The following is a 55,490-nucleotide window of genomic DNA, read 5'->3' on the forward strand; positions in this document are numbered from 1 at the left end:
CCCGGCGTCTACCTCGCCGTGCGCGTGGACCCGGCCGACCACTCCCGCGTCGCCATCGACTTCGCGAGCGAGCCGCCGGAGGTCACCCTCCCGGAGTCGACCGGCCCGGGCAGCGCCGCGGAGATCCTCGCCACCGGCAAGCCGATCACCGTCGTGCTCGTCGCCGACCAGGCGCTCGGGATGACGAGCGCCAAGGGCGACCCCGTGCACGCGCTCACCCTCACCATCGCGACCGGAGTCGACACGCCGTACCAGATCCAGGTGGGCAACGCCGTGCCGGCGAGCGCGCTGCCGCTGGTGTACCCGGGCTCCAAGCTGCACGCCAGGCTGGGCGCCGGGCCCAACGACGTCGTTGTCGACTGGGCCGCCGGACCCGTGAAGGACGGGGCTTAGGCTGGCAGCATGACGCTGAACTCGAACTACCCGGGCGCGGTTCGCATGGCCCCCCGCGGCAAGCTGGAGGGCCCCGAGCGCGGGCTCGACGCCCTCGTCGGGCTCGTGATCCTCGTGGCCGAGCTCGCGATCGGGCTGATGGCGATCTTCGCCCTGTTCACTGCTGGAGCCGCCGCCGGCGCCGACAGCCCCGCCAAGATCGACCAGCTCGAGGCGGGCTACGGCATCGCCCTGTTCGGCTCCGGGATCGTCGTCGTCATCACCACGCTCATCTACCTCGTGCGCGTGATCGCGGGGCGCCGCAGCTGGCCCGCGCCGCTGTGGGGCGTCATCCTCATGACGGCCGCCCTGATCGTGGGCTACCTCGTGATGGCGGCCTAGCGCCGGCTAGACGCCACCGCCTCCACCGCCGCCACCGCCGCCGCCCGACGACCCGCCGCCGCCGGAGCCCCCGCTCGAGCTGCTCGACGAGCTGCCCGAGTAGGACGCCGCCGCGGTGGACGAGAGCGACCCGATGCTCGCGGCGAAGAGCCCGGCATTGAACGCCCCCGAGCCCGAGTAGTAGTCCGGAGCCTGGTCGACGTAGTACTTGCCGAGCTCGACCGCCCACTCCTTCTCGAGGTTGAACAGCACCGCGTAGGGCAGCAGCTTCTCGTAGACCTTGACGACGTTGTCCGCCTGCTTCTCCGCGCCCGTCGGACTCTGGAGCATCTGCAGCCGGTCGGCTTCGGCGAGCCGGATGTAGAGCTCCAGCCCCTCGAGGTGGTCGCGCAGCTCGGCGCCCTTGTCGGTGAGGGGCGTGCGGGAGAGGAGCCCGAACACGAGGAGCGCAGCGAGCACCGACACTCCGAGCAGGATGCCCGGCACGATGCCGCCGACCGCGCCGTCGAGCAGGCTCACCCCGGCCACGAAGCTGGCCACGCCAGAGAGGATCACGAGGAGGGTGGGCAGCGCCGCGAGCTTGGCCTGCCCCTTCTTCCGCAGTCCGTCCGTCGTAGCAGCGGTCGTGGCGCTCTTGATGATGCCGCGCACCTTCTCACTGAGCACGGTGTCCTTGCCGCTCATGAGGTAACCGGTGGCGGGCTTCAGCTCGTGGCCGAACAGCGACCGGGCGAGGCTCAGCTCGGGACCCTCCAGCCCCGCGGGGTCGACGAGCTCGAGCAGGTAGGTGCTCCCGCGCGCGAGGAAGCCCTCCTTCGGCTTCTCGACGATCCTGATCCGCCGGTTCACCGCGAGGTCGACGAAGGCAGCGGCCGCACCCCGGCCGGTCTTCTTGAGCAGCACCGAGGCGGTGAACGGGTCCATCCCCTTCGGCGGCGAGTACTCGGCGATGATCGTGGGCCTGCCGCGCCCGTCCGCCAGCGCGGTGCGGCGCAGCACCACCGCCCAGCCTGCGGCGATCACGCCGCCCGCCGCCGCGATCAGCTGCAGGAACGACAGCGGCGAACCGAAGAACGAGTCGTCCCGCGGCACGAAGGTGTGCGGGGCGAACCCGATGGAGACCGTGACGTTCTCCCGCGGCGCGAGCTGCTGCACCGAGCTGGTGAAGACAGTGCCGCCGTCCTCGTCCGTCGTGGCCAGGTCGCAGGACTGCTGCTCGCCCTCGGTGCCGCGGTAGCACGCCGTCTCTCCCGTCAGAGCTCCCGCCAGCGACTCGGGCACGTGCACCCGCGCCGTCGCCGAGCCGAACGGCTGGTCGAATCCCGTGCCGTTCGTGTCCCAGTAGAACTCGTCGTCGTCGGTGTTGGCGAAGTACCGCGTCACGTTGTGCTGCGTGTAGGTGAAGACGTAGGTCTGGGCGCCGTGCACGCACTCGTCGGCCCGGCTCGTGACAAGCAGGAACTCGTTGTCGTCGTCGTTCTCGGTCTCGAACGGGCGCGGATTCCCCTCCCCGTCCGTCACCGACTGCACCTCGACATCCGTCGGCGCCCCCTGGTACTCGAGCGGGATCGCCCGGCGCATGCCCTGGTTCTGGTCGATGTCGGGGAACTGCGCCACGAAGGTCTCGACGGTCGTGAGCGTCGAGCGGCCGTTCTCGTCCACGTCGAGGTAGAAGTCGGCGTCGTAGCTCTCGAACGAGAAGTCCGCGTCGTCGCCCTGGTCGCACGAGGCCGCGCTGGCTGCCGAGGCGGGCGCGGCGACCCCGAGGAGGGGCAGGGAGGCGAGGGCGACTGCTGCTGCGAACGGGGCAAGGCGCTTCATGCGCTCAAAACTAGCGGGTGGATGCGCTGGGTAGAGTCGAAGCATGACTCCCAAGGCCGCCGTGGCGAGGTTCCAGGCGCTCGTGCGCATTCCCACGATCTCGTACCCGGACGAGTCGCTCATCGACTGGGCGCAGTTCGACACCTTCATCGCGACCCTCGCCGAGCTCTACCCGCAGGTGCACGCGCGCCTCGACCGCGACGTGGTGGCCGGGCACTCCCTCGTGTTCCGCTGGCCGGGCCGCTCGGACGCCGAGCCCGCCGTGCTCATGGCGCACTACGACGTCGTGCCCGCCACCGACTTCGGGTGGAAGCACCCGCCGTTCGCCGCCGAGCTCAGCGGCCGGGGCGCCGACGAGCTCATCTGGGGCCGCGGGACGCTCGACAACAAGGGCTCGGTCGCGAGCATGCTCGAGGCGGTCGAGTTCCAGCTGACCGCGGGCCTCGTGCCCCGGCAGGACATCTACCTGGTGTTCACGCACAACGAGGAGTCGGCGGGCAATGCGGCCCCGGCCGTCGTCGACCTGCTCGAGAGCCGCGGCATCCGGCCCGCGCTCGTGCTCGACGAGGGCGGTGCCGTCGTCGAGGGCGTGTTCCCGAGCGTCGACTCCCCCGTCGCGGTCGTCGGCGTCACCGAGAAGGGGCAGGCCGACCTCCGGCTCGTCGTCGAGGAGCAGGGCGGGCACGCGTCCACCCCGCCGAGGACCACCGCCACGGTCCGGCTCGCGAAGGCCATTGTGCGGCTCAACGAGCGCCCGTTCCCCGCACGGTTCAGCGATACCGCCATCGAGATGTTCCGCACGCTCGGCGACCACGCGACCGGGCGGATCGGCTGGGCCTTCCGCCACATCGGCCTCACGCGCGGACTGCTGCTGCGGGTGATGGCTCGGTCGGGCAACGAGCTCAACGCGATGGTGCGCACCACGCAGGCCGTCACGGTGCTCACCGCCGGCCAGGCCCCCAACGCCCTCGCCGAGCGGGCCGAGGCCAACGTGAACGTGCGGATCGCCGTCGGCATGTCGATCGAGCAGGTCGTGTCGCACGTGGAGAAGTCGATCGGCGACGACCAGGTGCGGGTGGAGCTCGTGCACGGCACCCCGGCGCCGCCGACCTCGCTGCTCTCCGGGATCGGCTGGGAGGTCCTGCGCTCTACCGTCGAGGCGGTCTACCCCGGCACGATCGTCACGCCCTACGTGCAGAACGGCGCGACCGACAGCCGGCACTTCACCCGCATCTCCCGCGCCGTCTACCGGTTCTCGCCGTTCGAGATGTCGAAGGAGGAGCGCGACACCCTGCACGCCAAGAACGAGCGGATGCACGTCGCCACGTTCCTGCGCGGAGTGGAGTTCTACAAGTCCCTGGTGGCGGCGCTGTGAGCGGGTTGAGTAGGCCGCCCGCGGCCGTATCGAAACCGCTGGCCCTGCGAGGGGTTTCGATACGAGCGCTAGAGCGCCCCACTCAACCTGCCTACTGCTCCCGGATGATGCTGATCGGCCGGGACATCGGCGGTGCCTCGTCGAGGCGCTCGAGCGCCGGTCGCAGCTCGGAGAGCCACGCCTCGTAGCCGGCCGCCGTGAGGTGCAGCTTGTCGTCGGAGAACTCCGGCGAGATCTCGTTCGTGCCGAGTGCCAGCGCCGGCCACAGGTCGAGGTACTGCGCGTTCACGCTCGGCGCGAACTGGCGCAGGTGGCGATTGGCATCCTGCACGCGATCGGCGAACTCGGCCCCGCGCGGCATGATCGACTGCACGAGCATGCGCGTGCCGGGCAGTCCCCGGCGCAGTGTCACGAGCAGGTACTCGATATTGCGCACCAGGTGCTCGACCGACTTGCGCTGCCCGAGGTCGTTGGTCCCCACGAGGAGGGCGACGGCATCCGGATGCAGGTCGACCACCTCGTCGATGCGCTCGATGAGGTCGTCCGTGGTGTTGCCGCCCACCCCGAGGTTGTGCGTCTCGCGGTCCGGGAACCAACTCTCCCAGTTCCCGTGGGCAGTAATGCTGTCGCCGACGAAGGCGATGCTCGAGCGGGTTTCGATCGTGCTGTCGTCACTCACCTCTCCATCATGCGCCCATCCCGCGCCGGTTGCCAGCCGGGGCCGAGCTTGGGGCATCGTCGCCGCTGCTGGCTACGCCACCGCGCTGTCGATCTCCGACCGCGTCGGTATCGAGGGCACGGCGCCGGGCTTCTGCACCGACAGGGATGCCGCGGCCACCGCGAACCGCAGCGCGCGGTCAAGGGCAGCGCCCTCGGCGAGCAGGGCGGCGAGTGCCCCGCAGAACGTGTCACCGGCTCCGGTGGCGTCGACAGCGGACACCGTGGGCGCCGGCACGCGCACCTCGCCGCCGTTCTCGTGGGCGACGGCGCCCGCGGCCCCGAGCGTCACGATCACGACCGGCGCGAGCGTCTCCACCGCAGCGCCCCGCGCGAGGAAGGCGCCCTCGTGCTCGTTGACGACGAGGATGTCGACGTTCTCGAGCAGCTCCGCCGGGAGGTCCCGGATCGGCGCAGCATTGAGCAGAACGCGCGTCTCCGCTGCTCGCGCGGCTCGGGCAGCGGCCGTGACGGTGGCCAGGGGGATCTCGAGCTGGAGCACCAGGACGTCCGCCTCGGCGATGGCCGCGGCATCCCGTGCGCGAAGTTCGAGAAGCGCGTTGGCACCGGCCTCGACGATGATCGTGTTCTCGCCGGAGTCGTCGACGGCGATGAGCGCCGTCCCCGTGGGGGCGTCGGCCTGGCGCAGTCCGTCGGTCGCGATGCCGTCGGCCGCGAGCCCCTCGCGGATCGAGGCTCCGAACGCGTCGTCGCCGATGGCGCCGATGAACGCCGTCGCGGCTCCCGCGCGGGCGGCGGCGACGGCCTGGTTCTGGCCCTTGCCGCCGAGCGCGATCGAGAGGCCGTGCGAGAGGACAGTCTCGCCCGGTGCCGGGATCGCTGTGACCCTGAACACCTGGTCGACGTTGGCGCTTCCGACGATGACTACTGACGCTGCTGCTGGCACACGTTCACGGTACCGGTCGCGGGGGCCCGGCTGCCGCCTTCCCGATAGCCGAGAGTGCAGTTCGACGCAGTGGGACAGCCGCACCACTGCGTCAAACTGCACTCTCGGTGGCGCTGGCGGCCGGGGGCGGCAGGCGGGAGGCGGCGGGCTCAGGCCGCAGTGCGGGCGTGCTCGGTCCTGCCCACCGCCGCCTGCGTGATGCGGTTCGCCATGCCCTTGAAGATGACGCCGTGGAACGGCAGGATCGCGTACCAGTAGAGCCGCCCGGCCAGGCCGGTCGGGAAGAACACGGCCCGCTGGTGGTAGGTGCTGCCGCCCGCCGGGTCCGCTGTCGTCGTCATCTCGAGCCAGGCGAGGCCCGGCACCTTCATCTCGGCGCGCAGGCGCAGCAGGTGGCCGCGCTCCAGGGTCTCCACCCGCCAGAAGTCGAGGGCCTCCCCCACGGCGAGGCGCGAGGCATTGCGGCGGCCGCGGCGCAGTCCGACGCCGCCGACGACCTTGTCGGCCCAGCCGCGCAGGGCCCACGCGAGCGGGAACGAGTACCAGCCGTTCTCCCCTCCGATGCCCTCGACGACCGCCCAGAGCCGCTCCACGGGCGCCGCCGAGTGCACCTCGCGCACGTCGGTGAACACCGTGTGGCCCGTCCAGTCCGGGTCGCTCGGGATGAGGTTGCTCGGCGCCCCCGCGATCGAGGAGTTCTGCCAGCTCGTCTCCACCTCTCCGTCGCGCATCTTCGCGAGGGCGAGCCGCACGGCCTTGCGGTAGCCCGTGAGGCCGCCCTCCGGGTCCGGGATGTACTGGGCGATGTCGTGCTCGGAGGCGACGCAGTCGAACTGGAGCGACTCGATGATCGGCACCGCGAGCGCTCGCGGGATGGGCGTCACCAGGTTCACCCACTGCGACGCGAGCCAGGGCGTGAGCACCGGCAGCGAGGCGATCGGGCGCTGGTGCAGCCCGGCCTCGACGGCGTAGCCGTTCATCATCTGGCCGTAGCGCAGCACGTCGGGCCCGCCGATGTCGAACGTGCGGTTCACGTCGGCCGGCAGGTCCACCGCCGAGGCCAGGTAGTACAGCACGTCGCGCACCGCGATCGGCTGGATGAAGTTGCGCACCCACTTCGGTGCCGGCATGTACGGCAGCACGTCGGTGAGGTGCCGGATCATCTCGAACGAGGCGGAGCCCGAGCCGATGACCACCCCGGCCTGGAAGGCGGCGGTCGGCACCCCGGACTCGAGCAGAGCGCGCCCGACGAGCTCACGGCTGCGCAGGTGGCGGCTGAGCCGGTCGACAGGGACATCGGGATGCAGCCCGCCGAGGTACACGATCCGCTTGACGCCGGCCGCCGCCGCGGCGGACGCGACGTTCCGGGCCGCCGTGAGCTCCGCGCGCTCGAAGTCGCCCTTGGCGCCCATCGCGTGCACGAGGTAGTAGACGACGTCGATGCCCTCGACCGCCGTCGCGACGGCCGCGGCATCCGTGAGGTCGCCGGTGACGACCTCGACACCGGACGCCCAGGGCGCGTCCCGCAGTTTGACCGGGTCGCGCACGATCACCCGCAGGTCGTGGCCTGCCTCCGCGAGCCGGGGCGCGAGGCGCCCGCCGATGTAGCCGGTGGAGCCGGTGACGAGGATGCGCATGGCCCAACGCTACGCGGGAGGCATGCGCACCCAGGGGGCCTTGACAGTCAGATCAGCGACTTGGTGTGCCAGACCGTCTTCGTCTCGGTGAACGCCACAATCCGCTCGAGCGACGGCGCGGGCGCGCCCGCCACCGGCGCGATCACGCGCTTGAGCGTGTCGGCGGCAATGACCTGGAGGTCAACCCAGTCGAGGTTCTCGGCGCCGGCGAGGTCGATCGCGTTGACGTCGGCGTGGCCGGCGAGCCAGGGCGCGATCTCCTTCGGCGAGCCGGTGAGGATGTTGACGACGCCGCCGGGGACGTCGCTCGTCGCGAGCACCTCGGAGAGGCTGATCGCCGCCAGCGGCGCCGCCTCCGACGCCACGACCACGACCGTGTTGCCGGTGAGGATCGCCGGTGCGACGACCGCCACGAGGCCCAGCAGGGAGTCCCCGTCCTGCGGCGCGATGATCGCGACCACCCCGGTGGGCTCGGGGGTCGAGAGGTTGAAGTACGGCCCGCTCACGGGGTTGCCGTTGCCCGCGACCTGCACGTACTTGTCGGCCCAGCCGGCGTACCAGACCCAGGCGTCGATGGCGGTGTCCACCTGCTTGGCAGCGGCGGCCTTCGTCAGGCCCTCGCTGCCCACGAGCTCCTCCACGAACTGCTCGCGGCGGCCCTCGAGCAGCTCGGCGATGCGGTAGAGCACCTGGCCGCGGTTGTACCCGGTGGCTCCCGACCAGCCGGGGAGGGCCGCACGGGCCGCCACGACGGCGTCACGGGCATCCTTGCGGCTCGCCAGCGACGCGTTCGCGAGGAACTCGCCCTTCTTCGAGAGCACCTCGTAGGTGCGGCCGCTCTCGCTGCGCGGGAACTTCCCGCCGATGTAGAGCTTGTAGGTCTTGGGGACTGCTAGGCGGGTCACTTGCGGCCTCCTTTGGCCTCGATACGCGCTGGTGCGCTACTCGACCAGCCTGAGCTCTCGAGGTAGGCGGCAAGGCCGTGGCGGCCGCCCTCGCGCCCGTAGCCCGACTCCTTGTAGCCGCCGAAGGGGCTCGCCGGGTCGAACCTGTTGAACGTATTGGCCCAGATCACGCCGGCGCGCAGCTGGTCGGCGACCGCGAGGATCTTCGACCCCTTGTCGCTCCAGATGCCCGCGGAGAGCCCGTAGGGCGTGTTGTTCGCCTTGGCGATCGCCTCGGCGGGGGTGCGGAACGTCAGCACCGACAGCACCGGCCCGAAGACCTCCTCGCGCGCGATGGTGGACGACGTCGACACGTTGTCGAAGATGGTCGGGGCGAACCAGAAGCCCTTATCCGGGATGACGCAGTCCGCCGTCCAGCGGTCCGCGCCCTCCCGCTCGCCGATGTCGCTCAGCTCGCGGATGCGCTCGAGCTGCTCGCGGGAGTTGATCGCGCCGATATCGGTGTTCTTGTCCAGCGGGTCACCCAGGCGCAGAGTCGAGAGGCGCGTCTTGAGGCGGTCGACGACCTCCTCGTGGATGCTCTCCTGCACGAGCAGTCGCGAACCGGCGCAGCACACGTGGCCCTGGTTGAAGAAGATGCCGTTGACGATGCCCTCGACCGCCTGGTCGATGGGGGCGTCGTCGAACACGATGTTCGCGGCCTTGCCGCCGAGCTCGAGCGTCACCTTCTTGCCGGTGCCCGCGACCGACTTCGCGATCGCGCGGCCGACTGCCGTGGATCCCGTGAAGGCGACCTTGTTGACGTCGGGGTGGTTGACGAGGGCCTCGCCCGTGTCACCCGCGCCCGTGATGATGTTCACGACGCCGTCGGGCAGCTCGGCCTGCTGGAGGATCTCCGCGAAGATCAGCGCGCTGAGCGGCGTGGTCTCGGCGGGCTTGATGACGACCGTGTTGCCCGCGGCGAGCGCCGGGGCCACCTTCCACGCGAGCATGAGCAGCGGGAAGTTCCACGGGATCACCTGGGCGGCGACGCCGAGGGCGCGCGGGCTCGGTCCGAGGCCCGCGTAGTCGAGCTTGTCGGCCCAGCCGGCGTAGTAGAAGAACCACGCGGCGACGAGCGGGACGTCGACATCCCGGCTCTCCTTGATGGGCTTGCCGTTGTCGAGGCTCTCCGCGACGGCCAGCTCGCGGGCGCGCTCCTGCACCAGGCGCGCGATGCGGAACAGGTACTTGCCGCGGTCGGCGCCGGAGAGCCTGCTCCACGTGCGGTCGTAGGCCCGGCGGGCGGCGGCGACAGCGGTGTCGACGTCCTTAGCGTTGGCGTTCGCGATCTCGGCGATCGTCTTCTCGGTTGACGGCGAGATCGTCTGGAACGACTTGCCGTGCCCCTTCACGAAGGCTCCGTCGATGAAGAGCCCGTAGCTCTTCTGCAGGTGCAGGATGCTGGTGGACTCCGGGGCGGGAGCGTAATCCAGGAATCGGGAGGTCTTGGCTACTTCGGTCATCTCAGTCAATCGTCACGTAGTCGGGGCCGGAGTACCGGCCGGTGGTGAGTTTCTGGCGCTGCAGCAGCACGTCGTTGAGCAGCGAGGAGGCGCCGAAGCGGAACAGGTGCGGCTGCAGCCACTCCTCACCCACGGTCTCGGCGACCGTCACGAGGTACTTGATGGCGTCCTTCGAGGAGCGGATGCCGCCCGCCGGCTTCACGCCGATGCGCTCGCCCGTGAGCTTGTGCCAGTCGCGCACGACCTCGAGCATGAGCAGCGTCACCGGCAGGGTCGCCGCGGGGGCGACCTTTCCGGTGGAGGTCTTGATGAAGTCGCCGCCCGCGAGGATGGCGAGCCACGACGCCTTGCGCACGTTGTCGTAGGTGTTGAGCTCGCCCGTCTCGAGGATCACCTTGAGGTGGGCGTAGGTGCCGTCCTCGCGGCGGCACGCCTCCTTGACCGCGACGATCTGGTCGAACACGAGGCCGTACTTGCCGGCGAGGAACGCGCCGCGGTCGATGACCATGTCGATCTCGTCCGCGCCGTTCGCCACCGCGTCGGCGGTGTCGGCGAGCTTGACCGGCAGCGATGCCCGGCCGCTCGGGAACGCGGTGGCGACGGCGGCCACGTTGATGCCGTCGTCCTTGCCGTTCGACCACGAGGAGCCGAGCGCCTCGACGGCGGCCGGCACCATGTCCCCGTACACGCAGACAGCCGCGACCCGCGGGGTGCCCGGGTCCGACGGGTCGGGGTTCACCGCCTTGGCGACGAGCGACCGGACCTTCCCGGGGGTGTCGGCGCCCTCGAGGGTGGTGAGGTCGATGAGCTTGATGATGGTGTCGAGCGCCCACGCCTTGGAGGTCGTCTTGATCGAGCGGGTGCCGAGGCCCGCCGCCCGCTGCTCGAGCCCCACGGCATCGACGCCGGGGAGCCCTTCCAGGTGGAGCTTGAGGCTCTTCTCGGTGAGGTCTGCACCGATGAGGTCCGTCGCGCGCTGGGCCGGAGCCAGGGCGGGCGGTCGCGGCTCTTCTGACACACGCCGTAGGGTGTTCGTGTTCACCCACCCACTCTACTGAGGGCCGTCGCGAGAGACCCGCTATCCGGCAGAGTTGGCAGCAGCGTCGAGGTACTCAGTCCACGCTTCGTGCCGGTCGCGCTCCCAGTTCGCCCAGTCGACGGGATGCCCGTGCAGCAGCTCGTCGAGCTGATCGAGTGCGGTCATCCAGTCGGCGATGACGCGCGGGGCGAACGCGGGCTCGATCTCGAGATCGACCCGCACCACGAGCCGGGTGCTCGTGCCGCGGCTCCCGCCGGGCACCTCGTCGAGCTCGAAGCGCAGGAGGCCCATCGTGGTGGTGTCGACGTGGAGGCGGTCGAGCGCCTGCAGTGCGGTGATGCGGCCGAGAGACTCGGGCTGCCCGACCCGGTTCAGCCACCGCAGGTTGTACTCCCCGCCCGCCACGGGGGTGATCACGGCCTCCGCGAGCCAGCCGGAGACGAGGTCGGAGTCGAGAAGCGCATCCCACACGATCACCGGGGAGAACTCGAGGTCGCGCGTGAATGCCAGTTCCAGTACGCCCATTCCCCCACTGTACTTTCGCGCGCCCCTAAGCTGTCCGAGTGAGTTCTCCCGCAACCCCCGCGCGCCGCCGCAGCATTCCCGCTGTGGTCGTCGACCTGATCGTCTCCGCCGCGGCCCTCGTGTTCGCCCTGGTCTTCGGCCTCGCGTCCATCTACTACGGCGGCCAGTTCTCCGGCTTCGCGCTCGAGTGCGGTGCGGGACCGTACGCCGGCGTCCAGTGCAACGGCACCGTGCTCGGTATCGCGACCTACGGACTGCTCATCGTGACGGTGCTCGCGTTCTGCATCGCGCTCGGCATGACGATCGTGCGGATCATCCAGAAGCGCTTCACCTTCTTCTGGCCGGTGGGCGCCCTCGTGCTGATGATCGCCGCGTTCTACTTCTTCACGTGGCTCGCGAGCCAGACGGCCCCGACAGCATGACCGCCTTCGCCCTCGCCGTCGACCTCGGCGGCACGAAGATCGAGGCGGCCCTCGTGGACACGGCGGGCACCGTGCTGGCGGGGAGCAGGTTCCGCGCCCCCACGGGCCGCGCGTCGTCGAGCGAGCAGCTCGCCGCGAGCGCCGACTCCGTGGTCTCGCAGGCCCTGGCAGCGCTTCCGGACGGCTCGGACCTCGTCGGCGTGGGAATCGGCAGCGCGGGCCCGATCACGGTCGACCGCGGCCTCGTCTCCCCGCTGAACCTGCCGAGCTGGCGCGACTTCCCGCTCCGGGACCACGTCGCAGCACTCGTCGCGTCGCTGCACGGCGCGGAGGTGCCCACGGTCCTGCGCATGGACGGCGAGTGCATCACCCTCGCCGAGCACTGGGTCGGCGCCGGGCAGGGCGTCGACAACCTGATGGGGATGGTGGTCTCCACCGGTATCGGCGGCGGGCTCATCCTCGGCGGCATGGCGATCGCGGGCCCGACCGGCAACGCGGGCCACATCGGCCACGTGGAGGTGGGCGGCTTCGACGAGGCGTGCCTGTGCGGCGGCACCGGGTGCGTGGAGGCCGTGGCATCCGGCCCCAACACCGTGCGCTGGGCGCGCAGCCAGGGCTGGGTGGGCGAGACCGGCGAAGACCTGGCGGCCGGTTACGCGGCCGGGGACGAGATCGCGATCACGGCCGTGCGCCGCTCGGCGCGGGCGATCGGGCAGGCCATCGCCTCGGCGACCGCGCTCGTCGACCTCGACGTCGTCGCCGTGGGCGGCGGGTTCTCCCACGTCGCGCCGGACCTGCTGGACTACGTGCGCGAGGCGATCGCGAAGCGCGCTGCCTTCCCCTTCGTGGCGAAGGTACGGGTGATCCCGTCCGGTCTCTCGGGCGAGGGCCCCCTCATCGGCGCCGCGGCCCTGGTGCACCGCGCCGACTTCGTCGCCTAGCGGCTCCGGCGCGCGGGGCCGCGCACCGCTCCGCCCATGCGGACCTTTCGACACCATGCGCCCGCCGAAACCACCGCATGGGGTCGAAGGCTCCGCGCCGAGTAGGAGCAGGAGGACCGGGAGGCTCACGACAGCCCGGCTAGAGCCCGAGCTCGTCCTCCACCATGACCGGCTTCGCGAGCATCGCGGCCGAGATCAGGGTCAGCAGTGTCGTTGCGAGCAGGAACGCGAGCGGCACGGTCCAGCCTCCGGTGAGGTCGTGCAGCAGCCCGATGAGCAGCGGGCCGAGAGCGCCGAGAGCGTATGCGATGCCCTGCACGAACCCGCTCAGGGCGATCGAGCCCTCGTGCGAGCGGGTGCGCAGGTTGATGAGGACGAGGCAGAGCGGGAAGACGATGGGGCCGCTGCCGACGAGCAGCACCCACAGCCAGGTAGCCGCGCCGGGCGCGAGGAGCAGCCCGAGGTAGCCGGCGACGTAGCTCCCGACGGCGGCGGCGAACACCCACCCGATGTTCTTCACGCGGGTCGCGAGCACCGGGGCGAGGAGGCCGGCGGGCAGTCCGATGATCCCGAACAGGGCGACCAGAGCGCCCGCCTGGGCCGGGCTGGCGCCCGCCGTGTCGATGACGATCTCGGGCAGCCAGGCGAAGAGCGCGTAGACGTTGAGAGCGGTCATGGCGAAGGCGAGGGCGATCGCGCGGGCGACCCGCGACCGGGGCATCCGGCCGAGGAGCGCCTGCGACACCACCGGGACGACTCCCTCGGCGAGGGAGCGGCGGTGCTGCAGCAGCACGATGACCCACGGGATCAGCGCACCGACGGCGAGCACCGCCCACGCGCCGATCGTGACGCGCCACCCGGCCGACTCCGCGAGCGGCGCGGCGATGAGCGGCGGCACCGAGGCGCTGATCGACATGAGGGTGACGTAGGTGCCGGTGAGCAGGCCGACACGGTCGGGGAAGTACTTCTTGATGACGGGCGGCAGCAGGATGTTCGCGAAGCCCATTCCCGCGAGCGCGAGCACACTGCCGAGCACGAGCACGCCGTAGTTCGGGGCGATGCCGCGCAGCACCGGCCCGACCACCATGGCCGCGCACGCGAGGACTGTCGTGAGCTCGAGTCCGATGCGCCGCGCGACGACAGGGGCGAGGAAGCCGGATGCGGCGAAGGCGAGGGGCGCGAGCATCCCGAGCAGGCCGATGCCGATGCTGTCGAGCGGGATGTCGCCCGAGACGTAGGAGAGGATCGGCGACAGCACCGCCACCGCCGTGCGCAGGTTCAGGGCGAGCAGCACGATGCCGATGACGGCGGCGGCGCGCCCGGCCCACGGGGGCCGCACGGCGACCGCGGTCACGGGCGGGCGAGCCCGAGCACGTCGCGGATGCGCAGCTCGTCCGCGCCCATCTGCTCGGCCAGGGCGTCCGGGCCCGAGAACTTGCGCATGCCGCGGATGTACTCGACGAACGACAGCTCGCCCGTGCTGCCGTACAGGTCGAGCCCGGCCTGGTCGATCGCGTGGGCCTCGACAGTCTTGTCGGGCACGCCCTCGAAGGTCGGGTTGTTGCCGATGGAGACCGCCGCCGGGTAGCGCACGCCGTCCACGGTGAGCCAGGCCGCGTAGACGCCGTCGGCGGGCACGAATCCCTCCACCACGGGCGAGAAGTTCGCGGTCGGATAGCCGAGCGTCCTGCCGCGCTCGAGGCCGTGCACGATCTCCGCGCGGATAGTCGGCACGGCGCCCAGGAGGCGGGCCGCCCCCTCCACGTCGCCGGCGTCGAGCAGCTCGCGCACCCAGGTCGAGGAGACCCTGCGGTCGCCCTCGAGCGAGACGTCGTCCATCACCACGACCTCGAAGCCGTGCTCCGCCCCGAGAGTGCGCAGCAGGTCGACATTGCCGCTGCCCCGGACGCCGAACCTGAAGTCGCGGCCGACGAGCACCACGCGCGCGTGCAGGGACTCGACGAGGATGCCCGTGACGAAGTCCTCGGGCGGGCGCTCGCTGAACTCCCGGTCGAAGGTGACGACGAGGGCTGCGTCGAGCCCGGTCCCCTCGAGCAGGTCGAGCTTCTGGGCGTTGCTGGTGAGCGGTGCCGGGCACTCCGCGGGCTTGAGCAGACTGAGCGGGTTGCGGTCGAACGTGAGCACCGTCGAGACGAGGCCCCGCTCCGCTGCGAGCTCCTCGAGCCGCGCGATCACGGCGCGGTGGCCCGCGTGCACGCCGTCGAACTTGCCGATCGTGATGGCGCTCGGCCCGAAGTCGGCGGGAACCTCGTCGACCGAGAAGTAGCGGAGCATCAGGCCGCCGCCGAGGGGCGCCGCCGGTAGAGCCAGATCATTCCGAGAACGGGCAGGACGAGCGGGATGAAGAGATAGCCCATGCCGTAGGCGGACCACACGGAGGGATGCGCGAACAGGGCGGGGTCGACGAGGCTGAGCGTCCCCACGGTGAGCACACCGGCGAGCTCGAAGGCGAGCGTGGCCCACGCGACGCGGTACCAGGTGCCGCTGCGCTGCAGGAGGGCGACCGTCGCGACGATGTACACGACCCCCGCGACCGCGGAGAGGGTGTAGGCCACCGGTGCGTCGGAGTACTTCGTCGCGATCTGGTACGCCGAGCGGGCGGTCGCCGCAAGGGCGAGGATCGCGTACACCGCGATGAGGACGCGACCGGCGCCGACCGCGCGGGAGGGAGCTGTGTTGGACATCGCTCCAAAGCCTATTCGCGCTAGCCGACCTGCACGAACCAGATCTGCCCCATGCGGTACACCATGACCGCGATCGCCAGGCAGGCCACCCCGAGGACGGCCGTGCTCCACCGGCCGCGGTCGACGAGCGCCCAGATCACCGCGGCGGGCGGGATGAGCACCGCCGAGACGAGGTAGATCCAGAACTCGACGAGATCGCCTGTCGGGGGGTTGCCGGAGAGCGGCGCGGCGATCGCGATCACCACCTGCACGACGAGCAGCACCTCCACGAGCGCGACGGCCCCGAGCGTGTAGTCGTTGGGCTTGCGGCCTGCGAAGCCGGCGATGAGCGCGAAGAGCCCGGCGGCAACCGCCACCGCGATCTCCGCGTACTGGAACCACGCGATCATGCGCCCACCTCCACGGGGAAGTTCACGAGCACGTGGGCGCGGCCGCCGACGTTCTCGACAAGTCCGACCAGGCGCCCGTCGGGAGCGACGGCGGCGAGGGTGCCCGGCCCGGTGGTCCCGAGCGCGATGCGCTTGCCGTGCCCGAGGTCTGCCGCGAGCTCGGCACTGAGGTCGACGCGCTCGAACAGCCGGGTCGCGACATCCGCGGGCCTGAGCATGCGCGCCGCGAGGTCGTCGTCGAGGCCGGATGCCCCCTCCACCCCGAAGGGCCCGATGCGCGTCCGGCGGAGCGCCGTGAGGTGCCCGCCGACCCCGAGGGACTCCCCCAGGTCGCGCGCAAGGGCGCGGATGTAGGTACCGGAGGAGCACACGACGCGCACGTCGAGGTCGAGCCACTCGGCGGCCGGGTCCGTCGAGAGCCGCCGCGAGCGCAGTACCTCGAACTCGGAGACCGTCACGGGCCGCGCGGGCAGCACGACCTCCTCCCCCTCGCGTACGAGGGTGTAGGCGCGCTTGCCGTCGACCTTGATGGCGCTCACCGAGCTCGGCCGCTGGAGGATCTCGCCCGTGAAGGCCGCGATCCCGGATGCCACGGCCGCCTCAGTCACCCCGGAGACATCCGTGTGCGGGCCGAGCTCGCCCTCGGCGTCGTCCGTGTTCGTGCTCGCGCCGAGGCGGATCGTCGCCGTGTACTCCTTGTCGAGCCCGACCACCCAGGTGAGCAGCCGCGTGGCACCGTTGACGCCCAGCACCAGCAGCCCCGTGGCCATGGGGTCGAGGGTGCCGGCGTGGCCGACGCGACGAGTGCCGATGGCCTTGCGGGTGCGCGAGACGGCGTCGTGGCTCGTGATCCCCTGCGGCTTGTCGACCAGGAGCACGCCGCTCGCGGGATTCGCGGGAGGCTTCACCATCAGCCGGCGGCCCGCTGCGACGAGCCCAGCTCCAGCAGTACATCGAGCTTCTGCGGGAGGGCGGCGCACAGCATCTCGTTCGCGGCGTCGCTCGTCTCGAACTCGTCGCTCATCCGCAGGCCCACGAGGGTGTTGAGCAGCATCCCGCCCTCGAGGAAGCGGTTGGCCTCCTCGGGGTCGAACCCCGCCTCCTCGCGCAGGAAGGCGTAGACCTCGAGGAACCCCTGGCGGGCGCGCGGCCCGATCACGGGGTCGCCTCCCAGGACGAAGGAGTGCATGAGGGAGAGCAGCAGGCCGCGCTGGCGCAGCAGCTCGACGTAGGCGGAGCCGAGCCGGTGCGTGAGGTCGTGGGTGCCCGCGGCGAGCACCGCCCGGAAGCTCTTGAGGATGAAGACGAGCGCCCTCTCGATGACCTCGATGAAGAGGCGCTCCTTCGTGCCGAACATGCGCACGACGTAGGGCTGGCTCACGCCCGCGGCCTTCGCGATCTGGTCGGTCGTGGCGCCGTAGTAGCCGAACTGGCCGAAGACGCCGGTCGCGGCCTCGAGGATCAGCTCGCGCCGCTCCTCGGACTTCATGCGGGGTACGGGCTGGTGCTCGACGGTACTGTCCACAGGCATGCTTGACATGGTATCAGTCGATAACTAATGTCGTCATGTAATCATTCAATTACCTATTCTTTGGAGTCCGCATGTCGCAGACACTCGAGGCACCGGTGGAGGCCGCAGCGCCGGCCCGCCGCGCCATCCCCATCTGGCTCGCCATCATCGCGGCCTCGCTGCCGATGTTCATGGCGACGCTCGACAACCTCGTCATGACCAACGCCCTCCCCACGATCCGCGGCGACCTGGGCGCCTCGGTCGAAGAGCTGCAGTGGTTCGTCAACGCCTACACGCTCAGCTTCGCGAGCTTCATCCTCATGGCAGCCGCCCTGGGCGACCGGTTCGGCCGCCGGACGGTCTTCGTCGCGGGCATCGCGGTCTTCACGCTCGCCTCGGTGTTCTCCGCCCTGAGCACCGAGCCGTGGATGCTCATCATCGGCCGCGCGGTGCAGGGGTTCGGCGCCGCCGCCATCATGCCGCTCTCGCTCACCCTCCTGGTCGGCTCCGTCTCCACCAAGTTCCGGCCGCTCGCGATCGGGATCTGGGGCGGCATCTCCGGGCTGGGCGTCGCCCTCGGCCCGCTCATCGGCGGCGCCGTCGTCGAGGGCATCAGCTGGGAGGCCATCTTCTGGATCAACGTCCCGGTCGGCATCATCGCCGTTCCGCTCGCCCTCGCCGCCCTCCCCAACACCTTCGGGGCGCGCGTGCGGGCGGACATCGTCGGGCTCCTCCTCGTTGCGATCGGCGTTCTCGGCCTGGTCTTCGGCATCGTGCGCGGCAACGACGCGGGCTGGGACAGCGTCGAGGTGATGGGCTCCCTCGGCCTGGGCGCCGCGCTTATCGCCGCGTTCATCTGGTGGGAGAACCGCTCGCCCGCGCCCCTGCTGCCGCTGCGCCTGTTCCGCGACCGGAGTTTCACCGTCGCCAACGTGGTCGGGCTCACCTTCAGCTTCGGCATCTTCGGCGCGATCTTCATCCTGATCCAGTACCTGCAGGTCGTGCAGGGCTACACCCCGCTCCAGGCCGGGGTCGCGACCATGCCGTGGACCATCGCCCCCATGTTCGTCGCACCCCTGGCCGGATTCATCGCCCCGCGCGTCGGCACGCGCATCCTCATCGTCATCGGCCTCGCACTGGAGGCGATCGCGCTCGCGTGGCTCGGCCTCACCATGACCGCCACCACCCCGTATCTGGAGATGCTGCCGGCCTTCGCGATCGCCGGTGTCGGCATGGGGCTCGTGTTCGCGCCGCTCTCGACCGCCGTGCTCGCCACCATGAAGCAGGACGACCACGCCAAAGCCAGCGGCACCAACTCCACCCTGCGCGAGATCGGCGTCGCGCTCGGCATCGCCGTGCTGACCGCGGTGTTCGTGGGTGCGGGCGGCTCGCTCACCCCGACCGGTTACGTGGATGCCGCGATCCCGGCCGTCTTCGTCGGAGCCGGTGCCCTCGCGCTCTCCGCGGTCATCTCGCTCGTGCTGCCCGCAGGGCGCGCAGCCCGCACCTCCCCGTCGGGGACGGCCGCCGCCCCTAGTATCTGAGCATGCGAATTGGCGTCGTCGGAGCGGGAGCTGTCGGCGGCGCCATTGCGGCGCTCCTCGCCCGGGCCGGCCACGAAGTCGACGTGACCGCCCGGGGCGAGCACCTCGCGGCCATTCAGGAGCACGGCATCCTGCTCTCGGGCGCCTGGGGCGAGTACCGAGCCCAGGTCGACGCGGCTGAGGAGCTCACGCCCGGGGTCGAGCTGGTGATCATCGCCACCAAGGCGCAGGACGCGCCCGCCGCGATCAGGGCCAACCTCGGCAAGCTGCGCGGCATACCGCTCGTCGTCATCCAGAACGGGCTCGACGGCATCAGCGCGGCCAAGGAGGCGTCGCCGCGGTCCGATATCGTCGGCGGGCTCGCCACCTTCGCCTCCTCGTACCTCTCCCCCGGCCGCATCACGGTCACGACCGCGGGGCCGCTCTACCTCGGCGTCGCGTCGCCCGACAGCGACGTGCCGGCGCGGTATGCGGCGCGCATCCTGAACGAGGCGCTGCCCACGAGCACGGTGCCGAACTTCATCGGCGCCCAGTGGACCAAGCTCGTCATCAACCAGGTCAACGCACTGCCCGCCATCACGGGGCTGAGCGTGCAGGAGGTCGTGGCCAACCCCGGGCTGCGGCGCATCATGACCGAGAGCATGCGCGAGAACGTGCGCGTCGGGCTCGCGACCCGCATCCACTTCGAGACCCTTCAGGGGCTGTCGCACCGACGGCTGCGCCTGTTCGCCGGGCTGCCGCTCCAGCTCGGGCAGGCGCTGCCGCGGCTCATGAGCCGGCGCATCGGCAAGACCCCCAATCCAGGCTCCACGCTGCAGAGCATCAAGCGGGGGCAGGAGACGGAGATCGACTACCTGAACGGCGCAGTAGTCCGCGCGGCGCAGGCGATCGGCCGAACCGCGCCCGTCAACGCGGCCCTCGTTGCGCTGGTGCACGAGGTCGAGCAGCGCAACGAGTTCTTCACCCCGGCCGAGGTCGTCGCGCGGGTGCGCTGAGCGAGGGCTGAGTGGGCCGCCCGCGGCCGTATCGAAACTGGGTGTCGATCGTCCGGTTCGATACGGCGCTGGAGCGCCTACTCAACCAGCTCAGCAGCTGTCGGCGAAGACCCGGCGTGGGTGCTCCGGGTCGCCGTTGTCCACGATGGCGGAAGCGCGCGAGCGGGGATTGGCCTCGGCGAGGTACAGCTTCTGGCCGCCCGCGTACCGGGGGCTCTGCCCGGCGGCGCCGTCGAGCTCGAACAGCCGGGCCGCAGCCTGCTCCTCGGAGACCTCCAGCCAGACGGACCAGTTCCAGAGCCCGCGCAGTTCCGGGCGGTTGAGGAAGGCGCCGTCGACTATGAGCGTCGCATCCTGCGGGCCCGTCTTCCAGTCCATCTCCACGGGCCGGTCGCGCTCGACGTCGAAGGCCGCGGTCACGAAGCCGGTGCTGCCGCCGAGTTTGAACGGGTCGATCAGCACCCGGCGGAAGAGGTCGTAGTCGAACGAATCGCGGTAGTACCCCTCCGCGGAGTCCTCGCCGCGCACGTAGCGCTCGGCGCGCGGCCGGTGGAACCTGTCGACGGATGCCCGGAACACAGCGTGCCCGCCGCGCCCGACCCGCTCCGCGAGGGCGTCGGCGAACGGCCGCTTGCCCGCGCCGTCGATGCCGTCGACCGCGAGCAGGGTGCGGCCCTTCGAGTAGTTGTGCAGGAACTCGTCGGCGAGGGAGTCGAGGGTATCGCGTTTGAGGGGCGTCCACTGGGCCATGAGGCCAGTCTAGGTTTGTGTGGTGGACATCGCGCGGGCCGTGAACGAGTGGTTCGTGACGAACCGCCGGGACCTGCCCTGGCGCGCGCCCGACTTCGGCGCCTGGGGCATCCTGGTGAGCGAGATCATGCTCCAGCAGACGCCCGTCGCCCGGGTGATCCCGCGGCTCGAGCAGTGGCTCGCCCGCTGGCCGGCACCGGCCGACCTCGCGGCCTCTCCCCCGGGCGACGCCGTTCGCGCCTGGGAGCGGCTCGGCTACCCGCGCCGCGCGCTCCGGCTGCACGCGGCGGCGGTCGCGATCACGGAGCGGCACGGCGGCGTCGTGCCGTCCGACGTCGACGAGCTGCTGTCCCTGCCCGGCATCGGCGACTACACGGCACGGGCCGTGGCCGCGTTCGCGTTCGGCCTGCGGCATCCCGTCGTCGACACCAACGTGCGGCGCGTCATCGCCCGCGCCGTCGACGGCCAGGCCGAGGCTGGCCCGCCCTCCATTCGCAGGGACCTCGCGGCCATGGAGGCGCTGCTGCCGCTCGAGGAGGGGGATGCCCGGCTCTTCAACGCGGGGATGATGGAGCTCGGCGCTATCGTGTGCACCGCACGCGCGCCCCGCTGCGGCGCCTGCCCGATCGCGGGCCTCTGCGCCTGGCGGGCGGACGGCTATCCGGCCTACGAGGGCCCGCGCGCCGCGGTTCAGGCGGCGTTCGAGGGCAGCGACCGGCAGGTGCGCGGCCTCATCATGGCGGAACTGCGCGGCAGCGACATCCCGGTCACGCCCGCGGAGATCGAGACGCTGTGGCCCGACGCCGTCCAGCGCGACCGTGCGCTCGCGGGGCTCCTCGCAGACGGCCTCGCGGTGCCGGTGGCCGGCGGCTACGAACTCCCCTAGGCGGGTTGAGTGGGCCGCCCGCAAATCTCGTCGCGCTACAGCTTCTTGGCCACGCCACAGAAATTCGTGGCGCGCAACTGGGAGCCTGTAGCGCGACAAGGTTTCGATACGAGCGCGAGAGCGCCCTACTCAACCCGCGAGGTTTCAGCGACACTGGAGGCATGCCTGAGCTTCCCGAAGTGCACGCCCTCGTGACCGACCTGCGCGGCCGGCTCGCGGGGCACACCGTCGACAAGCTCCTGCTCGTGTCGTTCGCCGCGCTCAAGACCTTCGACCCGCCGATCTCCGAGCTGCACGGGATGCCCGTCGCCGGGGTGACTCGCCACGGCAAGTACCTCGACATCGCGATCGGGGATCTGCACCTGCTCATCCACCTGGCGCGGGCCGGATGGCTCCGCTGGCGCGACACGGCACCGACACCCGGCACCGGCCGCCCCGGCGGCAAGGGGCCGCTCGCCGCGCGGCTCGTGCTCGACGACGGGTCGGGCTTCGACCTCACCGAGGCCGGGACGAAGAAGTCGCTCGCGATCCACCTGGTGCGCGATCCGCAGGACGTGGAACGGGTGGCCACCCTCGGCCCCGACCCGCTCGACCCCGGTTTCACCGCGGACGTGCTGGCGGGCATCCTGGCTCGGCAGGGCCGATCGCAGATCAAGGGGGTGCTGCGCAGCCAGTCGATCATCGCGGGGATCGGCAATGCGTACTCGGACGAGATCCTGCACGCGGCGAAGATGTCGCCCTACAAGCCCGCCGCGATGACGACGGAGGAGGTGCAGCGGCTCTACGACGCTATGCAGTCCACGTTGCGGGCCGCGGTGGAGCGAGCCGACGGCCTGGCCGCCTCAGAGCTGAAGGCCGAGAAGAAGACGAACCTGCAGGTGCACGGCCGGGCGGGCCTGCCCTGCCCGGTCTGCGGCGACACGGTGCGCCAGGTGAAATTCGCGTACTCCACTCTCGAGTACTGCCCCACCTGCCAGACGGGCGGCAAGCCGCTCGCCGACCGCGTGCTGTCCCGGCTACTGAAGTAGTGCTGGTCGAGTAGGCCTCCCGCACCCGTAGTGAAACCAGGGTTTCGACACGGGTGCCAGAGCGCCCTACTCAACCCGCGAGTTACTCGTCCTCGTCGTCGTCAGCCTCGATGACGCGCGGCTTGACATACGGATCCTCGTCGCCGGCGTACTGGGCGGTCGCCTTGAGGCTCTCGACCTCGGCGTCGCGTGCCGCGGCCTCGGTGAGCAGGGAGTCGATGAGGGCGGCGTTCTCGGGGATGCCGTCCGCGATGAACTCGAGGCTCGGCGTGAGCCGCGCGGTGATGTTCTTGCCGACCTCGCTGCGGAGCATCCCGGTCGCCGACTTGAGGGCCGCGGCCGTGTCGGCGCGCTCCTCGTCGGAGCCGTAGACCGTGTAGAAGATCGAGGCGTGCTGGAGGTCGCCGGTCACCCGGACGTCGGTGATCGTCACGAAACCCATGCGCGGGTCTTTGACGCCGCGCTCCAGAGTCTTGGCCACGATCACCTTGATGCGGTCCGCCATCTTCGCGGCGCGTGCTGCGTCTGCCATGTGCTACTCCCCTCAACGAGGTCTCGATACGGCCCTAGCGGGCCTACTCAACCAGCGGAGGCGAGTCGGGGTTTCCTCCGACTCGCTGGCTGGGTCTGGCAGCGACCGAGCTTGCGGGGCCGCCGGATGCGAGTCGGAGGAAACCCCGACTCGCATCCGCACCACGGGAACTAGACCCGCGGCTTCTCCTTCATCTCGATCGTCTCGATCTCGTCGCCGATCTGGATGTCGTTGAACTTGCCAAGACCGATACCGGCCTCGAAGTCCGTGCGGACCTCGGTGACGTCGTCCTTGAAGCGGCGCAGCGAGTCGATGGCGAGGTTGTCGCCGACCACGACGCCGTCGCGGATGACCCGGGCACGCGCGTTGCGCGTGATGGTTCCGGACCGGACGATGACACCGGCGATGTTCCCGACCTTGGAGGAGCGGAAGATCTCGCGGATCTCGGCAACACCCGACTGGACCTCTTCGAACTCGGGCTTGAGCATGCCCTTGAGCGAGTTCTCGATCTCCTCGAGCGCGGCGTAGATGACCGAGTAGAACCGCACGTCGACACCCTCACGCTGGGCGCGCTCGCGCGCCTTCGTGTCGGGGCGGACGTTGAACCCGATGATGATCGCGTTGTCGATCGTGGCGAGGTTGACGTCGCTCTCGGTGACGGCACCGACACCGCGGTGGATGATCCGCAGCTGCACGGAGTCGTCGACCTCGATCTTGAGCAGCGAGTCCTCGAGTGCTTCGACAGCACCGGACACGTCGCCCTTGATGATGAGGTTGAGGGCTTCGACCTTGCCGTCCTCGAGGGCCTTGGTGAAGTCTTCGAGGCTGATGCGCTTGCGGGCCTTGGCCAACAGGGCATTGCGCTCGACGGCTTCGCGCTTCTCGGCGATCTGACGGGCGGTGCGGTCCTCCTCGGTGACGAGGAACATGTCGCCGGCGCGGGGCACGGACGAGAGTCCCTGCACCTGCACGGGTCGCGACGGGTACGCCTCCTCAACGGCCTCGCCGTTCTCGTCGTGCATCGCGCGGACGCGGCCGTAGGCCGTTCCCGCGACGATGGCGTCTCCGACGCGCAGCGTTCCGGACTGGATGAGCACGGTGGCTACCGCGCCGCGGCCCTTGTCGAGCTTCGCCTCGATGGCGACACCACGGGCATCCTTGTTCGGGTTGGAGCGCAGGTCGAGACCGGCGTCGGCCGTGAGGAGCACAGCATCGAGCAGCTTGTCGATGCCGATGTTGTTGAGCGCCGACACATCGATGAACATCGTGTCGCCGCCGTACTCCTCGGCCACGAGGCCGAACTCGGTGAGCTGCTGGCGCACCTTGGCGGGGTTGGCCCCCTCCTTGTCGATCTTGTTGACCGCGACCACGATCGGCACACCGGCGGCCTGGGCGTGGTTGAGCGCCTCCACCGTCTGGGGCATGATGCCGTCGTCGGCGGCGACCACGAGGATCGCGAGGTCGGTGACCTGCGCACCGCGGGCGCGCATGGCGGTGAACGCCTCGTGGCCCGGGGTGTCGATGAAGGTGATCGCGCGCTCGAAGCCCTCGTGCTCGGTCCAGACCTGGTAGGCACCGATGTGCTGGGTGATTCCACCTGCCTCACCGGCGACGACGTTGGCCTTGCGGATCGCGTCGAGGAGCTTGGTCTTACCGTGGTCGACGTGGCCCATGACGGTGACGACGGGGGGCCTGATCTCCAGGTCCTCGTCGGTCTCGTCCTCGAGCTCCTGGTCGAGGTCGAGGTCGAAGCCGGCGAGCAGCTCGCGGTCCTCGTCCTCGGGCGAGACCATCTCGATCTTGTAGTTGAGCTCCTCGGCGAGCACCTCGAAGGTGCCCTCGTCGAGCGACTCGGTGGCGGTCGCCATCTGCCCGAGGTGGAACAGGGCGGTGACGAGCGCACCGGGCTGCACCGTGTAGCCGGTCAGCGTTTCCAGCTTGTCGGCGAGGTCGGAGATCGACGCGCCGCGACGGAGGCGGATGACCGTCTTGCCGTCACCGCGGGGAACACTGACACCGCCGAGGGACGGGGCTTCGCGCAGCTCGAACTCGGCGCGCTTCGTGCGCTTCGACTTGCGGGCCTTGGACTTTCCGCCACCGCGGCCGAACGCGCCAGCGGTGCCGCCGCCGGGTCCACGACCGCGGCCTCCCGCTCCGCCGGCCGGCGGACGGTTGGGGCCGAAGTTGTTGCCGGGGGCGCCACCGGGCGCACCACCGGGACGGAAGCCGCCGGCACCGGCGGGACGGGGACCGCCCGGGCGCTGCTGGAAGTTGCCGCCGGGGCCGCCGGGGCGCTGGCCGAAGCCGCCGGGACGGGCACCCTGGCCGGGGCCGCCGGGACGGGGCGCACCGGGGCGCGGGATCGACCCGGGAGTGGCCGGTCGGCCCATGCCCTGGTTGGAGGCGAAGGGGTTGTTGCCCGGGCGCGGGATTCCGGGGCGCGGCGCGCTCGTGGAGCCCGTGAAGGGGTTGTTGCCCGGGCGAGGGGTGGCGGGGCGCGGGATTCCGCTCGCCGCGGGTGCCTCCTCGGCGGGCGCGGCGGCGGGAGCAGCGGCCGCTGCTTCGGCGCGCGCCTGGCGCTCCGCGACCGTGAGAGGCGCGGGCGCGACCTCGGCCACGGGCTCCGCAACGACCTCTGGGGCCGGCGCGGGCGCGGGGTTGGTCGGCTTGGGCGCGGCCTTCGGCGCTGCCTTGGGAGCCGCGGGTGCGGCTGCCGGTTTCACGCCCTCGGCGACCAGCGCTTCCTTGACGCGGCGCGCGACCGGCGGCGCGATGCTCGACGACGGGCCCTTGACGAACTCGCCCATTGCCTTAAGTTTTTCGAGCACGATCTTGCTCTCGACGCCGAGATCGGCGGCGACTTCGTGCACTCGTGGGTTAGCCACAAATTCTCCTGTCTGAGTCTGCGCCCAGACAGGGCACAGACGATTAGTGGACGGAACTCATTTCGAGCCGCTCATTAGTTGTCCATGGGTCAATCAGCCTTTTGGTCGGTGGATTGTTGTTGCTAGGAACTCTGTACTCAGCCCCTCGGTCACCCTGAGCGCCCGGCCGAAAGCGCGCTTCTTGATCGCGCTCTCCACACACTGCACAGTGGGGTGAACCCAGGCACCGCGGCCGGGAAGCGTCCCCGACGGATCTGGGACTACCTCGCCGCCCGATTCTGCCGACACAGACGCAACAACTCTCAGTAACGAGGAGGTGTCGGCGCGCTGGCGGCAGCCGAGGCAGGTTCTAACGGGTTCCATACTACCCCTGTTGGTCGCCCGGGTGAGCGTGGGAGAGCGGTTGCGGAGGATGACACTCCGCTCGACCACGCTCGGCCCCCTCGACGACGGCGAGTCGTCCTCCGAAACTCAAGGGTCAGCCCTCGAGGATCGAGTCCGGCTGGATATCGATGCGCGCACCGGTCAACTTCGCCGCGAGCCGGGCGTTCTGGCCCTCTTTGCCGATCGCGAGGGAGAGCTGGTAGTCGGGCACGAGGGCACGCACGGCCTTGGTCGCCTCATCGATCACGTACGAGCTCGTGACCTTGGCGGGCGAGAGCGCGTTCGCGACGAACGTGGCCAGGTTCTCGGAGTAGTCGACGATGTCGATCTTCTCGTTGTTGAGCTCGGCGGTGACGGCGCGCACGCGCTGGCCGAGCTCGCCGATGCAGGCGCCCTTCGCGTTGACGCCGGGCTCGAGGGCGCGCACCGCCATCTTGGTGCGGTGGCCGGCCTCGCGGGCGAGCGAAGTGATCTCCACGATGCCGCTGGCGATCTCGGGCACCTCGAGGGCGAAGAGCTTGCGCACGAGCGCGGGGTGCGTGCGGCTGACGGTGATCTGCGGGCCCTTGAGCCCCTTGCTCACCGCGGTGACGTACACGCGGATGCGGCGGCCGTGCGTGTAGTCCTCACCCGGCACCTGCTCCTCGGGCGGCAGGATGGCCTCGATGGTGCCGAGGTCGACGTGGATCATGCGCGGGTTGGGCCCCTGCTGGATGATCCCGGCCACGATGTCGCCCTCGCGGCCCTTGAACTCGCCGAGAACCTTGTCGTCGCCGATGTCGCGCAGGCGCTGGTTGATGACCTGCTTTGCGGCGAACGCCGCGATGCGCCCGAAGTCCTGGGAGTCCTCCTCGGCCTCGCCGACGACAGCGCCCTCCTCGTCGAGCTCGGGGACGAAGATGCTGACCTTGCCGCTCTTGCGGTCGAGGACCACCCGCGCGGTCGTGGGCGCCGCATCCTTGTCGTGCTCGCCGACGTGCTTGAGGTAGGCAGTCAGAATCGCCTGCTCGATGATCTGCACGAGCTCCTCGAACGGGATCTCGCGCTCGCGCTCCATGAGTCGCAGCACGCTCAGGTCGATGTCCACTGAGGGCCTCCACTATTCAGATTTGGGCGAATCACGGACGATCGCCGGATGTCGGTCCCTAGTTTAGCCGGTCCATCACCAGGGCCTGTCCGTGTAGTACCCGCCCGCCTCCTCGCCGCGGTCGCCGGACTCCTGGTCGGCCTTCTCCTGTGCGGCCTGCTGCTGCTGCTGCTGAAGCTGCTCGAGCTGCTTCTCCTGCTCGGTCCTGCCGTCGTCCTCCTGCGGCTGCTGCTCCTGCTGGTCCTGCTGCTGCTGGGCGGCGTCCTTCTTCTGCTCCACCCTGTCCTTCGACTCGGTGAGCTCGTCCTGGTTCGGCGGCGGGTCGCACTCCGGCCCCGCGTCGTCCAGGACGGCCTGGGATGCCTCGTACAGCTGCACGGCGCCCTGGAAGTAGCCCAGCTGCACGTACACGTCGCCGAACCGCTCCCAGGTGAGGGCGAGGTTGAGGCGCACGTCGCACTTCTTCTCCAGCGGTGCGAGCTCGAGCGCCTTCTCGAAGTCGTCGGTGGCGGGGCCGTAGTACTGGTCGGCGGCGTAGGCGTCGCCGCGGTTGAAGTACGGGAGGTACGGCTCGACCACGTTGAGGAACAGCAGCGAACTGGACGCCTCCTCGCTGGCGACGTACAGGCCGTCGTCGTAGTCGTCGATCGCGTTCTGCGCCGTCGGCGCGAGGCTCAGGAACTTGAACGCCCAGAAGATGGCGAACAGGGCGACGGGCAGCGTCAGCCAGAACAGCAGGCGGCGGCGCAGTCGCAGGCGCTCGACGGTCAGGGGCCGGCTCACGGTGTCCTCCTCGCGCCGCGCAGCTCGACCACCGCGGCACCGGCCCAGTACAGCTCGAGCAGCGCGAGCAGCCCGAACGGGATCACGAAGACCCAGTAGAGCTCGACCGCCGAGTCGGGCTCGCCCTCCTGCACCCTGAGCTCCCCCACGTCGATGCCGGAGATCGCGGGGGCGACCGGGGAGTCGGCGCTCCGGTGCAGGTACTGCACGCCGAGCTGGGCGGCGATCGCCTCCAGCGCGGTCTCGTCGATGCGCGAGAGGGCGTCGACCGGGTCGGGGCTCGAGCGGTCCTGGATGTACGTGGGCGGGAGGAGGTCCGTCGGGTCCTCGGGCTCCGAGGTGGCCGTGTCGCCGAACTGCGTGGGCTGCTCGCCGAAGTACTCGAGCATGCGCCCGCCCGCGTCCGTCCCGTACCCGAGCACCGCGCCGCCCTCGAGGTATGGCGCGAGCGATTCGAACGACCCCGGCTCGCTGCCGGACGTCTGCTCCCCGTCGCCCAGGTAGAACAGCACGCGCCGCTGGTCGGGGTTCAGGGCCTTCGCGTCCGCGAGCAGCTTCTCGAGCACGGGGACCGCCTCGTCGATAGAGCTCCCGCGCGAGTAGGTGGTGATCTCCTGTCGCAGCACAGAGACCGCCGACAGCATGGCCGAGCTGTCGGAGGTGAGCGGCACGCGCTGCACGGCGACGGCGTCGAACGTCACGAGGGAGAACTGGGCGCCCTGCAGCCCCTCGACGAGCTGCTGAACGTCGGCCTTCACGCCCTCGAGGCGCGGGCGGGCATCCCCCCAGTCCTCGGCAGCCATGCTGCTCGTCGTGTCGACGACGACGTAGACCTCCAGCCCGCCGGAGGCCTTGGGGCCCTGGCCGTCGGTCGGGATCGTCGGGCGGGCGGCGATGACGATGAGCAGCACGACGAGCCCGAGTCGGGCGAGCCAGCGCAGGGCCAGGGACCGGTCACGGCGGGAGGCGATGAGGCGCCACAGCACGAAGCCGCCGAGCACGACGGCGAGGAGGGTGAGTGCCCAGCCGGGCAGCACGGGGTTGGCGATTATCGGGTTCATCAGCGCCGCAGCCTCCAGGCGAGCACGAGCAGGCCGGCGAGCGCCACGAAGGCCGCGAGGATCCACGGCTCGGGATGCTCGGTGCGGGTGACCAGCGGAGCACCCGGTATCACCGCAGCCTGCTCCGCCTCGATGCTCTCGACGACCGAGGGCACCACCGCAGGGTCGTTCAGCGGATAGTACGCGCCGCCCGAGTCGTCCATCGCCTTCTCGAACTCGATGGCGTACTCGCGGAGGTAGTCCTTCTCGCTCGAGTCGCCCGGGTTGATGCCGTACACCCGCACGCCGCGGTCGACCGCGAGCGCCGACGCCTGCGGCAGGGTGAAGATCTGCTCTCCCGCGATGAAGTTGTCGGTGACCAGGATGACCGACCGCGAGCGCTCGTCCTGGGTGCGGTCGAACCGCGTGACGCACGAGGCCAGCCCGTCGCCGACGAGCGAGGAGCCGTTGCCGAGCAGGGTGCCGTCGTAGTACGAGGGGTCGTCGTCGTCCAGCTCGGTGCCGAGGCGGTCGAGCTGCTGCGAGATGTAGTCGTAGTCGCTCGTGAGGGGGAAGTACGTCACGGCGGAGGCGTTGAACACGACGAGGCTGATCCGCTCCCCCGTGAACTCCTTCGTGAGGCTCCCGAACACGTCGAGCACGGCGGCGTCGTAGGAGATCATCGAGCCCGAGACATCCAGGCAGAGCACGATGTCGCGGTTGTGGAGCTCGGGGCTGGAGAGCGTCACGGTCGCCGGCCGCGCGGTCAGCACGGCGCTGAGCGCGATCAGCAGGGCGACGCACACGACGAGTCCGGCGACCAGCGCGCGGTACGCGGCGAGCGCGCGGCGGTACGCGGGCAGCGCGGTGAGGCGCTCGACGTGCGCGACGGGCAGCCGGTCGCGGCTCGCCCTGCGCGCCCGGCTCGCCCGACAGACCACGAGGGCGACGACGGCCAGGGATGCCGCGGCCCACGCGACGGGGGCCCACCAGGTGATCACCTCCACGACGTCACCAGCCCTCGCGCCGCGTCGACGGCCTGCGCGACGGTGCCCGTCTTCTGGATGTCCGCAGCGTCCGCGCCGAACGCGCCCGGGTACAGCCGCGCGACCGCGTCCGACAGCGGGGTGAGGGGCGTCTCCCGGAGGTCCTTGAGCGTCATCGTGACGGTGCGGGTGCCCTCGCGCTCCTCGACGTACGAGCGCAGGAGCATGCTCAGTTGGTGGTACGCCTCGCGGTCGTGAAGCTCACCCTTCGCGTACGCGGCGCGGGTCTCGTCGATGAGCCCGAGGTACCGCTTCCGGATGGTCTCGACGCCCGGCCCGTGGGGAGCCGCCGACGAGGCGGGCTGGGGCACCCGGCTCTTGCGGGTCGACAGGAACACGTACACCCACCACCCGACCACGAGCACGAGGATCAGGAACCCGAGCAGCCCCCACCACGGCTGGTACTGCACCGGCGGGAAGAACTCACCGCCGGGCATGCTTGTGCGCCTCCAGGAGCCGGAAGATGCCCGGGACCACCGAGTCCTCGTCGGTGACCCGCCTGCTGCTGATCGAGAGGCTCTCGAACAGCTCGTCGCTGCTCTCCGCGGTCGTCGCGACGCTGCGCTCGAAAGCCTCTCGCAGTCGCGGGCTCTCCCGGAGGAACGTCGGTACTCCGCTCGCATCGGCGACGTCGTACAGGTCGCGCTTGGCCCAGTCGGCGCGCATCAGGTCGGCATCCCCCACCGAGAGCCACAGCATCTCGTGCTGCGCCGCGAGCCGCCGCACGAGCTTCTGCTCGGCCTCGTCGAGGGCGCGGTCATCCCCGATCACCAGCACGATCATCCGGCGCCGGAACACGCGCGACACGTACTCAAGCTGGGCGCGCAGGTTGCTCTTGGCGCCGTCGAGCCGGGTGGAGGAGTGGATGCGCTGCAGCAGCCGCTCGAGGTGAGCCTCGGTGAGCTCCCCCGGCACGAAGTCGGTCTTCTTCTCCGTGCCCGCGACGAGCGCGACGAGGTCGCCGTGGCGGATGGCGATGTAGCCGATGGTCCCCGCGGCGAGGATCGCGACATCCCGCTTGCTGCCGCCGCTCGCCCCGACCGCCGCCATGTCGCGTCCGGTATCGACCACGAGAACGACGGTGTGCTTGCGGGAGGCGATGTAGCGCTTGGTCAGCGGCGAGCCGTAGCGGGCCGTCGCCTTCCAGTCGATGTCCTTGAACTCGTCGCCGGGCACGTACGGCCGGAGGTCGTCGAAGTCCATGCTGCGGCCGTGGAACACCGAGCGGTACTCGCCCTCGATGAGCCCCCGCACGGCGCGGTGGGCATGGATGTAGAGCCGGGTCTGCACTCGTCGCAGGAGGCGCTCCACAGGAGTCAGGGAACCTTCACTGCCGCGAAGATCGCGTCGATGATGGTCTCGGGCTTCACGTCGTCGGCGATCGCCTCGAAATTCAGGATGATGCGGTGCCGCAGCACGACGTGCCGCAGCTCCTTCACGTCCTCCGGGATCACGTGGTCGCGGCCCTCGAGCAGGGCGAGCGCGCGCGCGGCGCGGCTGAACGCGATGCTGGCGCGGGGGCTCGCGCCGTACTCGATGCAGTCGGCGAGCTCCTTGCCGATGTACGACTCCGCCTGGCGCGTGACGTACACGGTCGAGACTATGTAGTTGCGGATCGACTCGTCCATGAAGACGCGCTTGCCCGCCTCCTGCAGGAAGAGCACGTCCTCGATGGTGACGGCGCCCTTCGGCTTCTTGTCGCCCGCGTGCTTCTCGTACACGCCGGTGTCGATGCGGTCGAGGATCTCGATCTCGTCGGCGAACTCGGGGTAGTCGAGGATCTCCTTGAGCAGGAAGCGGTCGAGCTGGGCCTCGGGCAGATGGTACGTGCCCTCCTGCTCGATCGGATTCTGCGTGGCGAGGACGAGGAAGGGCTCCGGCAGCGGGTACACCGTGCCGCCGATGCTCGTCTGCTTCTCCTGCATCGCCTCGAGCATCGCGCTCTGGGTCTTGGCACTCGACCGGTTGATCTCGTCGAGCAGCACGAAGTTGGCGTGCACGGGGCCGAGCTGGGTCTCGAAGGTCTGCTTCTGGTAGTCGAAGATCTGGGTGCCGATGATGTCGCTCGGCAGGAGGTCGGGCGTGCACTGGATGCGCTTGAACGACCCGCTCACCGCGTCGGAGACCGCCTGGGCGGCCGTCGTCTTCGCGAGGCCCGGCACGCTCTCGAGCAGGATGTGCCCGCCCGTGATGAGCCCGATCAGGAGGCTTCGCTTGAGGCTGGCCTGGCCCACGACCTTGGTCGAGTACGACTCGTCGATCGACGCGAGGATCCCCTTGGCACGAGCCAGGTCGTCCGCGGAGATCTTGTCCGTCACCTCTGTGCCTCCAGCGTCGCACCGACCTCGTCGAGCGTGACGCTGGTCCGCTCGTTGGAGCGGCGGTTCCACACCTCGACGCGGCCCTCGGCGGCGTCCCTGCCCACGATCACGATCAGCGGCACCCCGAGGAGCTCGGCGTCGCCGAACTTGACCCCCGGCGAGACCTTGGGGCGGTCGTCGTAGAGCACGTCGAAGCCGCTCGTCTCGAGCGTGCCCGCGAGGGCCTCGGCGGTCGCGAACACGACCTCCTCCTTGCCCGCGGCGATGATGTGCACGTCGAAGGGCGAGACGTTCGCGGGCCAGATGAGGCCCTTCTCGTCGTTGTTGCTCTCCGCGATGACGGCCATGATGCGGGTGACGCCGATACCGTAGGAGCCCATCGTCACGGTCACGAGCTTGCCGTTCTCGTCGAGCACCTTGAGCCCGAGCACCTCGGCGTACTTGCGGCCGAGCTGGAACACGTGGCCGATCTCCATGCCGCGCGCGAGCTCGACCGGGCCGGAGCCGTCGGGCGCCGGGTCTCCCGCGAGCACCTCGCTGACCTCCACGATCCCGTCCGCCGCGAAGTCGCGGCCGGCCACGAGGCCGAAGACGTGGTGGCCGTGCTCGTTGGCGCCGGTGATCCACCCGGTTCCGTCGGCGACGAGCGGGTCGACGAGGTACCGGATGCCCGTGGCCGACTTCTCCCCGAGAACGGCCCCCGCGGCCGACCAGGGCCCGATGTATCCCTTCACGAGACCGGGGTTCTTGGCGAAGTCGGCCTCGGTGGCGGCCTCGACCGCGGCGGGCGCGAACGCCACCTCCGCGCGCTTGAGGTCGACGTCGCGGTTGCCGGGCAGCCCCACGATGACCAGCTCGCGCGTGCCGTCGAGGTTGGTCAGGGCCAGCACGATGTTCTTGAGGGTGTCGGCGGCTGTCCACGCGCGGCCGTCCGGCCGGGGGTGCTTGGCGTTGGCGACGTCGACAAGTGTCGCGATAGTGGGGGTGTCCGGGGTGTCGAGCACCTCGGCCGGGGTCAGCCCGTCGAACGACCGCGGCTCGGGCGGGAGCGTCGTGAAGGCCTCGACATTGGCCGCGTACCCGCCGGCGGAGCGCACGAAGGTGTCCTCGCCGATCGGGGTGGGGTGCAGGAACTCCTCACTGCGCGAGCCGCCCATCGCGCCGGCATCGGCCTTGACGATGACGTACTCGAGCCCGAGGCGCTGGAAGATGCGCTCGTAAGCGTCGCGGTGCTGCTGGTACGAGACATCCAGACCCGCGTCGGTGTAGTCGAAGGAGTAGCTGTCCTTCATCGAGAACTCGCGGCCGCGCAGCAGGCCGGCCCGGGGGCGGGCCTCGTCGCGGTACTTGTCCTGGATCTGGTAGATCGCCAGCGGCAGGTCTTTGTAGCTCGAGTACAGGTCCTTCACGAGCAGGGTGAAGACCTCCTCGTGGGTCGGGGCGAGGAGGTAGTCGGCGTCGTGGCGGTCCTTGAGCCGGAAGATGCCGTCGCCGTACTCCGTCCAGCGGCCGGACTTCTCATACGGCTCGCGCGGCAGCAGCGCCGGGAAGTGCACCTCCTGCGCGCCGAACGCGGCGAGCTCCTCGCGGATGATGTTCTCGATCTTGCGGCGCACCTTGAGCCCGAGCGGCAGCCACGCGAAGATCCCGGGCGCCTGGCGGCGGATGTAGCCGGCGCGCACGAGGAGGCGGTGGCTCGTCACCTCCGCGTCGACGGGATCCTCACGGAGGGTGCGGACGAAGAGCTTGGAGAGACGTGTAGGCACCGTGCCATGCTACCGGCGGCGTGAGCCTCTATACCCGACCCCGACCCCGCGGTGCTGAAGGGATCGGGATGCCCCTCTTAGAGTGTGAAGGAAGCGGGCCCGCGGCCTGCATCAAGGGGGGCTTGATGCGGCCGCGGGCTCGCCCATCCCACTCCGAGGCCCAACGTTGCGGATCCGTGAAGCAACGTTGGATTGGTTACCGGAGTGGAAACCAGGAGGAACTGTGCGTCGGAGTCGACACGACGCAGCGCGCTTGATGCCATGCCAACTCCCACAAGTTGGTCACTCAGTCAAACGCTACTTCACACGAGGCAGGGTTACGGATCCGGCTCAAAGTGACGCGAACTCTACAGTCCGTTGGGAAGATTGTACCCCCCGGTACCGACGAGTCTGTCCCCAATAGGGGGGTCGGCGTGTCGCCCGATATATCAGGCGGTGATGACCTGCGGCGAGCCCGTCGCTCCGGCTGGCATCTCGGCCGCGAGGCGGTTCGCCTCTTCGATGAGAGTCGCGACGATGTCCTCCTCCGCGACGGTCTTGATGACCTCGCCCTTGACGAAGATCTGGCCCCGCCCATTGCCGCTCGCGACGCCGAGATCAGCCTCGCGCGCCTCCCCCGGGCCGTTCACCACGCAGCCCATGACGGCCACGCGCAGGGGCACGGTCATCTTCTCCAGACCGGCGGTCACGTCATTGGCGAGCTGGTACACGTCGACCTGCGCGCGGCCGCAGCTCGGGCAGGAGACGATCTCGAGCTTGCGCTCGCGCAGGTTCAGCGACTGCAGGATCTGCAGGCCGACCTTGACCTCCTGCACGGGCGGCGCGGAGAGCGAGACGCGGATCGTGTCGCCGATGCCCTCGGAGAGCAGGATGCCGAACGCCGTCGCGCTCTTGATGGTCCCCTGGAACTCCGGGCCCGCCTCGGTCACGCCGAGGTGCAGGGGCCAGTCGCCGCGCTCGGCGAGCAGCCGGTAGGCCTTCACCATGACGATCGGGTCGTTGTGCTTGACGGAGATCTTGAAGTCGTGGAAGTCGTGCTCCTCGAACAGGCCCGCCTCCCAGACCGCGCTCTCGACGAGCGCCTCGGGGGTCGCTTTGCCGTACTTCTGCAGGATGCTCGGCTCGAGCGACCCGGCGTTGACGCCGATGCGGATGCTCACCCCCGCAGCCTTGGCGGCCTTGGCGATGGCCCCGACCTGGTCGTCGAACTTGCGGATGTTGCCGGGGTTGACCCGCACCGCGCCCACGCCGGCGTCGATCGCCGTGAAGACGTAGCGCGGCTGGAAGTGGATATCGGCGATCACCGGGATCTGGCTCTTCGCGGCGATGATGTGCAGCACGTCCGCGTCGTCCTGGTGCGGCACCGCCACGCGCACGATGTCGCAGCCCGTGGCCGTGAGCTCGGCGATCTGCTGGAGCGTCGCGTTGATGTTCGTGGTCTGCGTCGTCGTCATGGACTGGACGCTCACCTGGGAGTCGCTGCCGACTCCCACCTTGCCGACGTGGATCTGGCGGGTCTTGCGGCGGGGAGCGAGGACTTCGGGCGTCTTCGGCATACCGAGATTGATGGCTGGCACAGTCTCCAGCTTACGCGGGGCGGGCTGCCAGAGTGCTGGGCGCTACAGGATCGAGATGGGCTTGATGATGTCCGCGATCACGAGCAGGAGCGTCAGGCCGCCCAGCAGGCTCGCGACGACGAGCGTCACGGGGATCACCTTCGCGGCGTCGATCGGCATCGGCTTCTCCTTGCCGCGGATCTTCGCGAACACGCGGCGCACGCCGTCGATGAGCGCGACGACGATGTGCCCGCCGTCGAGCGGGGGAAGCGGGATCAGGTTGAACACGAAGAGCGCGATGTTCAGCCCGCCCACGAGCTGGATGAGCGACGCCGCGCGGTCGGCTACCGGCACTGAGTTGAGGCTCGTGATCTCCCCGGCGAGCCGGCCGACGCCGACGACGCCGATGAGGCCCTCCGGGTCGCGCTCCCCCGGTCCGAAGGTCTGCACCGCGAGGTCGACGACCCGCTGCGGGAGGTGCGCGATCGTGTTCACGAGGCGGCCCATGGTGTCCCCGACGAAGGGCAGGACGGCCGTGACGGGCTGCTGGCGGTTCTCGGAGGCCCAGCCGATGCCGATGAACCCGACCCTCTCCGTGGTGGGCTTGCCGGCGGCATCCAGAACCTGCTTGCCCTGGCTGTCGGTGACGTAGCGCTCCTCGAGAGCCGGAGTCACGGTGCGCTCCTCCTGCTGGCCGTCGCGCTCGATGGTGAGCGTGAGGGGCTTCTCTGCGGAGTCGCGGATGAGCGGGGTGATGTCGGCGACCTCGGCTACCGGCGTGCCGTTGACGGCGACGATGCGGTCGCCGGGCTCGAGGCCGGCCTCGTGCGCCGGGGCGTTCGGGTCGGAGGCCTCGCAGTCGGTGCGCTGCGTCGAGACCGGGACGAGGCACTGCGACACGCTGCCGATGGTGGTCGTGGACGTGGGGATGCCGAAGCCGCAGAGCACGATGCCGAAGAACAGGATCGCGAGCAGCAGGTTCATCACCGGGCCGCCGACCATGATGACCACGCGCTTGAGGATCGGCAGCTTGTAGAAGGCGCGCTCCTCCTCTTCGACAGTGTCGACGTGCACGGCGGACTTGTTGTCGTCCTGCACGAGGGTCTCGAACATGCCGGTGGTGGCGGTGCGCCCGCGCGCGCCCGCACGAGCCGGCGGGTACATGCCCGCCATCGAGATGTAGCCGCCGAGTGGCAGTGCCTTGATGCCGTACTGCGTCTCGCCGCGGCGCCAGGAGAAGATCGTCGGGCCGAAGCCGATCATGTACTGCCCGACCTTGACCCCGAAGAGCTTGGCGGGCACGAGGTGGCCGACCTCGTGGAGGCCGATCGAGATGGCGAGGCCGGCCAGGATGATCAGGATGCCGAGGATGTACAGCAGGACGGCGCTTATATCGAACACGGGCACGGCCTTACCCTAACCGCGCAGCAGCTGATCGGCCGCTGAGCGCGCCCACTGCTCCGCCTCGTAGACGGCGTCGAGGGTCATCCCCTGGGGCTGGTGCGCGTCGACGACGGTTTCGACGGTGCGGAGGATGTCGAGGTACCCGATACCGCCCGCGTGGAACGCGAGGACCGCCTGCTCGTTCGCCGCGTTGAAGACCGCGGGATAGGTGGATCCGGCCTCGCCGACGCGCTTGGCGAGCGCCACCGCCGGGAATACCGCGGTGTCGAGGGGCTCGAAGGTCCACGTGCTCGCCGTCGTCCAGTCGAGCGGCACTCCCACCCCCGCCACACGGTCGGGCCAGTCCAGGCCGAGCGAGATGGGCAGTCGCATGTCTGGCGGGCTGGCCTGCGCGAGGGTGGAGCCGTCCACGAACTCGACCATCGAGTGCACGATCGACTGCGGGTGCACGGTGACGTCGATGCGGTCGTACGGCACGTCGAAGAGCAGGTGCGCCTCGATCACCTCGAGGCCCTTGTTCACCAGGGTCGCCGAGTTGGTGGTGACCACGAGGCCCATGTCCCACGTCGGGTGCGCGAGCGCCTCGCGCGGGGTGACATCGCGCAGCGACTCGCGGGTGCGCCCTCGGAACGGCCCGCCGGACGCGGTGAGCACGAGCCTGCGGACCTCCTCGTGCGTCCCCGAGCGGAGGGCCTGCGCGATCGCGGAGTGCTCGGAGTCGACCGGGACGATCTGCCCGGGCCGCGCGCGGGAGGTGACGAGCTCGCCGCCCACGATGAGGCTCTCCTTGTTCGCGAGCGCGAGGGTGGCGCCGCTGTCCAGCGCGGCGAGGGTGGGCTCGAGGCCCACGGAGCCGGTGATGCCGTTGAGCACGACGTCGGCCGCGACATCCCGGACCAACTGGGACGCCTCGGCGGCGCCGAACGCGGTGTGCTCGACCCCGAACGCCCCGGCCTGCTGGGCGACGAGCTCGCGGTTGCTGCCCGCGGCGAGGCCCACGACCTGGAAGCGGTCGGGGTTCGCCGCGATCACGTCGAGGGCCTGCGTGCCGATCGACCCCGTGGAGCCGAGGATGATGACGCGCTTCACGGTCACGGCCTAGGAGGCGGCGATGATCTTGACCAGGAACACGAGGGTCTGGCCGCCGAGCTCGTGAGCCTCGGGGTCGGTGCCGTAGGCGTCCTCAGGCGGGATCACGACGATGACCGTCGAGCCGACCTTCTGTCCGATGAGGGCGGCCGTGAAGCCGGGCACGAAGTTGTCCACCGGGAAGGGCGGGTCGTCACGGTCGAAGCTCTGGTCGAACACCTCGCCGGTGTCCCAGCTGGTGCCGTGGTACTTGATCGTGACGCTCTGGCCGCTCTTGACCACGGCGCCGTCGCCCTCGGTGAGCACGGCCTCCATCAGGTCCTTGGGCGGGTCGGTCGCCGGGAGCTTGACAGTGGGCGTGCCGTCCGCCGCGAAGGTGACCTCGGGGACGTCCTTGGTCCACGCCTTGGGCGTCAGGGGCTGCTTGATCGCGACGACGTCAACGACGAAGACGATGTCGTCCGTGGCGCCGATGCTCAGCTGCTCGGAGCCGGCGTCGCCGAACGCGTCGGCGGGCGGGATGACGCCCACGACGCGGGAGCCGACAGTCGAGCACTCGAGGGTTTTCACGAGGCCGGGGAGCAGCTTCTTCTCGTCGACGTCGAAGTCGACGAGGGTGTCGTCGGTGTAGCCGGTGCCGTCGATATTGACGGCGGTGCCCCCGTTGAGGATCGAGAACTGCACCTGCACGGTGTCGCCGGCCTGCACGGTCTCGCCGTCGCCGTCGATCACCACGGTGCGCTCAGTGCTCTTCGCGGTGAGGCCCGGGTCGAAGATGACGATCGGGAGCTTGCCGAAGTCGCCGGTGACCTTGACGGAGTCCGACGCCGAGCCGCTCGGCGCGGGAGTGCAGTCTCCGCTGTCCGTCGTGTCGGGGGCCGGGGCGGAGCACGCGGCGAGGCTGACGGCGAGGCCGGCGGTCACCAGGATGGCGAGGCTCGACTTGCGGAGGGAACTTGCGATGCGCACGGGGCACCTTTCGTGGAGAGACGTTCCATCCTGCCGGATGAATGCTGAGTGAAGAGTGAGGGTTGGTCGGGAGATTCAGGCGAGCCGGATGACCGGCTCGTGCCGCACCGGGAAGTTGACCGACGACGCGATGAAGCACAGGGCGCTCGCCTCGGCGTGGATCTGCTCGGCGACGACCGGGTCGCCCGCGGAGATCGCGACCACGGGGCGCAGGGTCACGGAGGTGAAGTGGCCGCCCTCGCCCACCTGCTCCATGGTGCCGACCGCGTCATCCTCGTACTCGGTGACGACCACGCCGTGCTTCGTGGCGACGTGCAGGTAGCTCAGCATGTGGCACTGGGCGAGGGCGGCCAGCAGCAGCTCCTCGGGGTTCCAGCGCTCCGGAGTGCCGCGGAACGGCTTGTCGGCCGAGCCCTCGATCGGCGGGTTGCCCTCGGCGCTGATGAGGAGGTCGCGACCGTAGTCGCGGTAGCCGCTCGTGCCGGTGCCGAGGTTGCCCTGCCACTCGACGCGCACCGCATAGCTGTGATCCATGGCTCCCACCTTAAACTCATCGCATGAAGATCGAACAGCAGCGTCGCGTTCTCACCGCCATCCCCGGCCCCAAGTCGGTTGCCCTGCAGCAGCGCCGGCTCGCCTCCGTTGCCGCGGGCGTCTCCTCGGCCCTCCCGGTCTTCGTCGAGCGCGCGCACGGCGCGATCGTCGTCGACGTCGACGGCAACCAGTTCATCGACCTCGGCTCGGGCATCGGCGTCATGACCATCGGGCACACCGACGAGGCGGTCGTGGCCGCGGCGGCGGCGCAGCTCGAGGAGCTCACCCACGCGATGTTCACGATCACGCCGTACGAGCCGTACGTGCGCGTCGCGGAGCTGCTCGCCGAGCACACGCCGGGCAGCTGGGCGAAGAAGACCGTGCTGCTCAACTCGGGCGCCGAGGCCGTCGAGAACGCCGTCAAGATCGCCCGCCACTACACCGGCCGCGCCGGCGTCGCCGTGCTCGACCACGCGTACCACGGCCGCACCAACCTCACGATGGCCATGACCTTCAAGGCGATGCCCTACAAGACCGGCTTCGGGCCGCTGGCCCCCTCGGTGTTCCACGCGCCGGGCTCCTACCCGTTCCGCGACGGCCTGAGCGGTCGGGATGCCGCGGCCCGCACGATCACCTACCTCGAGAAGTCGATCGGCGCCTCCGACCTGGCCTGCGTCGTGGCGGAGCCGATCCAGGGCGAGGGCGGGTTCGTCGTCCCCGCGGAGGGCTATCTCGCCGCGCTGCAGGAGTGGTGCACGGCGAACGGCGTCGTGTTCGTCGCCGACGAGATCCAGAGCGGGATGGCTCGCACCGGCCGGTACTACGCGAGTGAGCACTTCGGCGTCGAGCCGGACCTCGTGCTCTCGGCCAAGGGGATCGCGGGCGGCCTGCCCATCGCGGCCGTCACCGGCCGCGCCGAGATCATGGATGCCCCGCACGCGGGCGGCCTCGGCGGCACGTTCGCCGGCAACCCGGTCGCCGCGGCCGCGGCGATCGCGGTGTTCGGGGAGATCGAGCGCCGCGGCCTGCTGGCCGAGGCGGGGCGCATCGAGGGCATCCTCAAGCCCGCGCTGCTCGAGCTGCAGTCGCAGTACCCCGTGATCGGGGATGTGCGCGGCATCGGGGCCATGCTCGCGATCGAGCTCGTCCAGCCCGGCACGAAGGACCCGAACCCCGCGGCCGTCGCCGCGATCACGGCGTTCGCCGCTCAGCACGGCGTGCTGCTGCTGTCAGCGGGGACGTTCGGCAACGTCATCCGGTTCCTGCCGTCGCTCGCGATCAGCGACGAGCTGCTGCGCGAGGCGATCGGCGTGCTGGGCGAGGCGTTCGCGGCGCTCTGAGTCCCCCAAGTGAAACGATCCACTCGTCAAAAGCCGTCCCTCATGGTCCAACGAAGCGTGGCTTTTGACGAGTGGATCGTTTCACGCGGTGCCGGGGTGGGCTAGGCGGTCAGGATCACCTTTCCGCCCGCGTGGCCGCCGATCACGAGCCGGTAGCCCTCGCGGGCCTCGGCGAGGGGCAGGGTCGTCGCGACCGGTACGGTGATCTCGCCCCGTGCGGCCAGGCCGGAGAGGGTGGTCCGGGCGGCGGCCCGGAGTGCGGAGCCCGAGTCGGCTCCCGGACCCGCGCCGATCGCCTTCGCGCCCGCCGCCAGGGCCGGGCCGAAGTTCACGATCGTCACGAAGCGCTCCGGCTCGACGAGCTGGAGCGACACCTCGAGCGCCTCGTCGGTGCCGACGGTGTCGATCGCCGCGGTCACGCCCCCGGGTGCGGCCGCGCGGACACGGTCTGCCAGTCCCGCGCCGTAGGCCACCGGCAGGATTCCTGCCGCGCTCAGCGCCGCGTGGCGGCCCGGCGCGGCGGTGCCGACGACGCTGGCCCCGCGGAGCGCCGCGAGCTGCGCGACGAGACTGCCCACGCTCCCGGCCACGCCGTGGACGAGGACGGTATCCCCCTCGCCCACCCCGACGGCCTCGAGGGCGTGCACCGCGGTGGTACCGACGGAGAGGAGCCCTGCGGCCTCCTCGAACGAGAGGTTCTCGGGCTTGCGCAGCAGCGCGTCGGCACGCACCGTCAACTCGGCCGCCTGCGCGCCCGGCAGGCGGGTGCCGTAGACCTCGTCGCCCACGGAGAGCGGCTCGCCCTCGAGTCCCACGGCGTCCGGGCCCACGGCGACGACGACTCCCGCGGCCTCGCTGCCGAGGCGGCGCGGCAGGGTCGAGGCATCCGTGCCCAGGGCCCCGGCGGCGATCTTCGCGTCGAACGGGTTGATCGCGGCCGCGCGCACGGCGATGGTCACCTCGCCCGCGCCGGGCTCGCGCCCGTCGACGGCGATCACGTCGATGACGTCGGCGGTGGTTCCGTATTCAGTGGCGACGACGGCAGCGGGCATGGGCTTCTCCTCGGTTCGTGTTGCAGGATCAACCCTGCCGCACGCCCGGCCATTCCGCCGCCCTAGTCCGTCTCGACGACCGCCACGTCGTTGCCGGTGTGGATCTCGTCGTCGACCCCGGCGAGCTGCTGCACGAGGCGGCCGCTCGCGGTGCTCGGGATGTCGACGATCGCCTTGTCGGTCTCGACCCGGAGGAGCACCTGCCCCTCCGCCACGGTCTCGCCGACAGCGACCATCCACTCGACGACGTAGGAGTCGTCGATGGCCTCGGATACTCGTGGCATAACCACGCGCGCCTCGCTCATGAGCCTGCCTTTCGGGTACTGGGCGTCCAGATGTTGTTGAACATGTCGGTGACTGCCGGATCGGGCAGCTGCTGCACGGTCTCGATGACGGCATCGAGTGCGGCGCCCACCGAGGCCTCGAGCTCGGCGAGCTGCTCCGGCGCAGCGCCCTCGGCGACGAGGGCCTCCCGCGCGAGCTTCACCGGGTCGCGCTCGAGCCAGTACTCGAGCTCCCCCGCCGGTCGGTAGGGCGCCGTGTCCGCCCGCGAGTGGCCGGCGAACCGGTAGGTCTTCGCCTCGACGAGCGTCGGGCCGCCGCCGGTGCGGGCACGCTCGACGGCCCTGGCGATCGCACCACGGGCCGCCGTGACATCCATGCCGTCGACGACCTCCGCGGGCATCGCGTAGGACGCGGCGCGCAGGTGCAGGTCTTCGATGGGCGTGGTCAGGTTGATGCGGCTGTACTCGCCGTACACGTTGTTGTCGCAGAGGAAGACGACCGGCAGCTTCCAGATCGCAGCGAGGTTGAGCGCCTCGTGGAACGCGCCGATATTGGTCGCGCCGTCGCCGAACACCGCCACGGCCACGCGGTCCTCCGCGCGGTACTGGAAGGCGAGCGCCGCGCCGGCCGCCACCGGCAGGCCCGCGCCCACGATGGCGAAGGTGGGCAGCAGGCCGATGTCGTCGTCGCTGACGTGCATCGAGCCCCCGAGGCCGCCCGTCGAGCCCTCCGACTTGCCCATGATCTCGGCGAGCACCGCGCGGGGGCTCATCCCGAGGGCGAGGGCCATGGCGTGGCCCCGGTAGGTCGCGGTCACGAGGTCCGTGGGGCGCAGCTCCGCGGCCAGGCTCACGGCGAGCGCCTCCTGCCCCATGGCCAGGTGGGTGGTGCCGTGGATGGCGCCGGTCGCGAAGAGCGCATTGAGGCGCTCCTCGAACCCGCGGATCTCCATCATGCGCTCGAGGCGCGCCATCGCGTCGTCGGCGAGCACGCGCCGGCGCTCGACCGAGGTGCGCGAGGTGGACAGTGCGGTAGTGGTCACTTGCTCAACCCTTCGAGGACCCACCAGGGGGCGGGGACGGTGCCGGTGGACTGGTACTCGCCGAGCTGGCGGGCGATCTCGGCCGGCTGCGGCAGGTACCGGCTCTCCAGCGCCTTGCTGTAGGGCACGGGGACGTTCGGCGTGGTGATGCGGAACGGCGCTGCAGACAGGCTCGAGAACAGCTCTCGCGTGACGGCCGCCACGATCTCGCTGCCCCAGCCGCCGGACTCGGGCGCCTCCTCGACGACGACCAGCCGGTGCGTCTTGGCCACCGACTCGAGGACCGTCTCGCGGTCCCAGGGGGCGAGGGTGATGAGGTCGACGACCTCAGCGTCGATGCCGGACGCCTCGACGGCCTCGAGCACGGCCGTGCGCATCTGGCCCATCGTGACGATGGTGACGGCACTGCCCTTCCGGACGACTTCGGCCCGGCCGAGCTGCACCAGGCCGGCAGCACCTCGCTGTACCTCGCCGCGGACCGCGTAGAGGTTCCTGGGCTCCAGCACCATCGTCGGGCCGGGAGACTGGATGGCCGCCCGCAGGATGCCGTAGGCGTTCTGCGGGGTGCTCATGGTCACGACGGTCAGGCCGGGGGTGGCCGTGACCCAGTTCTCGAGGGTCTGGCTGTGCTGCGAGCCGAACCCGGTGCCGCTGCCGACCGAGGCCCGCACCGTGAGCGGCACGGAGACCGCGCCCTTGCTGAGGTAGTGCATCTTCGCGGCGCCCGTCACGAGCTGGTCGAGGGCGACCCCGAGGAACTCCATGAACATGATCTCGATGACCGGCCGGATGCCCGCGATGGCCGCGCCGACGCCCGCGCCGGTGAACGCCATCTCCGAGATCGGGGTGTCTCGCACGCGGTTGGGCCCGAACTTCTCGAGCAGCCCCTCGGAGGTCTTGAAGGGGCCGCCGGCGACCGCGATGTCCTCCCCCATCAGCATCACGCTCGGGTCGGAATCCATCTCGTCTTCGAGCGCGGCGACTATCGCCTGCCGGAAGCGCATCTGAGTGACCACATCGTCCCTTTCGTTACTGGAATCGTTTCGAGGATATGCCCCGGCCCGGGGTGCGTCAACTGATCGGCGCTCCTGCCGTTGACCCGGCGGCGACGAGGTGGCTAGAGTTCTGGAAACGATTCGAGGACGAAGGTCCTCCAGGCGACGGGAGCCGGTGGCGTGATCGAGGTCGCGATACTCGGGAGCGGCCAGCTCGCCCGGGGCGTCGCTCGGCAGCTCGCCCTCCGCGCAGACATCCGGGTGGCCGGGCCCACTCCCCGGTCCCGGATCCCGGAGGCCGCGGCATCCGGAGCGCACGTGGTCGTCGTGGCCACCACGACGCTGCTGGCGGACGTCGCCGACGACATCGAGGCCGCGGTCCGCGCCGGATCCAACGTGATCGTGTCGGCCGAGGAGTGCGCCTATCCCTGGGCGGTCGACAGCATCCTCGCCGATCGGCTGCACTCGCTCGCCCTCGAGCGCGGCGTGACCGTGCTCGGCTGCGGCCTCAACCCCGGCTTCGTGTTCGACGCCCTCGTGCTCACCCTGCTCGGCGCCGTGGAGTCGCCCACCGCGATCGCCGTCGAGCGCACGGTCGACGTCTCCGGGTTCGGCCCGGCGGTGCGGGCGCGCCTCGGTCTCGGCGTCTCGGCGTCGGACTTCGCGGCAGGCATCGAGAGCGCGAGCATCCTGGGCCATGCCGGGTTCCCCCAGTCGATGTCGATCGTCGCCGCGGCCCTGGGGGTGGGCATCGATCACATCGCCACGAGCATCGAGCCGCTGACGCATGCCGGACTCACCGTCGGCTTCGTGCAGGAGTACACGGCCGTGGTGGCGGGCGAGGACTGGTTCCGCGCCCGCTTCGTCGGCCACCTCACTCCCGCCTCGGCCGGGCTCGTGGTGCGCGACACCATCGCGGTCTCCTCGTCGTCGGGAGCGCCCTTGACGTGCACGATCGACCCCGGCATCAGCTCGCAGTCGGGCTCGCAGTCCCTCATCGCCAACTCGGTGGACCGTGTCATCGCCGCGCCGCCGGGGTGGCTCACCGTCGCCGACCTCGAGCCGGCGCACCCGCGCCTCCGCCTCCGCCTCAATCCACCGACAAGATAGGCACCCATGTCCACGATCACCGCAGTAGACGTCTTCCCCGTGCAGTACCCGGAGCCCAACGACTCCGGCGCACTGCGCTGCCTCACCTTCGTGCGCATCCGCAGCTCGGACGGCGTCGAGGGCTGGGGCGAGGCGGTGACGATGTTCCCCGGCGCCACCGCCGCGACCGCGATCATGGTCGAGTCCGTGCGCGAGCTCCTGGTCGGCCGCGACCCGCTCGCGAACGTCGCCCTCTGGCACGAGCTGCAGAACGAGGCCTGGTGGTACGGCCACCGCGGCGGCATCTTCTCGTTCGCGCTGTCGGCCATCGACATCGCCCTGTGGGACCTCAAGGCCCGCCTGGCCGGGCTGCCGCTCGTCGACCTCCTGGGCGGCGCGCGGGTCCCCTCGCTGCCCACCATCGCCTCCACTCACGCCTTCGACCCGTCGCTCGAGGTCGAGGCCGAGCGCCACGGCCGGTACGTCACCGAGAGCGGGTTCAAGGGCTTCAAGATCGGCATGGGCAAGCGGGGCGACACCCACATCGGCTACGAGGTCGATCGCGACATCGAGTTCATGCGGCTGCTGCGCGAGGCCGCCGGGCCCGACGCGATGATCATGCTCGACCGGGGAAAGAAGATCACCTGGACCCTGGATGACGCGATCGCCCGCGTCCGCGGCTTCGAGCAGTACGGGCTGAAGTGGATCGAGGAGCCGTTCGAGCCCGACCACTCGGACGAGCTGAGGGCGCTGCGGCAGCAGGTCGGGTGCCTCATCGCCGGGGGCGAGCGGGAGTGGGACGTGCACGGCTACGAGAACGCCCTCGCCGACGGGATGATCGACGTCGTCGGCTGCGACGTGGGCCGGGCAGGCGGCGTCACCGGCGCGCTCCGGGTGCTCTCCGTCGTCGAGCGCGAGCACCGCTGGTTCAACTCGCACGCCTGGTCGAGTGCCGTCAACACTGCCGTCTCGATCGCCCTCTCGGCGACGAGCGACCGGGTGCTGCTGCAGGAGCTCAAGCCGGACCCCAACCCCATGCAGGACGAGCTGGTCGCCGAGCCGATCCGCGCCGTCGACGGGATGGTCGCGGTGCCCCGCGGCCCGGGCATCGGCGTGGTGCCCGAGCTCGCCGTCCTCCAGCACTACGCGCTCTCATGACGGCCGCGCTGCTCGGTGCGGGGCTCGAGGGCGCGGGTGTGATCGTCACCGGCGCCGCGGGCGGTATCGGCGGGGCGACGGCCCGCGCCCTGGCGGAGGCCGGGGCCCAGGTCTGCGCCGTCGACCTCCCCGGCCCCGCGCTGGACGAGGCCGTGGCATCCCTGCCCGGTCGCGACGACCATGTCCCGCTGCCCCTCGACCTCGCGGACACTGGCACGCTCGACGCCGCGGTACGGCAGGCCGCGGGGCGTCTCGAGAGCCTCTGGGGGCTGGTGCACGCCGCGGCGTTCCTACGGCGGCAGGCGCCGGCGGACGTGACGGAGGAGACCTGGGATGCCCAGCTCGACGTGAACCTCAAGGCGACGTTCTGGCTCAACCGGGCGGTGGGCGAACTGCTGACCGCCGGCGGCAGGGGCGGCCGGATCATCAACTTCACCTCCGCCGCGTGGATGACCGGGCCGATGATCGACAGCGACGTCTACGCGGCGTCGAAGGGCGGCGTGGTGACGATGACGAAGGGGTTCGCGCGCCGCCTGGGCCCGGCGGGAATCACCGTCAACGCGATCTCGCCGGGGCAGATCGCCACGGCCATGCAGCACAAGGAGAACACCCCCGAGGCGATGGCCGCGGTGGTCGCGAACTGCCCGCTCGAGCGGATGGGGACGGCCGAGGAGGTCGCGGCGGTCGCCGTGTTCCTCGCCTCGACGCACGCGAGTTTTGTCTCGGGGGCGACCGTCAACGTCTCCGGCGGACTGCTGATGTACTAATTCCTAGAATCCTTTCCAGTAATCATTGCAGCCCGCGCGCCCAGGCACTATCGTCGCTCCCATGACAGACACGATGGGGTTCTCTGACATCCTGCAGCGGCGGGTGCGACTGGGCAGCTGGCAAGACCAGAAGGTCGCCACCTACGACCTGATCCTCGACGCGCTCGCCTCCGAGGACTGGTCGAACGCCGCCGAGCTCGCCTCCTACTTCGTCGACGAGGCAGCGGTGTGCTGGCAGCTCTACCGGCAGTGGCTCGCCGATCTGGAGGGCTTCCTGCGGGACGAGGGCACGTCGGCCGAGGACCTCGAGCGGATCCGCCAGACCCTCATCGACCTCACCCCGCTGCCGGACGGCTCGCAGTTCAACACCTTCGCGATGTGGGAGAAGTTCAAGGAGCTCATCGCCTCGGTAGTCGCCTCCGCCGAGGCGCACGACGCGGCGAGGGCCTCCGAGCTGATGGCCGAGGCCAAGGAGGTCTGGCGGCAGACCCACGACCGCGACGTCGACAAGACCTACTTCTACATGAGCGAGACCGCCCGCCGGTACGGCGACGACGCGATCCCGCGGATGTACGAGCGCGTCCTCGTGCCGCTGTTCGCGTGGCGCTACGAGAAGTTCGACATCGACAAGCACCCGTGGGACGAGGGCCTCGAGACCCTCATGTACGTCTCGTGCGAGGCGATGCGCGGCCACCTGAGCGGCCCGGAGCGCAACGGCGACTTCGAGCTGGAGGAACTTGCCGACCGCTTCATCCTCAAGTTCGACGCGTGCGGATCGGGAGGCCGCACTCTGCGCGGGGACTGGATCGAGGGCACCCCGGCGCGCATGGAGGCGCCGTACAACTTCCGCGTCTCCGAGGAGGAGCGCGACTGGAACCACTACCAGAAGGGCGTCTGCCTGTACTGCGCCCACTGCGTGATCCTCATGGAGCACATGCCCATGGACCGGTTCGGCTACCCGGTGCGCGTCGTCGACCCGCCCATCTACCCGGACACGAACAAGGACCCGGCGGTGCGGCAGAAGTGCCAGTGGACGATGTTCAAGGACCCGACGACGGTTCCCGAGGAGATGTACACGCGCAGCGGGCGCACGAAGCCCACCGAGTTCGGCTCGCGGGCGCACAACGTCGTCGACCTGCCGGACCCGACGGTCTTCGGGATGCCCGGCAGCGGATGACCGCCCTCCCGACCAGTGGCGCCGCGGTGGTCATGCCGTCCGGCGGCGCTGCACTCCAGTACGTCCAGCGACCGGTGGACTCCCCCGCCGTCGGCGAGGCGCTCATCCGCATTGAGGCCTGCGGCGTGTGCGGGTCGGACGCCTTCCTGCAGGACGGCGGGTTCGGCCCCGGCTCGCTGCCGCGCGTGCCCGGCCACGAGGCCGCCGGAGTCGTGATCGCGGTCGGCGACGAGGCGGACGCCGAGTGGGTGGGCCGCCAGGTCGCCCTGTACTACATCGAGGGCCCCGATGACTCGGTGTGGGAGCAGCGCGGCCACGAGAACATCGGGCCGGGCATCCGGCGCATGGGCGTCGACGTGGACGGCGCGTTCGCGCAGTACGTGGTGCGGCGCATCCGGACTCTTATCCACGTCGACCCGCCGATGGACCCGGCGTCGGTCGCTGTCGCCACCGACGCGCTCGCCACCCCGTACCACGCGCTCACGGCCGTGGCCGGCCTCGCGGCCGGCGAGACGCTCGCCGTCGTGGGCCTGGGCGGGATCGGCAGCAACGCCGTGCAGATCGGCCGGCACCTGGGGGCGACCGTGGTCGCCGTGGGCCGCGGCGAGGCCAAGCTCGCCCAGGCGCGCGAGCTCGGCGCGGCGGTCGCCGTTCACTCCGCCGACGGGCCCGGGGCGATCATCGCGGCGGCCGGCGGGCAGATCGACGTCGTACTGCAGTGCGTCGGGGAGAACACCGCGATGGACAGGCTCGCCATCGATATCGCCGGATTCCGGGGGCGCGTGGTGTTCGTCGCCGTGTCGCAGGAGGAGTTCCCGGTCCGAGCCACCGAGCTGATCTGGCGGGAGCTGTCGCTCAAGGGCAGCCGCGGGTTCACGCGGCAGGACATCGCCGAGGTGCTCGCGCTCGTGGCATCCGGCGCTCTCACCACCGAGCACCTGACGAAGAACCGCAGGCCGCTGCGCGAGGCCGCCGAGGCGATCGCCGACCTGCGCGCCGGCGCGGTGCTGCGCACGGTACTGACGATGGACTACCTGAACGAAGGAGACTGACGATGACGTGGCGCAACGATGCGGGGCTCGCGGGCAAGAGTGTCGTGGTGACGGGCGCGGCCGGCGGGATTGGCAGGTCGGTGACACGGGCCTTCGCCGAGGCCGGCGCCCACGTCGTGGCCGTCGACCTGCCGGGCTCCCCCGTCGCCGAGGTCGCGGCATCCCTTCCGGGCGGGCCGCACCTCGCCCTCGAGGCGAACCTGCTCGACCTGTCGAGCCACGCCGCCATCTTCGAGCGCGCCAACGAGCTCGCTCCCTTCGCCGCGCTCGCGCACCTCGCGGCCGTGCTGCGCCGTGCGGTCACCGTCGACGACGTGACCGAGGAGGACTGGGACCTCCAGCTCGACGTGAACCTCAAAGTCACGTTCTTCCTGGACCGCAGCGCGAACGCGGCCCTCCGCGCCGCCGGCACCCCCGGCGCGATCGTCAACTTCACCTCCCAGGGCTGGTGGACGGGCGGCTTCGGCGGCTCGGTGGTCTACAACGCCAGCAAGGGCGGCGTCACGACCCTGACCAAGGGCCTCGCCCGCTCGTTCGCGGCCAACGGCGTGCGGGTGAACGCCGTGGCGCCCGGCGGCGTCGACACGCCCATGATGAACGAGGGCATGACGCCCGAGGCGATGGCCTCGTTCCTCTCCATGGTGCCGCTCGGGCGCCTCGCCCAGACCGACGAGCTCGCGGGCGCCGTCGTCTTCCTCGCCTCTGATGCCGCGTCGTTCGTCACCGGCACGGTGATGAACGTCTCCGGCGGCCAGCTCATGTACTGAGCAGCACCACCCACTACCAAGGAGCAGACATGCAGTTGGACGGATTCACGGATCGGGTCGCGATCGTCACAGGCGGCGCCGGCGGCATCGGCAGGAAGGTCGCCGAGCGCTTCCTCGCCCTCGGGGCGCGGGTCGCGGTCACCGACGCGCGGGAGTCTGACGTGCCCGACTGCCTCAACGTGCAGATGGACGTGACGGACGAGGCGGATGTCCGCGCCGGGGTCGCCCGGATCGCCGCCGAGCTCGGCACCCCCGCCATCCTGGTGCAGGCCGCGGGCATCTTCCGCGTCGAGCCGTTCGAGGAGACTACGGCCGCGAGCTGGAACCTCAGTATCGCGGTCAACCTCACGGGCGCGTTCCACGTGGCTCAGGCGGTCCTCCCCCACATGCGCGAGGCCGGCTACGGCCGCCTCGTCGCGCTCGGCTCGAGCGCGGGCATCACCGGCGGCAGCAAGTCGACGGCCGCCTACGGCGCCTCGAAGGCCGGGGTCATGGCGCTCACCAAGGCGATCGCTACGGAGTACGCGCCGTACGGCATCACCTCCAACGCGCTGGCCCCGAGCCTCATCGAGACGGACATGGTCGCGAACATCGCCGAGCTGATCACCCGGGTGCCCGTCGGCCGCCTCGGCCAGCCCGGCGAGGTGGCCGATCTCGTCGCCTTCCTGTGCTCGGAGCACGCCGGCTTCATCACCGGGGCGGTGGTCGATATCAACGGCGGATTCCTCATCCACTAGCCCTCCGCGGGCCCGGGAATCTTGACATCCTCGACTATCGCGGCACTACAATAGAAACGTTTCCAGAAACGTAACTAGGAGTTGGCAATGACGCTCAATCAGCAGGCAGTACCGGTGCTCCCCGACCTGACGATCGTGAAGATCGAGACTGTCGCAGTTCGCGTTCCGCTGGACAGGGTCTACAAGGGAAGCCACTACCGGATGACCCACCGCTCGACGATCATCACGAGGGTCCACACCGCGAGCGGCATCATCGGCGAGGCGTACGCGGGCGACGAGGATGCGGGCCTCGAGGAGATCGACGGCATCATCCACCTGGAGATCGAGCCCGTGCTCATCGGGGAGGACGCCTTCGCCACCGAGCGCTGCTGGGAGCTCGCCCGCCCAGCGACCTGGAACATCCTGCGCGACCGCCGGCTCGGCCTCGTGGCCACCGCGTGCGTCGACCTGGCGATCTGGGACGCCGTGGGCAAGGCGCTGTCGATGCCGCTGTACAAGCTCTGGGGCGGCTACCGCAACAAGGTGCCCGTGATCACCATCGGCGGGTACTACGCCGAGGACGCGAACATCACCGCGGAGGTCAACGGCCTCGTCGAGGCGGGCTTCGCGGGGATGAAGTTCAAGATCGGCGGGCTCACCCCTGAGGAGGACGCGGTCCGCTTCCGTGAGGCCCGCAAGGCCGCCGGCGACTCTTTCAAGCTCGCGGTCGACGCCAACCAGGGCTGGACCCCGGCGGAGGCCATCCGCTTCTGCAAGCTCGTCGAGGACCTCGACCTCATGTGGTTCGAGGAGCCCGCGATCTGGCAGAACGACCGCAGGGCGATGCGCGACGTCAGGCTCTCCGCCGGCGTGGCCGTGTGCGCCGGCCAGAGCGAGTTCTCGGCGGCCGGATGCCGCGACCTCATGGAGACCGGCTCCGTCGACTACCTCAACTTCGACTCGTCGTGGTCGGGCGGACCGACCGAGTGGCGCAGGGCGGCGGCGATCGCGAGCGTCTACGACGTGAAGATGGCCCACCACGAGGAGCCGCAGGCGTCGTCGCACCTTCTCGCGTCGATCCCGCACGGCACCTACCTCGAGTACTTCCACCCGCAGCGCGACCCGATCTGGCATAACGTGATCGCGAACCGGCCCGAGCTGAAGGACGGGCACATCACCCTCCCGACGGGCCCCGGCCTCGGCTGGGAGCTCGACCTCGACTACGTCGCCAAGTACACAGTCGAGTTCACCCACGACACGACCGCAGCACACTGATCCGACCGCGAGGAAAGGAAGCCACAATGACGAGGCATCCCATTATCGATACGCATGTCCACTTCTGGAACATGGCGACCCCCGACGAGGGCATGAAGTGGGTGTGGCTGGAGAAGGAGTTCGTCCACCCCATTCTCGGCGACATCGACGGCATGAAGTCGGTCAAGTACGACATCGACCACGTGTTCGCCGAGTCGCGCTTCGCCGACGTGAGCGGCTTCGTGCACGTCCAGGCCGCCCTCGGCTCGGACGACCCGGTGGCGGAGACGCGCTGGCTGACCCGGATGCGCGAGACCGCCCCCGTGCCGTTCACCATCGTCGCCCACGCCGACCTCGGTAGCGCCGACGCCCTGCGCCAGCTCGACGGCCACGCCGAGTCCCCGTACTTCGTGGGGGTGCGCGACTTCGCGTCGGAGCCGATGCTCGCCTCCGGCGAGATCAACCCGGTGTACGAGGCATCCCTGAAGGTCCTCGCCGAGCGGTCGATCGCCTTCGACCTCGACTGCGAGTGGTTCAACATGGCCGCGGCCCTCGAGCTGGCGCGGCGTCATCCGGACCTGCAGATCGTGCTGGAGCACATCGGCTTCCCCCGCAGCCGCGACGACGCGTACTTCGACTCGTGGAACGCGGCGATCCGCGGGCTGGCAGAGGCAGAGAACGTCACCTGCAAGATCTCCGGGCTCGGGATGACCGACCCGCAGTTCACGAAGGAGTCGCTGCGGCGCTGGGTCGACGGCTGTGTGGAGGCGTTCGGCGCCGGCCGCTGCGTGCTCGGCTCGAACTGGCCGGTCGACCGGCTGTACTCGAGCTACGACGTGATCATGGACCTGTACCGCGAGTACATCTCCGCGCTCAGCGACTCGGAGCAGGCGAAGATCCTGTCGGAGAACGCGGCGCGCATCTTCAAGCTGTGACCGGGAGCGGGGTCGTCCGGACCGTCCTCGGGGACGTTCCGGCGTCCTCCCTGGGCATGACGCTCATCCACGAGCACCTGCACATGGACTGCAGCACGCTCGCGGCCGCCCACGGCTACGTTCCGGACCCGGACCCGGGCGAGTTCGATCTCGCCGCGGCCGCCGAGTGCCGGTGGAACCCCGGCGCCCACCCCGACAACTACCGGTTCACGCAGCACGACCCGGTGCTCGACGACCTCCTCGACTACCGCGAGCTCGGCGGCGGCGCGATAGTCGACGCCACGCCCTTCGACCTCGACCGCGACCCCGAGGCCCTCGTGCGGCTGTCCCGCGAGAGCGGCCTGCACGTGGTGATGGGCACGGGGTACTACTTGGAGGCGACGCACCGCGCGTTCCTGCCTGCCGGCGCGGAGGAGAGCGCGACTTACGATGCGATAGTCGCCGACCACGAGGACGGCAGCGGGGGCATCCGCCCGGGCATGATCGGCGAGATCGGTACATCGGACCCGCCGACCGAGGGCGAGCTGCGGGTAGTGCGGGGCGCGGCCCGCGCCGCGGTCGACACAGGCCTGCCGCTGTCGATCCACCTGCACCCCTGGGGCGACAACGCCGACCGCGTGCTCTCGGTGGTCGCGGAGACAGGCCTGCCGATCGAGACGGTGCTGCTCAACCACATGAGCACGGCAGTCGGCGAGCACGACCGGCTGCGCACCCTCCTGGGAACCGGCGTGCAGCTCTCATTCGACCTCTTCGGGTTCGACCACTCGCTGCTGGGCCCCGGCCGGTGGCCGCCGAGCGACGACGAGGGCGTGGCCACGATCGCGGCGCTGCAGGCCGAGGGGTTCGGCGCGCAGGTGATGATGTCGCAGGACGTCGGGGTCCGCACGCGGCTGCGCCAGTACGGCGGCTGGGGCTACGGGCACATGCTCCGCCACCTCGTGCCGCTGCTCGGCGCCCACGGGGTCTCGAGCGCGGGCATCCGGCAGCTGTTCGTGGAGAACCCTGCCGCGTTCCTCGCCCTGCGCTAGAACATCACCAGGCCGCCGGTGAAGTTGACGGCCTGGCCGGTCATGTACGCGGAGTCGTCGGAGACGAGGAAGTGCACGAGGCCGGCGCACTCCTCGGCCGTCGAGGCGCGGCCGAGCGGCACGCTGCGGGTGCGCTCCACGGAGAGCTGCTCCACCGTGATCCCGCGCGCGGCGGCTGCCTTGGCGAGCACCTGGTCCTGCATCGGGGTGTCGACGATGCCGGGGCAGACGGCGTTGACCCGCACGTTGCTCTTGCCGAACTCGTAGGCGAACGACCGGGTGATGCTGAGCACGGCAGCCTTCGACGAGGCGTACGCCGCGGCCTCGGTGGTGGAGGCGAGCTTGGCCGAGCTCGAGCTCAGGTTGACGATCGCGCCGCCGCTGGGCATCGTGCGCCCGATCTGCGAGGTCAGATCCCAGACCGCGTCGACGTTCACCGCGTAGATCTCGTGGAGGTCGCGCACCGTCAGCTCGAGGATCGGCTTGAGCCGGATGATCCCCGCGGAGTTGACGAGGGCGGTCACCCCGCGGCCTGCCTCGATGACACTCGTGCGGGCCTCCTCGTCGGAGAGGTCGGCGGCGAGCACGCGCATCCCGGCGGCTTCGAGCGGGGCGAGCCCGGTGAGGTCGCGGTCGACGGCGAGCACGTCGTACCCCTCGCGCTGCAGTCGCACGGCGCTGGCGTAGCCGATGCCGCTCGCTGCGCCGGTGACGAGGGCTGTTCTCTGGGATGTCATCACTCCTGCTTCCGTTGGAATAGTTCGACGGCGTAGCCGTCCGGGTCGAGCATGTAGATGCTGGTGGCGCCCTCGTTCGGGCCGCTGGTAATAGCGACGACTCCGTCGGAGCGGGGAGTGCCGCCGCGCTCGCGCAGCCGCTCGGTCATCCCCGCGACGTCGTCGACGTAGAGGCAGAGGTGGCCCGCGCCGTAGTCATTGGGGCGGGACCGGGCGGAGAGCCTCTCGATCCCCTGGTACTCGAGCAGCTCGACGACGCCGCCGCCCGGGATCGACAGGTAGACGGCGCGGATCGCGCTGAAGTCGAGCCGGAGCACCTCCCGCA

57 protein-coding genes (2 of these 57 cut by a window edge) are annotated in these 55,490 nt (G+C 70.4%); 20 read left to right on the forward strand and 37 right to left on the reverse strand.

Features of this window, described 5'->3' with window-relative positions:
• Together AC1RTC_RS05610 and AC1RTC_RS05615 are read left to right on the forward strand one after the other, a co-directional pair.
• Window positions 1–393: the 3' portion of a hypothetical protein gene (locus AC1RTC_RS05610; RefSeq protein ID WP_493154490.1), read on the forward strand. Its footprint begins 258 nt before the window's first position; the window shows 393 of its 651 coding nt (coding positions 259–651); the start codon falls outside the window, past its left edge; its stop codon occupies window positions 391–393.
• A gap of 9 nt (window positions 394–402) precedes the next feature.
• On the forward strand, window positions 403–774 hold the full coding sequence (locus tag AC1RTC_RS05615; RefSeq protein WP_493154491.1) for a hypothetical protein: 372 nt from the start codon (window positions 403–405) through the stop codon (window positions 772–774).
• Between the two features lie 6 nt (window positions 775–780).
• Here AC1RTC_RS05615 and AC1RTC_RS05620 read toward each other — a convergent pair whose 3' ends face one another.
• On the reverse strand, window positions 781–2,595 hold the full coding sequence (locus tag AC1RTC_RS05620; protein WP_493154492.1) for a DUF2207 domain-containing protein: 1,815 nt from the start codon (window positions 2,593–2,595) through the stop codon (window positions 781–783).
• Between the two features lie 43 nt (window positions 2,596–2,638).
• On the opposite strand from AC1RTC_RS05620, the gene AC1RTC_RS05625 reads away from it, so the two are divergent.
• Window positions 2,639–3,970, forward strand: a complete 1,332-nt coding sequence (locus AC1RTC_RS05625; protein ID WP_493154493.1) for a M20/M25/M40 family metallo-hydrolase — start codon at window positions 2,639–2,641, stop codon at window positions 3,968–3,970.
• Window positions 3,971–4,061: 91 nt separating this feature from the next.
• On the opposite strand, the gene AC1RTC_RS05630 is transcribed toward AC1RTC_RS05625, so the two are convergent.
• The 7 genes from AC1RTC_RS05630 to AC1RTC_RS05660 all read right to left on the reverse strand — a co-directional run bounded on the left by AC1RTC_RS05630 (window position 4,062) and on the right by AC1RTC_RS05660 (window position 11,205).
• Complete coding sequence (locus AC1RTC_RS05630; RefSeq protein WP_493154494.1) at window positions 4,062–4,649, reverse strand: GDSL-type esterase/lipase family protein; 588 nt, start codon at window positions 4,647–4,649, stop codon at window positions 4,062–4,064.
• A gap of 72 nt (window positions 4,650–4,721) precedes the next feature.
• Window positions 4,722–5,594: a ribokinase gene (locus tag AC1RTC_RS05635; protein ID WP_493154495.1), complete on the reverse strand. Its 873-nt coding sequence runs from the start codon at window positions 5,592–5,594 to the stop codon at window positions 4,722–4,724.
• 149 nt (window positions 5,595–5,743) lie between these two features.
• Complete coding sequence (locus AC1RTC_RS05640) at window positions 5,744–7,231, reverse strand: SDR family oxidoreductase (protein WP_493154496.1); 1,488 nt, start codon at window positions 7,229–7,231, stop codon at window positions 5,744–5,746.
• Window positions 7,232–7,278: 47 nt separating this feature from the next.
• Window positions 7,279–8,136, reverse strand: a complete 858-nt coding sequence (locus AC1RTC_RS05645; RefSeq protein WP_493154497.1) for an aldehyde dehydrogenase family protein — start codon at window positions 8,134–8,136, stop codon at window positions 7,279–7,281.
• Complete coding sequence (locus AC1RTC_RS05650; RefSeq protein ID WP_493154498.1) at window positions 8,133–9,641, reverse strand: aldehyde dehydrogenase family protein; 1,509 nt, start codon at window positions 9,639–9,641, stop codon at window positions 8,133–8,135. Before AC1RTC_RS05650 ends, AC1RTC_RS05645 begins: the two co-directional genes overlap by 4 nt.
• Window position 9,642: 1 nt before the next feature.
• A complete protein-coding gene (gene deoC / locus AC1RTC_RS05655) occupies window positions 9,643–10,602 on the reverse strand; it encodes a deoxyribose-phosphate aldolase (RefSeq protein WP_493154779.1) in 960 nt (319 codons plus the stop codon).
• Between the two features lie 117 nt (window positions 10,603–10,719).
• Entirely contained in the window at window positions 10,720–11,205 is a 486-nt protein-coding gene (locus AC1RTC_RS05660; RefSeq protein WP_493154499.1) for an SRPBCC domain-containing protein, read from the reverse strand.
• Between the two features lie 38 nt (window positions 11,206–11,243).
• Here AC1RTC_RS05660 and AC1RTC_RS05665 point away from each other — a divergent pair, with 38 nt between their 5' ends.
• Window positions 11,244–11,627 carry a hypothetical protein gene (locus AC1RTC_RS05665; RefSeq protein ID WP_493154500.1) on the forward strand — a complete coding sequence of 128 codons (384 nt, stop codon included), beginning with the start codon at window positions 11,244–11,246 and terminating at the stop codon, window positions 11,625–11,627.
• The gene (locus AC1RTC_RS05670) at window positions 11,624–12,568 is read left to right on the forward strand and encodes an ROK family protein (protein WP_493154780.1); all 945 of its coding nucleotides are present in this window, start codon (window positions 11,624–11,626) and stop codon (window positions 12,566–12,568) included. Before AC1RTC_RS05665 ends, AC1RTC_RS05670 begins: the two co-directional genes overlap by 4 nt.
• A 139-nt stretch (window positions 12,569–12,707) precedes the next feature.
• Here AC1RTC_RS05670 and AC1RTC_RS05675 read toward each other — a convergent pair whose 3' ends face one another.
• Genes AC1RTC_RS05675 through AC1RTC_RS05700 form a run of 6 tightly spaced genes read right to left on the reverse strand, consistent with a single transcriptional unit; the run spans window position 12,708 to window position 17,193 of the window.
• On the reverse strand, window positions 12,708–13,922 hold the full coding sequence (locus tag AC1RTC_RS05675) for an MFS transporter (protein WP_493154501.1): 1,215 nt from the start codon (window positions 13,920–13,922) through the stop codon (window positions 12,708–12,710).
• Entirely contained in the window at window positions 13,919–14,863 is a 945-nt protein-coding gene (locus tag AC1RTC_RS05680; RefSeq protein WP_493154502.1) for a bifunctional riboflavin kinase/FAD synthetase, read from the reverse strand. Before AC1RTC_RS05680 ends, AC1RTC_RS05675 begins: the two co-directional genes overlap by 4 nt.
• Complete coding sequence (locus tag AC1RTC_RS05685) at window positions 14,863–15,273, reverse strand: hypothetical protein (protein WP_493154503.1); 411 nt, start codon at window positions 15,271–15,273, stop codon at window positions 14,863–14,865. The genes AC1RTC_RS05680 and AC1RTC_RS05685 overlap by 1 nt, the downstream gene beginning before the upstream one ends.
• Before the next feature lie 20 nt (window positions 15,274–15,293).
• A complete protein-coding gene (locus AC1RTC_RS05690; RefSeq protein WP_493154504.1) occupies window positions 15,294–15,662 on the reverse strand; it encodes a hypothetical protein in 369 nt (122 codons plus the stop codon).
• A complete protein-coding gene (truB, locus tag AC1RTC_RS05695; RefSeq protein WP_493154505.1) occupies window positions 15,659–16,573 on the reverse strand; it encodes a tRNA pseudouridine(55) synthase TruB in 915 nt (304 codons plus the stop codon). The genes AC1RTC_RS05690 and truB overlap by 4 nt, the downstream gene beginning before the upstream one ends.
• Entirely contained in the window at window positions 16,573–17,193 is a 621-nt protein-coding gene (locus tag AC1RTC_RS05700; protein ID WP_493154506.1) for a TetR/AcrR family transcriptional regulator, read from the reverse strand. Before AC1RTC_RS05700 ends, truB begins: the two co-directional genes overlap by 1 nt.
• Window positions 17,194–17,264: 71 nt before the next feature.
• Here AC1RTC_RS05700 and AC1RTC_RS05705 point away from each other — a divergent pair, with 71 nt between their 5' ends.
• Window positions 17,265–18,716, forward strand: coding sequence for a DHA2 family efflux MFS transporter permease subunit (locus AC1RTC_RS05705; protein ID WP_493154507.1), 1,452 nt, complete (start codon window positions 17,265–17,267; stop codon window positions 18,714–18,716).
• Between the two features lie 2 nt (window positions 18,717–18,718).
• Window positions 18,719–19,711 carry a ketopantoate reductase family protein gene (locus AC1RTC_RS05710; protein ID WP_493154508.1) on the forward strand — a complete coding sequence of 331 codons (993 nt, stop codon included), beginning with the start codon at window positions 18,719–18,721 and terminating at the stop codon, window positions 19,709–19,711.
• Between the two features lie 90 nt (window positions 19,712–19,801).
• Here AC1RTC_RS05710 and AC1RTC_RS05715 read toward each other — a convergent pair whose 3' ends face one another.
• Window positions 19,802–20,461, reverse strand: a complete 660-nt coding sequence (locus AC1RTC_RS05715) for a nucleoside/nucleotide kinase family protein (RefSeq protein WP_493154509.1) — start codon at window positions 20,459–20,461, stop codon at window positions 19,802–19,804.
• 19 nt (window positions 20,462–20,480) lie between these two features.
• Here AC1RTC_RS05715 and AC1RTC_RS05720 point away from each other — a divergent pair, with 19 nt between their 5' ends.
• Window positions 20,481–21,347, forward strand: coding sequence for an HhH-GPD family protein (locus AC1RTC_RS05720; protein WP_493154510.1), 867 nt, complete (start codon window positions 20,481–20,483; stop codon window positions 21,345–21,347).
• Between the two features lie 161 nt (window positions 21,348–21,508).
• Window positions 21,509–22,375 carry an Fpg/Nei family DNA glycosylase gene (locus AC1RTC_RS05725; protein WP_493154511.1) on the forward strand — a complete coding sequence of 289 codons (867 nt, stop codon included), beginning with the start codon at window positions 21,509–21,511 and terminating at the stop codon, window positions 22,373–22,375.
• Between the two features lie 82 nt (window positions 22,376–22,457).
• On the opposite strand, the gene rbfA is transcribed toward AC1RTC_RS05725, so the two are convergent.
• The 16 genes from rbfA to AC1RTC_RS05805 form a co-directional block, all read right to left on the reverse strand.
• A complete protein-coding gene (gene rbfA, locus AC1RTC_RS05730; RefSeq protein ID WP_493154512.1) occupies window positions 22,458–22,907 on the reverse strand; it encodes a 30S ribosome-binding factor RbfA in 450 nt (149 codons plus the stop codon).
• A 170-nt stretch (window positions 22,908–23,077) separates the two neighbouring features.
• Complete coding sequence (gene infB, locus AC1RTC_RS05735) at window positions 23,078–25,792, reverse strand: translation initiation factor IF-2 (protein WP_493154513.1); 2,715 nt, start codon at window positions 25,790–25,792, stop codon at window positions 23,078–23,080.
• Between the two features lie 93 nt (window positions 25,793–25,885).
• Complete coding sequence (locus tag AC1RTC_RS05740) at window positions 25,886–26,155, reverse strand: YlxR family protein (protein ID WP_493154781.1); 270 nt, start codon at window positions 26,153–26,155, stop codon at window positions 25,886–25,888.
• Window positions 26,156–26,270: 115 nt separating this feature from the next.
• Window positions 26,271–27,263, reverse strand: a complete 993-nt coding sequence (gene nusA, locus AC1RTC_RS05745) for a transcription termination factor NusA (protein ID WP_493154514.1) — start codon at window positions 27,261–27,263, stop codon at window positions 26,271–26,273.
• 75 nt (window positions 27,264–27,338) lie between these two features.
• Window positions 27,339–28,046 carry a hypothetical protein gene (locus AC1RTC_RS05750; RefSeq protein WP_493154515.1) on the reverse strand — a complete coding sequence of 236 codons (708 nt, stop codon included), beginning with the start codon at window positions 28,044–28,046 and terminating at the stop codon, window positions 27,339–27,341.
• Window positions 28,043–29,107 carry a VWA domain-containing protein gene (locus tag AC1RTC_RS05755; RefSeq protein WP_493154516.1) on the reverse strand — a complete coding sequence of 355 codons (1,065 nt, stop codon included), beginning with the start codon at window positions 29,105–29,107 and terminating at the stop codon, window positions 28,043–28,045. The genes AC1RTC_RS05750 and AC1RTC_RS05755 overlap by 4 nt, the downstream gene beginning before the upstream one ends.
• Window positions 29,107–30,087 carry a vWA domain-containing protein gene (locus AC1RTC_RS05760; protein ID WP_493154517.1) on the reverse strand — a complete coding sequence of 327 codons (981 nt, stop codon included), beginning with the start codon at window positions 30,085–30,087 and terminating at the stop codon, window positions 29,107–29,109. The genes AC1RTC_RS05755 and AC1RTC_RS05760 overlap by 1 nt, the downstream gene beginning before the upstream one ends.
• Complete coding sequence (locus AC1RTC_RS05765) at window positions 30,084–30,569, reverse strand: hypothetical protein (protein ID WP_493154518.1); 486 nt, start codon at window positions 30,567–30,569, stop codon at window positions 30,084–30,086. Before AC1RTC_RS05765 ends, AC1RTC_RS05760 begins: the two co-directional genes overlap by 4 nt.
• The gene (locus AC1RTC_RS05770) at window positions 30,556–31,443 is read right to left on the reverse strand and encodes a DUF58 domain-containing protein (protein WP_493154519.1); all 888 of its coding nucleotides are present in this window, start codon (window positions 31,441–31,443) and stop codon (window positions 30,556–30,558) included. The genes AC1RTC_RS05765 and AC1RTC_RS05770 overlap by 14 nt, the downstream gene beginning before the upstream one ends.
• 5 nt (window positions 31,444–31,448) lie before the next feature.
• Complete coding sequence (locus AC1RTC_RS05775; protein WP_493154520.1) at window positions 31,449–32,450, reverse strand: AAA family ATPase; 1,002 nt, start codon at window positions 32,448–32,450, stop codon at window positions 31,449–31,451.
• Window positions 32,447–34,219: a proline--tRNA ligase gene (locus AC1RTC_RS05780; protein WP_493154521.1), complete on the reverse strand. Its 1,773-nt coding sequence runs from the start codon at window positions 34,217–34,219 to the stop codon at window positions 32,447–32,449. Before AC1RTC_RS05780 ends, AC1RTC_RS05775 begins: the two co-directional genes overlap by 4 nt.
• Before the next feature lie 428 nt (window positions 34,220–34,647).
• Window positions 34,648–35,796, reverse strand: a complete 1,149-nt coding sequence (gene ispG / locus AC1RTC_RS05785; RefSeq protein WP_493154522.1) for a flavodoxin-dependent (E)-4-hydroxy-3-methylbut-2-enyl-diphosphate synthase — start codon at window positions 35,794–35,796, stop codon at window positions 34,648–34,650.
• A 42-nt stretch (window positions 35,797–35,838) separates the two neighbouring features.
• On the reverse strand, window positions 35,839–37,182 hold the full coding sequence (locus AC1RTC_RS05790; protein ID WP_493154523.1) for a M50 family metallopeptidase: 1,344 nt from the start codon (window positions 37,180–37,182) through the stop codon (window positions 35,839–35,841).
• A gap of 9 nt (window positions 37,183–37,191) precedes the next feature.
• Window positions 37,192–38,268 carry a 1-deoxy-D-xylulose-5-phosphate reductoisomerase gene (locus AC1RTC_RS05795; protein ID WP_493154524.1) on the reverse strand — a complete coding sequence of 359 codons (1,077 nt, stop codon included), beginning with the start codon at window positions 38,266–38,268 and terminating at the stop codon, window positions 37,192–37,194.
• 9 nt (window positions 38,269–38,277) lie between these two features.
• On the reverse strand, window positions 38,278–39,237 hold the full coding sequence (locus tag AC1RTC_RS05800) for an FKBP-type peptidyl-prolyl cis-trans isomerase (protein ID WP_493154525.1): 960 nt from the start codon (window positions 39,235–39,237) through the stop codon (window positions 38,278–38,280).
• A 75-nt stretch (window positions 39,238–39,312) separates the two neighbouring features.
• Entirely contained in the window at window positions 39,313–39,771 is a 459-nt protein-coding gene (locus AC1RTC_RS05805; RefSeq protein WP_493154526.1) for an OsmC family protein, read from the reverse strand.
• A gap of 23 nt (window positions 39,772–39,794) precedes the next feature.
• Here AC1RTC_RS05805 and gabT point away from each other — a divergent pair, with 23 nt between their 5' ends.
• Window positions 39,795–41,111 (forward strand): 4-aminobutyrate--2-oxoglutarate transaminase, encoded by a 1,317-nt coding sequence (gene gabT / locus AC1RTC_RS05810; protein WP_493154527.1) that lies wholly within the window; start codon window positions 39,795–39,797, stop codon window positions 41,109–41,111.
• 101 nt (window positions 41,112–41,212) lie between these two features.
• Here the strand turns inward: gabT and AC1RTC_RS05815 are convergent, their stop codons facing one another.
• The 4 genes from AC1RTC_RS05815 to AC1RTC_RS05830 all read right to left on the reverse strand — a co-directional run bounded on the left by AC1RTC_RS05815 (window position 41,213) and on the right by AC1RTC_RS05830 (window position 44,506).
• Window positions 41,213–42,163, reverse strand: coding sequence for an NADP-dependent oxidoreductase (locus AC1RTC_RS05815; RefSeq protein ID WP_493154528.1), 951 nt, complete (start codon window positions 42,161–42,163; stop codon window positions 41,213–41,215).
• A gap of 62 nt (window positions 42,164–42,225) precedes the next feature.
• Window positions 42,226–42,468: a lipoyl domain-containing protein gene (locus AC1RTC_RS05820; protein WP_493154529.1), complete on the reverse strand. Its 243-nt coding sequence runs from the start codon at window positions 42,466–42,468 to the stop codon at window positions 42,226–42,228.
• Window positions 42,465–43,490, reverse strand: coding sequence for a thiamine pyrophosphate-dependent dehydrogenase E1 component subunit alpha (locus tag AC1RTC_RS05825; protein ID WP_493154530.1), 1,026 nt, complete (start codon window positions 43,488–43,490; stop codon window positions 42,465–42,467). The genes AC1RTC_RS05820 and AC1RTC_RS05825 overlap by 4 nt, the downstream gene beginning before the upstream one ends.
• Window positions 43,487–44,506: an alpha-ketoacid dehydrogenase subunit beta gene (locus AC1RTC_RS05830; protein ID WP_493154531.1), complete on the reverse strand. Its 1,020-nt coding sequence runs from the start codon at window positions 44,504–44,506 to the stop codon at window positions 43,487–43,489. The genes AC1RTC_RS05825 and AC1RTC_RS05830 overlap by 4 nt, the downstream gene beginning before the upstream one ends.
• 159 nt (window positions 44,507–44,665) lie before the next feature.
• On the opposite strand from AC1RTC_RS05830, the gene AC1RTC_RS05835 reads away from it, so the two are divergent.
• The 10 genes from AC1RTC_RS05835 to AC1RTC_RS05880 all read left to right on the forward strand — a co-directional run bounded on the left by AC1RTC_RS05835 (window position 44,666) and on the right by AC1RTC_RS05880 (window position 54,428).
• Window positions 44,666–45,595 carry a hypothetical protein gene (locus tag AC1RTC_RS05835; RefSeq protein WP_493154532.1) on the forward strand — a complete coding sequence of 310 codons (930 nt, stop codon included), beginning with the start codon at window positions 44,666–44,668 and terminating at the stop codon, window positions 45,593–45,595.
• A gap of 6 nt (window positions 45,596–45,601) precedes the next feature.
• Window positions 45,602–46,732, forward strand: a complete 1,131-nt coding sequence (locus AC1RTC_RS05840; protein ID WP_493154533.1) for a mandelate racemase/muconate lactonizing enzyme family protein — start codon at window positions 45,602–45,604, stop codon at window positions 46,730–46,732.
• A complete protein-coding gene (locus AC1RTC_RS05845) occupies window positions 46,729–47,499 on the forward strand; it encodes an SDR family NAD(P)-dependent oxidoreductase (protein WP_493154534.1) in 771 nt (256 codons plus the stop codon). The genes AC1RTC_RS05840 and AC1RTC_RS05845 overlap by 4 nt, the downstream gene beginning before the upstream one ends.
• Before the next feature lie 61 nt (window positions 47,500–47,560).
• Window positions 47,561–48,676 carry a hypothetical protein gene (locus AC1RTC_RS05850; protein ID WP_493154535.1) on the forward strand — a complete coding sequence of 372 codons (1,116 nt, stop codon included), beginning with the start codon at window positions 47,561–47,563 and terminating at the stop codon, window positions 48,674–48,676.
• A complete protein-coding gene (locus tag AC1RTC_RS05855; RefSeq protein WP_493154536.1) occupies window positions 48,673–49,728 on the forward strand; it encodes an alcohol dehydrogenase catalytic domain-containing protein in 1,056 nt (351 codons plus the stop codon). The genes AC1RTC_RS05850 and AC1RTC_RS05855 overlap by 4 nt, the downstream gene beginning before the upstream one ends.
• Window positions 49,729–49,730: 2 nt before the next feature.
• Window positions 49,731–50,495, forward strand: coding sequence for an SDR family NAD(P)-dependent oxidoreductase (locus tag AC1RTC_RS05860; RefSeq protein ID WP_493154537.1), 765 nt, complete (start codon window positions 49,731–49,733; stop codon window positions 50,493–50,495).
• 29 nt (window positions 50,496–50,524) lie between these two features.
• On the forward strand, window positions 50,525–51,232 hold the full coding sequence (locus AC1RTC_RS05865) for an SDR family NAD(P)-dependent oxidoreductase (RefSeq protein ID WP_493154538.1): 708 nt from the start codon (window positions 50,525–50,527) through the stop codon (window positions 51,230–51,232).
• An 87-nt stretch (window positions 51,233–51,319) separates the two neighbouring features.
• Window positions 51,320–52,486 carry a mandelate racemase/muconate lactonizing enzyme family protein gene (locus AC1RTC_RS05870; RefSeq protein ID WP_493154539.1) on the forward strand — a complete coding sequence of 389 codons (1,167 nt, stop codon included), beginning with the start codon at window positions 51,320–51,322 and terminating at the stop codon, window positions 52,484–52,486.
• Window positions 52,487–52,512: 26 nt separating this feature from the next.
• On the forward strand, window positions 52,513–53,400 hold the full coding sequence (locus tag AC1RTC_RS05875; protein WP_493154540.1) for an amidohydrolase family protein: 888 nt from the start codon (window positions 52,513–52,515) through the stop codon (window positions 53,398–53,400).
• The gene (locus AC1RTC_RS05880) at window positions 53,397–54,428 is read left to right on the forward strand and encodes a phosphotriesterase family protein (RefSeq protein WP_493154541.1); all 1,032 of its coding nucleotides are present in this window, start codon (window positions 53,397–53,399) and stop codon (window positions 54,426–54,428) included. Before AC1RTC_RS05875 ends, AC1RTC_RS05880 begins: the two co-directional genes overlap by 4 nt.
• Here the strand turns inward: AC1RTC_RS05880 and AC1RTC_RS05885 are convergent.
• Window positions 54,425–55,165, reverse strand: a complete 741-nt coding sequence (locus tag AC1RTC_RS05885; protein ID WP_493154542.1) for an SDR family NAD(P)-dependent oxidoreductase — start codon at window positions 55,163–55,165, stop codon at window positions 54,425–54,427. The two genes, AC1RTC_RS05880 and AC1RTC_RS05885, sit on opposite strands and share 4 nt — an antisense overlap.
• Window positions 55,165–55,490, reverse strand: the 3' portion of a protein-coding gene (locus AC1RTC_RS05890; protein WP_493154543.1) for a VOC family protein. The gene runs 127 nt beyond the window's last position; only the last 326 of its 453 coding nucleotides appear in the window; its start codon lies beyond the right edge, outside the window; its stop codon occupies window positions 55,165–55,167. Before AC1RTC_RS05890 ends, AC1RTC_RS05885 begins: the two co-directional genes overlap by 1 nt.

This window comes from Rhodoglobus sp. GW821-FHT12B09 (assembly GCF_058809925.1).

Excerpts from the sequence above, each read along its gene's own strand:
- AC1RTC_RS05615 (WP_493154491.1), top strand. The coding sequence starts at position 403 with ATGACGCTGAACTCGAACTACCCGGGCGCGGTTCGCATGGCCCCCCGC.
- AC1RTC_RS05850 (WP_493154535.1), top strand. The coding sequence starts at position 47,561 with ATGACAGACACGATGGGGTTCTCTGACATCCTGCAGCGGCGGGTGCGA.
- AC1RTC_RS05805 (WP_493154526.1), bottom strand. The coding sequence starts at position 39,771 with ATGGATCACAGCTATGCGGTGCGCGTCGAGTGGCAGGGCAACCTCGGC.
- AC1RTC_RS05650 (WP_493154498.1), bottom strand. The coding sequence starts at position 9,641 with ATGACCGAAGTAGCCAAGACCTCCCGATTCCTGGATTACGCTCCCGCC.
- AC1RTC_RS05625 (WP_493154493.1), top strand. The coding sequence starts at position 2,639 with ATGACTCCCAAGGCCGCCGTGGCGAGGTTCCAGGCGCTCGTGCGCATT.
- AC1RTC_RS05725 (WP_493154511.1), top strand. The coding sequence starts at position 21,509 with ATGCCTGAGCTTCCCGAAGTGCACGCCCTCGTGACCGACCTGCGCGGC.
- AC1RTC_RS05690 (WP_493154504.1), bottom strand. The coding sequence starts at position 15,662 with ATGATCGCGTGGTTCCAGTACGCGGAGATCGCGGTGGCGGTTGCCGCC.
- AC1RTC_RS05660 (WP_493154499.1), bottom strand. The coding sequence starts at position 11,205 with ATGGGCGTACTGGAACTGGCATTCACGCGCGACCTCGAGTTCTCCCCG.
- AC1RTC_RS05685 (WP_493154503.1), bottom strand. The coding sequence starts at position 15,273 with ATGTCCAACACAGCTCCCTCCCGCGCGGTCGGCGCCGGTCGCGTCCTC.
- AC1RTC_RS05680 (WP_493154502.1), bottom strand. The coding sequence starts at position 14,863 with ATGCTCCGCTACTTCTCGGTCGACGAGGTTCCCGCCGACTTCGGGCCG.
- AC1RTC_RS05620 (WP_493154492.1), bottom strand. The coding sequence starts at position 2,595 with ATGAAGCGCCTTGCCCCGTTCGCAGCAGCAGTCGCCCTCGCCTCCCTG.
- AC1RTC_RS05865 (WP_493154538.1), top strand. The coding sequence starts at position 50,525 with ATGCAGTTGGACGGATTCACGGATCGGGTCGCGATCGTCACAGGCGGC.
- gabT (WP_493154527.1), top strand. The coding sequence starts at position 39,795 with ATGAAGATCGAACAGCAGCGTCGCGTTCTCACCGCCATCCCCGGCCCC.
- AC1RTC_RS05715 (WP_493154509.1), bottom strand. The coding sequence starts at position 20,461 with ATGGCCCAGTGGACGCCCCTCAAACGCGATACCCTCGACTCCCTCGCC.
- AC1RTC_RS05860 (WP_493154537.1), top strand. The coding sequence starts at position 49,731 with ATGACGTGGCGCAACGATGCGGGGCTCGCGGGCAAGAGTGTCGTGGTG.
- AC1RTC_RS05755 (WP_493154516.1), bottom strand. The coding sequence starts at position 29,107 with ATGAACCCGATAATCGCCAACCCCGTGCTGCCCGGCTGGGCACTCACC.
- truB (WP_493154505.1), bottom strand. The coding sequence starts at position 16,573 with ATGGTGAAGCCTCCCGCGAATCCCGCGAGCGGCGTGCTCCTGGTCGAC.
- AC1RTC_RS05700 (WP_493154506.1), bottom strand. The coding sequence starts at position 17,193 with ATGCCTGTGGACAGTACCGTCGAGCACCAGCCCGTACCCCGCATGAAG.
- AC1RTC_RS05855 (WP_493154536.1), top strand. The coding sequence starts at position 48,673 with ATGACCGCCCTCCCGACCAGTGGCGCCGCGGTGGTCATGCCGTCCGGC.
- AC1RTC_RS05845 (WP_493154534.1), top strand. The coding sequence starts at position 46,729 with ATGACGGCCGCGCTGCTCGGTGCGGGGCTCGAGGGCGCGGGTGTGATC.
- AC1RTC_RS05640 (WP_493154496.1), bottom strand. The coding sequence starts at position 7,231 with ATGCGCATCCTCGTCACCGGCTCCACCGGCTACATCGGCGGGCGCCTC.
- AC1RTC_RS05870 (WP_493154539.1), top strand. The coding sequence starts at position 51,320 with ATGACGCTCAATCAGCAGGCAGTACCGGTGCTCCCCGACCTGACGATC.
- AC1RTC_RS05705 (WP_493154507.1), top strand. The coding sequence starts at position 17,265 with ATGTCGCAGACACTCGAGGCACCGGTGGAGGCCGCAGCGCCGGCCCGC.
- AC1RTC_RS05740 (WP_493154781.1), bottom strand. The coding sequence starts at position 26,155 with ATGGAACCCGTTAGAACCTGCCTCGGCTGCCGCCAGCGCGCCGACACC.
- AC1RTC_RS05885 (WP_493154542.1), bottom strand. The coding sequence starts at position 55,165 with ATGACATCCCAGAGAACAGCCCTCGTCACCGGCGCAGCGAGCGGCATC.
- AC1RTC_RS05840 (WP_493154533.1), top strand. The coding sequence starts at position 45,602 with ATGTCCACGATCACCGCAGTAGACGTCTTCCCCGTGCAGTACCCGGAG.
- AC1RTC_RS05815 (WP_493154528.1), bottom strand. The coding sequence starts at position 42,163 with ATGCCCGCTGCCGTCGTCGCCACTGAATACGGAACCACCGCCGACGTC.
- rbfA (WP_493154512.1), bottom strand. The coding sequence starts at position 22,907 with ATGGCAGACGCAGCACGCGCCGCGAAGATGGCGGACCGCATCAAGGTG.
- AC1RTC_RS05710 (WP_493154508.1), top strand. The coding sequence starts at position 18,719 with ATGCGAATTGGCGTCGTCGGAGCGGGAGCTGTCGGCGGCGCCATTGCG.
- AC1RTC_RS05670 (WP_493154780.1), top strand. The coding sequence starts at position 11,624 with ATGACCGCCTTCGCCCTCGCCGTCGACCTCGGCGGCACGAAGATCGAG.
- AC1RTC_RS05875 (WP_493154540.1), top strand. The coding sequence starts at position 52,513 with ATGACGAGGCATCCCATTATCGATACGCATGTCCACTTCTGGAACATG.
- AC1RTC_RS05820 (WP_493154529.1), bottom strand. The coding sequence starts at position 42,468 with ATGAGCGAGGCGCGCGTGGTTATGCCACGAGTATCCGAGGCCATCGAC.
- AC1RTC_RS05765 (WP_493154518.1), bottom strand. The coding sequence starts at position 30,569 with ATGCCCGGCGGTGAGTTCTTCCCGCCGGTGCAGTACCAGCCGTGGTGG.